This window comes from Hyalangium versicolor, assembly GCF_020103695.1.
GTDB classification, from domain to species: Bacteria; Myxococcota; Myxococcia; order Myxococcales; family Myxococcaceae; genus Hyalangium; species Hyalangium versicolor.
In genome coordinates this window covers 1-57,671 of the sequence record NZ_JAHXBF010000034.1, presented here as the reverse complement: position 1 = coordinate 57,671, position 57,671 = coordinate 1, and the positions used below count along the sequence as shown (strand labels likewise).

Below are 57,671 nucleotides of genomic sequence, written 5' to 3'. Positions count from 1 at the left end.
GAACGCCTTGGTCGCTCCGTACACGGCCATGTACGGCACCGGCTGGTACCCCGCGATGGAGCTCACGTTGAGGATGCCGCCCAACCCCCGCTCGATCATCGCGGGCAGGAAGAGCCGGCAGAGATCCATCACTGCGGTGACATTGAGCATCACCTGCTCGTGCTGGCTCTGGAAGGACAGCCCTTCGACGGCTCCCAGGCCGCCGAAGCCCGCGTTGTTGATGAGCAGGTCCACGCTCAGCCCCCGCTCCTCGCAGCGCGCGTGGAGCTCGCGGGGCGAACCCTCGCGGCTCAGGTCCGCGGCGAGCACCTCGGCCTGGATGCCGTGGGCCTTGCTGAGCTCCGTGGCGAGGGTGCGCAGCCGGGCCTCCGAGCGCGCCACGAGCACGAGGTTCATCCCGCGCGACGCGAGCGTGCGGGCAAAGGCCTCACCGATGCCGCCCGAGGCACCCGTGATGAGTGCCCGGTGGCCGCGGTAGGGGAAGGGACCGGAGGGGGAGAGCAACTGGGGACGGTTCGCAGTGGGGTCAGTCATGTGCTACAGAATGTGAGCACTCGCTCACGTTCTCAACTCGCCTTCCGCTCACATTTCGCCAGGAGCCCTCCATGACGCGCAGCCCTCGCGTTCTCCCTCGGAGAAAGCCTCGCCAGTCTCGCGCGCAGGCCACCTGTGACGTCATCCTGACGGCCACTGCTCGCGTTCTCATCAAGGACGGTTATGAGGCCGCCAGCACCAATCGCATCGCCCAGGAGGCCGGGGTGAGCATTGGCTCGCTGTACCAGTACTACCCCTCCAAGGAGGGGCTCGTGCTCGCGGTGCTGGAGCGCTACCACGCCCAGGGCGTCGCGGGGGTGGAGGCGGAGCTGGTGAGGCTGGCCGAGGAGCCTCTCCCCGTCGTCATCAAGGCGCTCGTGCGGCACGTGCTGGCCACCAAGGCGGAGAATCCCCAGCTCCACCGGATGCTCGTCGAGCAGCTCCCCCGCCTGCGGCAGCACTCGCAGGTGGATCCGTACACCCAACGGCTCTTCCGGCTGCTCCGCGCCTTCCTCGAGCCCCGGGCCCGGGAAATCCGCCCGAGCAACCTGGACATGGCCGTCTTCGTGCTCGTCCATGCCGTGGAGGCGCTCACCCACGCTGCCGTCACCGACAGGCCCGAGTACCTGAACAGCGAGGCCTTCGCGGACGAGCTGAGCGAGCTGGCCCTCAACTATCTCCGCCCCGAGCCGGCCCAGGCCAGCGCGGGGCGCCTCAGGGCTGTCTCCTCGGCCTCGGCCCGGCGGTGAGCCCGCCGTCCACCGCTACTCCTGGGCGGGGTAGATCTGCCCGCGCATCTCCCCGTAGTAAGTGTGCGCCTTGGTGTGGAGGTTGAAATACAGCACGCCCTTCCTCGCCAGATACTCGAGGCTGGCGATCGTCTTCGACTGGGTCGGGAAGCCCAGCTCCGCGGGGCAGCTCTCCGGCAGCATGGGCTTCAGCCCCTTCATGTCCTTGATGAAGACGATGTTCTTGTTGGTGATCTCCAGGGACATCTTGCCGTTGGCGAGCTTCTTCGAGGGGCTCTCGCTCTCGCCGAAGTCCACGATGATGGGGCCCAGGACTCCCGGCGGGCCGCAGTGGATGTGGAACATGATGATGTCCTCGGCGTTCACCCCCTGGATCTCGACGTCCACGTAGGCCTTGCTCAGGTCCTTGGCGAACCGGAGTTGCCCCCACCCTCGGGACTTCCGGTTCTCGCGCAGGGTCGAGGGCGCCGTGGACCCCAGGCTCTTCTCCAGCAGCTTGGGGACTTCCGTCTCCTCGCCCGGCTGCTGGGAGGGACTCATGTAGGCCTCGTAGACCGTGAAGGTCGTCGCGCCGAGGGCCGGGTCCTTGGCGTGGGCAGGCAGCGAGGACAGAGCGAGGACGAAGGTGAGGGCTGCTGGCATGCGCATGGAGCACTCCACGGGGTTGGGAACGCTCCCACTCGTAGCCCCTCCCATGCGGGGGAGATGGCCAAAGATGGCCATTCGGTGTCCGATGGCTGTGCACCGGAGGCACGAGCATGGATCTGGAAGAGTTGCGCGCCTTTCTCGACGTCGTGGAGACCGGCTCCTTCCTGGCCGCCGCGGAGTCTCTGGGGGTATCGCGCACGACCTTGAGGCGCCGCGTGGAGGCGCTCGAGGCTCGAGCCGGTGTGCCCCTGCTCAAGAGCACGCGGCAGGGCATCCTCCTGACCGAGGCTGGCGAGGTGCTCGCCCAGCGCGGCCGCATCATGATGCAGGAGACGAGCGCGCTGCTGGCTTCCATCCGCGAGGTGGGCCATGAGCCCTCGGGCATGCTCCGGGTGGTGATGCCGGTGGGCTTGCCGCCGCACCTGCTCACTCCGCTCTTCGGGCTGCTGAGGACCCACTATCCGCAGTTGAGCGTCCACGCCCGCTTCAGTGCGGACCCGCTCGGTGGACCGCTGGATGACGTGGACATGGCGGTCCACTTCGGAGAGGACACTCCCCGGGGGCCGTGGCTCTCACATGTAGTGATGCGGGTGCGAGAGGGCCTGCTGGCCAGCAAGGAGTATCTGGAGCGGAGAGGAACCCCCCGCTCGCTGGACGAGTTGCAGGGCCACGAGCTGTTCGCCTGGGAGTCGCCGGGAGAGGATGCCCGCATCTGGCCCACGCTCCGAGGGGCCACGTTCACGGTCGAGCCGGCGCTCATCACGGCCGACATCCACTTGATTCGCTCGTGCTGCATCGCGGGGTTGGGGGTGGGGTTGGTGCCCAGCGTCGAGCTGCCCGATCCCAATATTCCCGAGGATCTGCTGGTGCCCGTACTGCCCGAGGTGGTGGGCCGCGAGCGCTCGGTCCGCGTCAGCGTGCCCGAGGCCCTGGCCGAGATCCCCAAGATCAAGCGGGTTCTCGGGCACATCCGCCAGGCCCTCGAGCCCCTGTGAGCGGCGGGCTCGGCTCAGGAAGCCAGCGCCATGGTGTTGGAGGTGTTCTGCAGCACGCGCTTGAACAGGCCGAAGTGCTGCGGAGGGATCCGCACCATTTCGGACGGGTGGATCTTCACCGGGGGCTGCTTGGCGAAGTTGGTCGCATCGACGAACCAGGAGCGGCTGTAGACGATGTAGACGATGGGCCGCGGGTGCTCGGAGACGTTCGCGGTGCCGTAGTGCCACAGCCGGTAGTCCATGAAGTAGCAGCTGCCCATGCGCCCGTAGGGCAGCTCGTGGCGGGCCCGGTCATGCTTGATGTCGGCCAGCGCGACGTGCGCGTGCGTCCCGGGCAGCATGGCCGTCGTCCCGGTCTTCTCGTCCAGATCGAGCAGCGGGATCGCCACGGTAATGGCGTAGGGATCGAGGCTGGCCCCCAGGGTCTTCTGGGGAAAGAGCGGGGGATGGTCCGCATGCAGGTGCTGCTCCTTGGCACCCGGGTAGGACGTCACGCACGTCAGGCTGTTGATCAGGAAACCCGGCTCCAGGAGCTTCTCCAGCAGGGGCATCACGAACGCGTTGGCGTACAGGCGAGGGTCGAAGAAGGGCGGCTTGATCGCCGGCGAGATCATGAAGCGGTGATCGCCCACATTCAGGTTCGTCTTCTCGATCTCCTCCTCGGTCAGGTGGCCGTAGGCCGCCTGGTAGGACTCCCGGAGCTGGCGGATGAAGTCCACATCCAAGGCGTTGTCGATCGCTAGGTAGCCCGACGCGTTGTAGAGAGCGAGCGCCTGGTTCAGCGACTCGGGGGTGAAGGCGCCCTGCGAGAACTCCTCGGGGGACACGGTGATCAGCGCGGTCACGACAACTCCTCTCTTCGGGAAGGGCACATCCAGCGGTCGTGCGAGAGTCTAGCGTCAGGCCGGACCATCGGAAAACGCGACCCGGTGGAGGAAGGATACGAGCATCTTCCGGTGATCGATCTTGGGCAGCAGCTCGCCCTCGGCGTAGTCCGGGAACGCATGCAGCCGGCAGTTCGGCAACAGGCCCAGGCGCTCCGCGTGCACGGCGCTGTGGCTGCCCGCATGCCAGCTCTGGGCATCCGGCACGGTGCTGAAGAGGATGTCCAGCTTGCCTGCATGCCGGGTCTCCGCCGCCAGTCGCAACAGGTCTCTCGGGCCGGTCGTGGGGGGCTCGCTGTCGAGCGCCGCCAACATGGGAAGGTGGCGCGAGTCGTGGCACAGCCGCGCGAAGCGCTCATCGAGCAGTGATAGCGGGTTGATTGCGACGGCGTGCTCGGCGCGCAGGAGCATCGCGAACATGAGCGCCGCGTAGCCTCCCACGCCGTTGCCCAGGCAGACGATCCGCTCGGGCTGGATGGCCGCGATGAGGTGACCGAGGGCTTTCGCGACAGCGAGAGCGTCTGCGCCCAGTCCCGGAGCGCCTCGCATCCACCACTGGCGCTGGGGATCTCGCAGCAGGATGCGGTTGAGCGGGCGCCCGAGTTTTGCCTTCAGCCTCTGGCTGATGGCGAAGAAGTCGAAGCCCACCGGCTGCTCGGGGGCGGCATCTCCGAACGAGAGGAGCAGCGGTGCATTCGGCGTCGCCTTGTTGAGCAGGAGCACCTGCCCCGCTGCCTCGAGGTCCGCCACGTTGTTCGCCTTCTCATCGAACCCGGGCAGGACGCGCAGCATGGTGGCCAGCTCTTCATTGAAGGTGCCACGCCCCGCTGGGCGCTCCTGGACCGGCTCTCCGGCGCGCGGCATGTAGCACTCGAACCGAGGCGGGGCTCCTTCGCGGGGCGGCTGGTCGAAGAGGCACTCCAGCAGGATGCCGTCGAGCCTGCCGCTCCGGGAAAGGTTCAGGGCCGCGTCGTCATGGTGCGCTTCGGGGATGCAGTGGATCCGGAGCTTCGGCAGGTTGCCGAAGCGGTGGGCATGCATGACGTCGATGTTCACCGCGTCGGGAGCATTCTCGCCCGCGCTGCTGCCGATGATCAGATCGAGCCGGCCCTGGAAGTCGACCTCGCGAGCGATCCTCGGCAGGTCGAGATAGCGGTTGCCCGGTGGCGCGGCGGCCACGGCATCCATCGCCCACAGGAAGCGCTTGTCGTTGTAGCGCCGCGCCAGGTCCGGATCGAAGTGGGACAGAGGCCCGATGCTGACGATGCGGTCCGCACGCAGCAGCATGCCGAACAGCACCGCGGCATGGCCTCCCATGGAATCGCCGATGCACCACACCTGGCTGGGGCGGATGGCCGCGATGAGCTGCTTCAGCCGCGCCACGACCTGATCGACGTCCGTCCCCAGCCCGGGAATCCCGTGCATGAACCAGTGGAACGTCTTGTCGCGCAGCAGGATGCGGTTCAGCGGCTGGCCCGTGAGCTGCTCCAGCTTCTTGCTGCGCCCGAAGAAGTACAGAGGTGGATGCTGGTTCCACACGACGTAGGAGAAGCTGATGACCAGCGGAGCCCCAGGTCGGACGGCATCCACCACGAAGTCGTCATCAGTCGCCTCGACCGCGGCGTTGTCGAGCGGGGGCAGTGCGGTGAGCTCGGCCTCGAGCTGGGCAGGATCGTCCCAGTGGAAATTCATGGCTCTCCATCATTGACGGAATCCACCCCTGCTGCCACGCAAGGCCTGGCTCCGGGGTGTGCGAGTATCCCACCAGCGGCTGGAGAACTCGTCAACCTGTCGGCGCCGGAGCGTTGACAACCCTCGGGCGTCCGCGCAGTTTGCGCAGCTCTTCCCACCGAGGAGCCCATGTCCGACGCCGAGTCCTTTCACGGCCACGCCCACTTCGCCGCGCCGCCCCCGGGAGTCACCGTCCGCCATGACTGGACGCTGCCGGAAGTGCGCGCGCTGTACGAGCTGCCGCTGCTGGAGCTGATCCACAAGGCGCAGACGGTGCACCGCGAGGTGTTCCAGGACAACAAGGTGCAGCTGTGCTCGCTGCTGTCCATCAAGACGGGCGGCTGCCCCGAGGACTGCTCGTACTGCCCGCAGGCGGCGCGCTACAAGACGGGCGTCAAGGCCGAGAAGTTGATGGCGGTGCAGGAGGTGCTCGAGGCCGCGTCCAACGCGCGCGCCGCCGGAGCCACCCGCTTCTGCATGGGCGCGGCCTGGCGCGAGGTGAAGGACGGTCCCCAGTTCGACAGCGTCCTGGAGATGGTGAAGGGCGTGCGCAGGTTGGGCATGGAGGCGTGCGCCACGTTGGGCATGCTCACCGAGAGCCAGGCGAAGCGCCTGCGCGAGGCCGGCCTGTCCGCCTACAACCACAACCTGGACACCTCCGCCGAGCACTACGGCGACATCATCTCCACGCGCACCTATGAGGACCGGCTGAACACGCTGGATCGCGTGCGCAAGGCGGGCATCTCCGTGTGCTCGGGCGGCATCATCGGCCTGGGCGAGTCCGTGGAGGATCGCTGCAAGCTGCTGCTGACGCTGGCGAACCAGGAGGTGCACCCCGAATCCGTCCCCATCAACGCGCTCGTGGCGGTGGAGGGCACGCCGCTGGCGAACGAGAAGCGCGTGGAGACGGTGGAGATGGTGCGCACCATTGCCACCGCGCGCCTGCTCATGCCGCTGTCCATGGTGCGCCTGTCCGCCGGCCGCAAGCAGATGAACGAGGAGGCGCAGCTGCTGTGCATGCTCGCGGGCGCCAACTCGCTCTTCTTCGGCGAGAAGCTGCTGACCACCGGCAATCCCGAGTACACCCAGGACATGGCGCTGCTCGAGAAGGCCGGCATCAAGCCGCTCGAGCCGGACGTGTCGCGTTAGGCGTATGGGCCAGGAAGCCGAGGGGATCGCCACCGCGTGGGCCCGGGAGGACCTGGAGTCCCTGGCCGCGCGAGGACTGCGCCGCTTCATGGAGCCGCTGGAGCCCGGGCCGGGCGCCGTGGTGCGCGTGGGCGGCGAGACGTTCATCAACTTCTCGTCCAACGACTATCTGGGGTTGGCGTCCTCGACCACGCTGCGCGCCGCGGCCATGACCGCGCTGGAGCGCCACGGCGTGGGCACGGGGGCCAGCCGCATCGTGGTCGGTGATACCCCGCTGCACCACCAGTTGGAGGCCCGGCTCGCTGCCTTCGAGCGCTCCGAGGCCGTCCTCCTGTTCAACACGGGCTTCGCCGCCAACACCGGCATCATCCCGGCACTCGTGGGCTCTGGCGATGCGGTGTTCTCCGATGCGCTGAACCATGCCTCGCTCGTGGACGGGTGCCGGCTGTCTCGGGCACGCGTGGTCATCTATCCGCATGCGGATGTCGAGGCGCTCGCGCGAGTTCTGGCGGAGACGCCGGCTCGCCGCAAGCTGGTGGTGACGGACACGGTGTTCTCCATGGATGGAGACCTTGCCCCGCTGCGGGAGATCCTCACCGTGTGTCGTGAGCACGGCGCCGCGCTGATGGTGGACGAGGCCCATGCCACCGGCGTGCTCGGGGCGCGCGGGGCCGGGTTGTGCGAGGAACTGGGCGTGGAGGCGGAGGTGGACCTGCGCGTGGGCACGCTGAGCAAGGCGCTCGGGTGCCTGGGCGGCTACGTCGCCACCTCGAGCGCCCTGGCCGAGCTGCTCCTCAATCGGGCGCGGCCTTTCGTCTTCTCGACCTCACTGCCCGCGGCCCTGTGTGCAGCCGCCGAGGCCGCCGTGGACGTGGTGGAAACAGATGTCCCGCTGCGGGAGAAGCTGTGGCGCAACATCCGCCGCTTCTCCAACGGCCTGCGCGCCCTGGGAGTCCCTGCCGAGCCTCGCTGCGCCATCTTCCCGGTCATCCTGGGTGAGGCGGACGAGGCCATGGCCGCCGCGCGCCGCTGCCGGGAGCGAGGGTTGTTGGTGAAGGCCATTCGCCCGCCCACCGTCCCCGAGGGCACCAGCCGCCTGCGCTTTTGTCTCTCGGCGGCTCACACCGAAGGTCACATCGATCTCGCACTGGAAGTGCTGCGCCAGCTCGGAGTGCATCGTGGCGGATAGAACCCCAGAGCCGATCCCGGAGGACCCGTTCACCCAGAGCGGAGCCGCACCGTTCCAGATCTTCGTCACGGGCACGGACACCGGCGTGGGCAAGACGCAGGCCTCGTGCGCTCTGCTGTCCCTGCTCGTGGATGCCGGGCTGCGGCCCCAGGGCTTCAAGCCCTACGAGAGCGGATGCAAACCCCTGGCGGCTCCCGCGGACACGCTCGCCATGCGCGCGGCGGCCCGGAGCGAGCTGTCCGTGGACGCCCTCTGCCCGCACCGCTTTCGTGCGCCGCTGGCTCCCGGAGTGGCAGCGCGCAGGCTTGGCCGCGAGCCTGACTGGAACACCACGCTCGCTGCCTGGGAGCGGCTGCGCCATGGCCCCGTGGTGGTGGAGGGCGCGGGTGGCCTCTTCGTCCCGCTGGACTCCCGGCGCGACATCATCGACCTGATCGGCGCGCTCCAACTGCCCGTGCTGTTGGTGGCGCGGGCGGGGTTGGGCACGCTCAATCATACAGCTCTGTCGCTCAAGGCCCTGACGGATCGCGGGCTGTCTGTGCGGGCCGTGCTGCTGAGCCGGAGCACACCCACGCGAGACCCTTCGGAGCGCGACAACCGGCTGCTGCTGGAAGAGCGACATGGACTTCGAGTGCTCGGTCCAGTTCCTTTCCTGCGGGATGATCGCCGCCGCCACGCCGCATTCCGCGCGGCGCTGCGTCCACTTCTCCCACATCGCGCCCGAGGCCGATAAATCGGCCTCCGCCGCGTTCGGACTGCTACAGGTCGCGCAAGTTTTCGTGTGTCGCGGCCGTGAAATGGACGCGTCTTTTGATCTGCGCGAGAACCCCGATCGCGAATGGCGGACATCATCGACCTCACGCTCCTGGCTGACGCTAGGCGCTACCTGCAGAAGCTCCTCGACACGCGCGGGATCACCTACTTCCTCAAGAAGGAAGGGCACCGGCTCTTCCAGCTCGAGCCCGCGAAGGTCGAACTCGTCATGCGGACGGCGATGCGCTCACGCAAGGGCGCGCAGCGGCCTCCGGAGCAGGCGGTGGAGCATTGCCGCGCGGAGATTCGCCGCGAGCTGATCCGCCGCGTCGCCAGTGCGATGCTGCAGACAGGCCTGTGAGCGGCTTCTCCGCGCGCACCGACTTCCCACGGACATGGAACCGCCTGGCGCAGTCCCTGGCCGAGCGAAAGGCTCGAGGCGAGCCCCTGGCGGACCTCACCGAGTCCAATCCCACGCGCGTGGGGCTGCCCCAGCCTGATCCAAGCCTGCTGGCCACACCCACGGCCTTCACCTACGCGCCCGAGCCCCTGGGGCTGCTCTCCGCGCGCGAGGCCGTGGCGCGGCATCTCGCATCTCGCGGCGCGGCCGTCTCGCCCGAGCACCTGATCCTGTCCGCGAGCACCAGCGAGGCGTACGGGTGGCTCTTCAAGTTGCTGTGCGAGCCGGGAGACAACGTGCTCGTCCCGGCACCCAGCTATCCGCTCTTCGAGTACCTCACGCGCCTGGAGAACGTGGAGGTTCGTCCCTACCGCCTGCCACGCGCGCACGGCTTCGGCCTGGACGTGGAAGAAGTGGCGGCGGCGCGTGACGCGTGTAGTCGCGCGGTGCTCGTCGTCAACCCGGGCAACCCCACGGGCCATTACCTCCACGAGGGCGAACTGGCCGCGTTGGCGAAGCTGTGCGTGGACTCGGGGTTGGCGCTGATCTCGGATGAGGTGTTCTCCGACTTTGCCTGGGACACGGAGCCGGATCGCGTGGCCAGGGTGGCGGGGCGTTCGTTGCCGATGCTCACCTTCTCCCTCTCCGGGCTCTCCAAGGTGGCGGGCCTGCCTGGCCTGAAGCTCGGCTGGACGCACGTGAATGGTCCCTCGGTGGCGAGGGACGAAGCCCTGGCGAGGCTGGAGTGGGTGGCGGACACCTTCCTCTCGGTGGGCACGCCGGTGCAGCAGGCCCTGCCAGCGCTCCTGGCGCACGCGCCTCGCTTCCAGGCCGCGCTCCTGGAGCGGGTGAGGGACAACCGACGCCGGCTGGTGGCCGCGCGGCCCTCGGGAGCCACCTGGGACGTGGTGCCCGCGCACGGCGGGTGGAGCGCGGTGCTGCGCATCCCTCGGGAACCCGGCGAGGAGGCCACGTGTCTGGCGCTCCTCGACGCGGGCGTGGCGGTGCAGCCCGGCTACTTCTACGACTTCGCGGGCGGAGCGTTCCTCGTGCTGTCGCTGCTGCCACCCGCGGACGTGTTCGAGGCCGCGCTGGGCCCGCTCGTCCGCGAGCTCGCGCGCTGAGCGGACGTCTCCTCTACGGAGCGGGGATGTTCTCCACGTGCACGAAGGTGCTGCCGGACACCTGCCACAGCTCGGTGGGGGAGGGGGCCTCGCCCGCCTCATCGAACTGGAGGCTGCCGCTGGCTCCCTCCACGTTGATGCTCTGGTTGTTGGCCAGCGCCGTGGCGGCCTCGGTGAAGTTGGAGGAGGTGAGCTGGTACAGAGTGCCGCTCGACATCTTGGTGAGCCCCTCCGCCATTTTCGGGCCCGTCACCGAGCCCGAGGTGCCCTGGCTGTAGGCCACCGCCAGCCCGAACAGGTACATCGAGTCATAGGCGTGCGAGGTGAACGAGAAGTTGGACGGATCCGTGCCGCTGTACGTGGACTCGAAGCGGGACTGGAAGGAGGCGAAGGCCTGGCCTCCGTTCGTCGCTGGCGCGGTGCCATAGGCGTTCTGCACCTGGGTGCGCACTGCCGCGTCATCCAGCAGCGCCACATCCTTGACGCTGTCCGTGAAGAACCACTTGTGTCCCGAGCCGAGCTTGAGGTTGGTCGTGTTGCTCCCGCGCTTGACGATGAGCGACGCGTCATCCTCGAAGCCCACCACCACCGTCAGGTCCGGATCGAACGCGTCCAGCTGCGTCACGCCCTGGGTGATGGAGGGCTCGTCCTTGCGCTTGTAGGGCACGGACTTGACGATCTTCGAGGTGGTGCGCAGCTGCTCGGTGATGACGTTGAAGAGGCCCTGGCCGTAGGGATCGTCCAGGTAGAGCAGGCCGATCTTCGCCGCGCTGTCGAAGCGGGCATCATTGACGAGCAGGTTGGAGATGACCTTGCCCTGGATGACGTCCGAGGGCGCCGTGCGCCACAGCAGGCCCACGCTGCCGCCATTCTTGTCGGCCACGGCGGCCAGCTCGGGCGAGGTGGCGCTGGAGCTCATCGTCAGCACGTTGTTCTTCAGCGTCACGTCCGCCGCCGCCAGCGTCTGGGTGCTGCCGGCCGTCAGCAGCGCGACGATCTTCTTCTCGCTCACCAGCCACTGCGTCTGCACCGCCGTGCGGTTGGCATCGAAGGCGGTGTCGCAGAAGTTCAGGGAGATCTTCTTGCCGGCCGCGCCGCGCTGGTTGATCTCTTCCAGCGCCAGCAGGATGGCGTTGAGCCCCTGAACCTCGGACTCGTCCTTGCCCAGGTCGGGGTTGGTGGCCGAGAGGCTCAAGGGCAGCGCCGCGCCAATCTGCACCGCGTCCGCGGCCGGGTCGCCATAGTGCGTTCCACAGCCGGCCGGCAGCGCCACGCAGAAGTTCTGCGTGCAGACCTGGTTTTCACCGCAGTCGGCGCTGGTGTCACACTCGGACAGGCCGCCTGCGGTGGTGAAGCTGCAGCCCGCGAGCAGGGCCGTGGACAGGGTCAGGATCCCGAACGCACGCATCAGAAGCTCACCTCCACACCGGCCCCGGCGCCACGCGGCGCGAGCGTCATCCGCACCTCGCCCTCCGCCGGAGGGCCTTCCTTGGGATAGACGACGAAGGCGCCAATGGCGGCGGCAATGCCCACGCCGAAGCCGATGTCCGCCAGCAGCGCCTTGCTGCGCGTGTCATCCGCCGCGGTCTGCTTGCTCTCCACGTTGGTGGCCTTGTCGAACGTCTTGCGCGCGTCCCGCGCCTGGAGGCCGAAGAAGATGCCCGCGCCCACGCTGGCGGCGGACAGGCCTCCCAGGCCGAAGGCGACCAGCCGCGAGCGCTTGTAGGAGACCATGGCTCGCTCCTGCTCGGCGGCCTGCTGCTGCCGGACGGCCTCCTCGGCGCGCCGGGCGGTGGCCTGCTCCTCCTCTGCCTTCTTCCGGGCCGCCTCAGCCTCATCCTGCAGGCGCTTGCGCTCGGCCTCGGCGGCGGCGGCGGTCTTCTCCTCCTTCTCGAGGAGCACGCGGATCTGATCGCTGGCGATCGCGGACTTCTTGAGGAGCTGGGGATCCGCCTCCTCGGTCTTGAGCCCCACGTACTGTTGATAGTAGCTGAGCGCCTCGCGCAGGTCTCCCGCGCGCTCGTAGGCGCGGGCGATGTTGTAGATGAGCTTGGGGTTGGGCTGGGCCTCCTGGGCCTTCTTCAGCACCTCGGCGGCCTCGCGATACTTGCCGGCACCGTACAGCCGCTCCCCTTCCTTCACGAGGGCGGCGGGGTTCTTCGAGCCCTTCTGGGCCCACGCCGCGGGAGACGCGAGCACCAGGGCCATCGACACCAGTAAGACCAATCTCATGGCCCCCCAGCCTAGCGCCGAACCCGCCGCCGGGCGAAGTGTCGGGCCACACAAGGGTGGGGAGGACCTGTCCGGGTGGGGGGGCCTTGCAACCCCTTGCATGGGGTTGTCGCGTGGTGCTGCACTGTAGCACTCATGCCGAGTAGCGCCGCGCCGGATGAATCGCACTGCCTGTCGGATGAGCTACTCGCCAGGCTGATCGAGGGTCAGCTGGAGCCCGAGGAGCGCGCCCGGGCGCATCGCCATGCCGCTGAGTGCCCCAACTGCCATGAGTTCCTCGTCACCGTCGTTGCCGGAGAGCTGAGCCAGGAGGCTCACTCCGCCAGTCCCCCCGAGCCCCCTTCCGCGGGTTGGAGGCCTCCCGAGGAGTTCGATGAGTTTCGTCTGGTACGTCCGCTGGGCCGCGGCGCCATGGGCGTCGTCTACCTGGCGCACGACCGCTCCCTCGATCGCCATGTGGCGGTGAAGTTCATCGCCACGCATCAACCCCATACGCGGGATCGCGAGCGCTTACAGACCGAGGCACGCGCGATCGCGCGCCTGCAGCACCCCAATGTCGTCACCGTGTTCCGCATCGGCGAGGTCGGCGGCCTGCCTTACATCGTCTCCGAGTACCTTGTCGGGCACAGCCTGGCGGAGCTGGCCCTGCCCGTCCCTTGGCGACGTGCGCTGGGCCTCGGCATTGGCCTGGCTCGAGGGCTCGCGGCGGCCCACCGCGAGGGCGTGCTTCACCGGGACCTCAAGCCCGACAACGTCCTTCTCACCGCTGCGGGAGAGGTGAAACTGCTCGACTTCGGGCTGGCCGAGCTCCTCGATGCGAGCACGAACGCGGACCCGCGGAACGTGCGCACCGCCGCGGGCACGCCGCGCTACATGGCCCCCGAGCTCTTTCGCGGAATCTCGGCTACCCCGCGAAGCGACCTCTACGCGCTCGGGCTGATCCTGTACGAGTTGTGCACCGGCATGCTGCCGCCGCGGCCTCGCCCCGATCAGCCCCCGGTGGAGGGCGAGCCGCTCCCGTCCGGACTCGCGGAGGGCTCGGAGCTCGCTCACAGCCCTCCGCTCACCGAGCGCGTGCCTGGCATCGACCCCGACTTCGCCTCGCTCATCGAGCGGTGCCTTCGCGTCGAGCCCGATGAGCGCTTTGCCTCGGCCGAGACACTCCGTACCGAGCTCGAGCGGATCGAGCCACTCCACGAGCCGGAGGTGCTCCCCGAAGGAAACCCCTACCGGGGCCTGGCGCCCTTCGAGGCCGAGCACCGCGCTCTCTTCTTCGGACGTGACTCGGACATCCGCGCCGTGATCGAGCGGCTGCGCCGCCAGCCCCTGGTCCTCGTGGCTGGCGACTCGGGCGTGGGCAAGTCCTCGCTGTGCCGCGCCGGCCTCCTGCCCCGCATCGCCCAGGGCGCGCTCGATGGATACCGCGACTTCTCCACCCTCACGCTGGAGCCCGGCCGCCGTCCGCTCGCGGCACTGGCCGCGGCGCTCGCGCCGGTCCTCGGCCAGAGCGAGGCCGAACTCGGGGACCGGCTTGCCGGGACACCGCAATGGCTGGGGCCGACGCTGCGGGCCGTCTACCAGGGGGGACGCGGCCTTGTCCTCTTCGTCGATCAGCTCGAAGAGCTCGTTACCCTCAGCGAGCCAGCCCAGGCCGCGCGCTTCGCCACCCTCCTCGGAGAGCTGGCCCTCCCTGCGGAGGGCGTGCGCGTGCTCCTCGCGGTGCGCGGCGATTTCCTCACGCGCGTCGGTGCGCTGGCGGGCCTGGGAGACCCGGTCGAGCGGGCGCTCTACCTGCTCCGGCCCCTTTCCCCCGAGGGTGTGCGCGAGGCCATCGTCGGTCCCGCACGCAGCCGAGGCGTGGTCTTCGAGTCCGAGGGGCTCCTCCAGACGCTCGTGGAGGCCATGGCCAGCGGCGCAGGCAGCCTGCCGCTGCTCCAGTTCGCCCTGGCCGAGCTGTGGGAGCGCCGCGATCCTGCCAGGGGCTGCATCACCCGGGCGGCGCTCGAGGCCATGGGCGGAGTCGCCGGCGCGCTCTCTCGACACGCGGACGGGGTGCTCTCGCGACTGGAGCCGTCCGCGCAGCACGCCGCACGCGCTCTGCTCGGTCGCCTCATCACCGCGGAGGGCACCCGCATCCAGCGGAGCGAGGAAGAACTGCTCACGGGCTCGGAGCAGGCCCGCGCTGCTTTGCGGGCGCTCGTCGAGGGCCGGCTCCTGCACTCGCGGACCTTGGGCAGCCGGACGAGCTACGAGATCGCCCACGAGGCGCTCATCACGAGCTGGAGCACCCTGCGTCAATGGCTGGACGAGGATGCGGGACAGCGCGCGCTCCGGCAGCGGATCGAAGCGTCAGGCTCTGAGTGGGCGCGACTGGGGCACGCCGAGGAGCTGCTCTGGCGAGGGCGCCAGCTCGACGAGGCCCGTGCTCTCGATAAGGCCTCCCTGGGGACGCGCGAGCAGGCCTTCCTGGAGGCCTCCCAGCGGAGCGTGCGCCGCCAGAGCCTGCGTCGTGGGCTCGCCGCACTCCTCCTGGTGCTCGCGGTAGGGAGCACCTACGGCGCTCTGCGCTTGTGGGAGTCCTGGAAGACGAAGCGCTTCGTCGAAACCCAACTGAGCGAGGCTCGGATCGCGTTCGACCAGGGGCGCGCGCTGAGCCGGAACGCGAGTGCCAGCCGCGAGAAGGCGCTGGCACTCTTCAACGGCCAGGAAGTCCCCCGCTCCGACAAGAGTCTGACACCCGGGGAACTCTGGGCCCGTGCCGAGGCGACCTGGGACCAGGCACTCAACGAGCTGGCACAGGCCGATGCCCACTACGCCAGAGGTGAAGGCGCCCTCGATGACGCGCTCGAGCGCATCCATGAGCACGCCGAGGTGCGTCGGCTCCTTATCGAGCTCATCTATGAGCGCATCCGGCTCGCCGAGCAGTTCCATCGGACCGCCGAGCGCACTCGGCTCATCCAGCGCTTCGAGCGGCTGACGCTTCGGGACACGGAGTGGCAGGGCCGACTCGACATACCGGCTGAGCTCGAACTCGTCACGGATCCGCCGGGAGCCCGGGTGGGCCTCGTTCGCTACGAGGAGGATGACAAGGGGGTACGGCGGCCCAAACCGATGCCCGACCCTGGTGTGCGGGTGACGAACCCTTTCGCCCGAGTGGCCCTCCCCGCCGGTTCCTACCTCCTCCACTTCACGAAAGAGGGCCAGGCCCCGGTCGATCTGCCCCTCTTGCTCGAGCGAGGTCAGCACGAGCGGATCCGCCTGGCACTTCCGGCCGCCCGGCAGGTGCCCGAGGGCTATGTCTACGTTCCGCCTGGGTGTTTCCTCGCTGGCAGCGCGGATCCGGAAGAGCTGCGGGAGTTCCTCCTCAGCGCGCCGCTGCACACGCAATGTCTCCAGGAAGGCTATCTCATCGGGCAGAGCGAGGTGACCCTGGGAGACTGGGTGGAGTACCTCGACACGCTGCCGGAGCAGTCGCCTCAACGGCAGATCCTCGCGACACTGCCTGGCACTGTCGGCAGTGCACTCCGGCTCTGGAAAGAGCCTGACGGGCTCTGGAGCTTCTCCCTCCGGTTGGAGAAGAGTGGGAAGGTCCTCACGGCACCTGCCGGTAGACCCGTGCACTATCCCGGCCGGAGCCATCGCAGCGATCAAGACTGGCTCCGCTTTCCGCTGGCAGGGGTCTCCGCCGAGGACCTCAAGGGCTACTTCGAGTGGCTCGACCGCTCCGGGCGCCTGCCTGGGGCGCGCCTCTGCCGAGAGCACGAGTGGACGCGTGCCGCGCGGGGCGCCGACGATCGCAGGTACCCTCACGGAAACCAGCTCGAGAAGGACGATGCCAACATCGATCTGACCTACGGCCCCGAGCCCGACAATCGGGGGCCAGACATGGTCGGTGCGCATCCGGCCTCCGCGAGTCCCTTCGGACTGCTCGACATGGCGGGGAACGTCTTCGAGCTCACCGAGCCTGCGGTGCCGGACATCGGCGACGTCGTCCTGCGAGGGGGCGCCTGGTACTACGGGAGCGTCGGCACGCTGGTCGCCAACCGCCAGGCCTTCCAGTCTACGTTCCGCGACGCTCGCGTTGGCGTCCGCTTGTGCGCCTCTCTTCCTCTTCCGCAGAAGCCCTCTGGAGGCACTCCATGAAACAACACATCCTGGTCCTCGCCTGCCTCGCGGGTGGCACGTCCGCATACGCCGACGCGCCCCAACCTCCGAAGCCGCAGGCCCGCTCCCGGCCCCAGCCCTGCCAGGGCCAGACCCCCGACCGCAGCGTGTGGCCCAACGGCACGTTGCTGTGGGGCAACGCGCGCAAGGTGGCCACGGATGAAACCAGCACCCAGCTGGCCTCGGTCGACCTCGCCTCCGCGAAGCTTGGCGCCACGACGATCAAGGGCCTGCGCCTTCAGGACGGGCACCTGGAGGTGCCGAAGCGTGCGTCCAAGGAACTCGTGGGTGCCGTGCTCCAGGGTGCGGCGAGCGACGGCCAGCCGGTGGAGGTCGCCCTGTGCGGCGCCGAGCCAGCGGCCCAGGATCCGGCGATGGAGTGGTACCGCATCGAGATCTGGAACGCGCAGGCCGAGTCATGGGCGAACCCATGCCTCGCCACCACCGAGGTGCCAGCACCGCGGGCGCTGGCAGTGCGGGGCGTCTGGGATGGGAAGGGCGCGCACCTCACGGTGGCGGACAGGTTCACCTTCGCGTGTGAGAACGGTGCCATCGCCAAGTGCATTACCTGGGGCTACAAGCCCTGGGCGAAGAAGGACGGGCGCTCCCTGGAGGAGCTGCACCAGGCGTGCACGCGCATGGTTCGCGCCGACTACTGCGGCGATGGGCACACCCACACTCGCGAGAACAGCCCCATCGACGTCTACGATGGCCTGGGAGTGCTCGCTCGCACGACGGAGCCGTCGAAGAGCTGGGATCCGAAGCAGGCCTCCTTCGAAGCGGCATGGGGCCCCGAGGGAGCGCGGTGTCTTTCTCGAGCACGTGACGGTCAGGCCGTGGAGATGATCCTGAGCCAGTGCCCCGAGCGCTTCGAGGCCGTGAAGACCGACCTTGGGGAGGGCGACCGCTGCTCCGTGCGTCGCAAGGGTGCCCCCACGGAAGGGGCGCTGCTGCGAAACCACTCGTACGGCCGCTAGACTGGCTGGGAGGCTTGTCCCTCTGGGGGTTGCATGCAGCGAGCGGTCCCGACGGTAGCGCTCATCATGGTGTGCTGTGCCGCATGTGCGACGGTGGAGCCAGCACCACCGGACGCACGGCTCATCGAGGCGCAGAAGGCCTTTGACGAGGGACAGAGGCTCGGGGAGACGGGGAAGTACTCAGAGGCGATACCGCTCGTCGAGCACGCGCTGGAGCTGCGAGAAGCCGCGCTTGGCGGCACACATCCGTCGGTGGGCCATTGTCTCAATCTGCTCGGTGACCTCCATCGCCTGGAGGCGGATTACGTCCGAGCGGAATCCCTCCTTCAGCGTGCGCTCGCCATTCTGGAAGCAGCCCACGGCAAGCAACATCCCGACGTCGCTCAATCGCTCCACAATCTGGCCGCTCTGTACGAAGACCAGGGGCAACACGCGCGAGCCGAGTCTCTGTATGAACGTGCGCTCGCCATTCGTGAAGTGACCCTCGGCCCGCAGCATCCCGATGTCGCTCAGACGCTCAATGGTCTCGGCGTTCTCCACGAAGTCCAAGGGGACTACGCTCGCGCCGAGCAACTGCATGAGCGCGCGCTCGCGATTCGGGAAGCCACCTTCGGCCCACAACATTCCCTCGTTGCTGAATCGCTCGGCAACCTCGCCGTGCTCCACGATGAGCAGGGGGACTTCGTGCGCGCCGAGCCCCTCTACAAGCGAGCGCTCGCCATGGAGGAAGCGACTCTCGGTCCACAGCATCCCCGCGTCGCCCTCTCGCTCAACAACCTGGGGATGCTCTACAAGAGCCAAGGGAACTACGCGCGCGCCGAGCCTCTGTATCAGCGCGCGCTCGCCATTCGTGAAGTGACCCTCGGTCCGCGACATCCCGATGTCGCTCAATCACTCAACAACCTGGCCCGCCTCTACGATGACCAGGGGAACTACGCGCGCGCCGAGGCTCTGTATGAGCGCGCGCTCGCCATCTATCAAGCAACTCTTGGCGAGGATCATCCCAGGCTTGCCGTCCCTCTCAACAATCTGGCGTCTATCTACAAGCTCCAGGCGGACTACGCGCGCGCTGAACCCCTGTTTGCGCGCGCACTCGCCATCTCTGAAGCAGCGCTCGGCAAGCAACATCCCAACGTTGCCTCCTTGCTCAACAACATGGCCAGTCTCTACCAGGACCAAGGAGACCCTGCGCGCGCCGAGCCCCTCTACGAGCGCGCGCTCACCATCCGGCAAGCAGCCCTTGGTGAGAAACATCCCATGGTTGCGCACTCGCTCAACAACCTCGCCAGGCTCTACCAGTCCCAGGGGGATTTCACGCGCGCCAGGCCTCTCTATGAGCGCGCCATCGGCATTCTGGAAGCCACCCTCGGCCCGCAACATCCTGACGTGGCTCGGGGCCTCGCCAACCTCGCCAGTCTCTACAAGACCCAGGGAGATTACGCGCGTGCCGAGCCCCTCTATGAGCGCGCGCTCGCCATTCGGAAGGCAGCCCTGGGCGAGCAACATCCCGACGTCGCCAGCTCTCTCAACACCCTTGCTGAGCTCTACCAGGCCCAAGGGAACTCCGCGCGCGCCGAGCCCTTGTATGAGCGTGCGATCACCCTTCGGGAGGCGACTCTCGGCAAGGACCATCCCGACGTCGCCATCTCGCTCGAGGGGCTTGCCCGGCTACGCCTTGCTCAGCAGCGCCTCGGCGATGCAATGCCGCTCTTCGAGCGGGCCTTCGCCATCTCCGAGCAGCATCTGCGCAAGGAGGTCTACGGCTTCTCGGAGGCTCGGCTGGCCAATGCACTGTACCTGCTGCGCATGGGCGAGGAACGCCTCTACGAACTCGCTCGCTCACATCCCGAGAATGCACAGGTTCGCCACCTCGCGCTCACGGCCGCGCTCCTGCGCAAGGGCCGCTCCGTCGAAGAGATCGCTAACACGTCGCGCATCGTCTATCGCGGACTGGGACAGGAGGAGCGGGCCACCTTCGAGCGCCTGCGCGCCCTGCGCACCCTGTTCTCCAACCTGTCCCTGGCGGGGCCCGGCAAGCTCTCCGCCGACGCCTACCAGCAGCGCCTTCAAGAGCTGGCAGACCAGGGTGACGCCCTCGAAGCGGAGCTTGCCAGGCGCTCGGCTCCCCTGCGTGCGCTTCGTGCGCTCCCCCCTCCCTCTGAAGTCATGGACCGGGTTGCCTCCACCCTTCCCAAGGACGGCGCTCTCGTTGAGTTTGTCTCCTACAGAGCTCCCCCTCTCGTCCCCAACCCTGGCGCCGCAGCTCCGAGCCAGCCGCGCTACCTGGCGCTCCTGCTGTTCTCCGATGGACGCACCCAGGCTCTGGATCTCGGCCCAGCCGCACGCATTGACGCCGCCGCCCTGAGGCTGCGTGACACGCTCGCGAGCAATTCCTTTTCCTACCTGCCTGAGGCCCAGGCACTCCATGCACTCGCCTTCCAGCCTCTGGTACCGAGGCTCGGCAAGGTGCAGCGTCTCTTCCTCTCTCCCGACGGGCAGCTCTCGCTCGTTCCCTTCGCTGCACTCCACGATGGTCGTAGCTTCCTCGTGGATGCTTGGAACATCACCTATCTCACTTCTGGCAAGGAGCTTCTGCCTCGCTCCGAGAACCTCGATCCCTCCCATTCCGTGATCGTCCTGGCGGATCCGGATTTCGGCTCACTCGCTGCCGCACCTCTGCCGATCTCGCAGAGCACACCCGCCTCAACGAGGCGCTCCGCCTCGCTCGAGCGTTTCTTCTCCACGTTGCGCGCGGACTTCGCGGACCGGCCTGTTCCGCCACTGCCCGGCACTCGGAAGGAAGCCGAGTCCATCCGTCGTCTGCTGCCGCAGGCGCGGCTCCTGCTCGGCAGCGCTGCCAGCAAGGAGGCGCTCATGAAACTCGCCACTCCAGGCATCCTCCACATCGCCACGCACGGCTTCTTCCTCGAGGATGCTGCCGCCCCTGCTGCCACACGCGCGGTGGTCCAACCGGGAGGTCTTGCTGAAAGCAGTCCCCTTCAGCTCCCCCCTGACCCGTTGCTTCGCTCCGGCCTGGTGCTCGCGGGGGCTCACGCCACGGCGACCGGGCCGGGCCCGCAGCGCCGCGAGGACTCCCTCGTCACAGCGCTCGAGTTGGCGGGCTTGGACCTCTGGGGCACCCAGTTGGTGGTGCTCTCTGCCTGTGACACCGGCCGTGGCAACGTCAAGCCGGGCCAGGGGGTCTATGGCCTTCGTCGTGCCCTGGTTGTCGCTGGGACGGAAACCCTCGTCACCAGCCTGTGGAAGGTCAACGACGAGGCGACGCAGGAGCTCATGGAGGGCTACTACCGCCACATGGTGGCGGGCCTCGGTCGTACGAGCGCCCTCCGTGAGGCCATGAAGGAGCTGCGCCGCAAGCGGCCTCATCCCCACTTCTGGGCAGCATTCATCGCCCTGGGTCGGGATGAACCCCTTCAGGGGCTGGCCCCGGCCCTCCAGGCGCCAACAGCTCCCTGAGGGGCACTGAAAAGAATCTCTGCATAGCTCGACCGCACCCCCCCGTCCCCCCAGTGAAACGTCATCCCTGGAGGGGCCATGAAATACATCGGTGTGTGGGCACAGCCTTTGCTACTCGCGGCGGTGATCGTTGGATGGATGGGGGGCTGCGGTCTTGCTCCCCAGGAACCGTCCCCCTCCTCGCCGGAAGCAGAGATTCCATCCGCGCAGCTCCCTTCGGCAGAGGAGCCTCCTCCTTCGTCCGAGGATGGCGAACTTCCCGAGTCGCAGGATGTGGACATCGTGCCCAGCACTCCGCCGGAGATCCTGGAGGCCTGGCAGTCCGCCTCCGCGACACCGGAAGGCGGAACGGTCACCCTCCGAGTGAGCGCCCGTCCGCCGCGCGAGGGCATCCTCGAATTCTCCTGGAAGAGCCAGGCCGGTTCCTTCAGCGCCCCGAGCAACACCGCCACGGCGAGCGAGATCCGCTGGACGGCTCCCGGCTGTGGAACGGGCCTCGCCACGCATACCCTCCAGGTCTCGATTCGGGATTCCTCGGGCCTCTCCACCTCGACGGTCTTCACGATCTCCGGGGCCTGTCCTCGGTGGGTCTCCACGGGAGACATGGTGATGGCCCGGCATGACCACGTGGCCAGCGTGCTGCCCTCGGGCAAGGTGCTGGTCACCGGCCGCTATGCCGCGGATGGGCCCGCCAGCGTCGAGGAGTACGATCCGGCGACCCATACCTGGTCTTCCAAGGGCGACATGCATCAGGTTCGCAGGGGACACACGGCCAGCGTGCTGCCCTCGGGCCAGGTGCTGGTGGCCGGTGGGTACAACGTCGCCGACGGCACGCTCCGAAGCGCGGAGCTGTACGAACCGGCGGCCCCCAGCGCTTCAGCCTGGTCTCCAGCGGGCAACATGGCCGAGCTCCGCACCGCGCACACCGCGACGGTGTTGCCCTCGGGCAAGGTGCTCATTGCAGGCGGATTCGGAGTCGGTGGCGCGCTGGCCAGCGCGGAGCTGTATGACGGCGCCACTCCGGAGAAGTGGACCCGCACGGGCTCCATGGCAACGGGGCGCTACGGGCACACGGCGACCCTGCTGCCTTCGGGTAAGGTGCTGATTGTGGGCGGCTACGGCCCCCGGGGTGAGCTGGCTGACGCGGAGCTCTATGACCCGGTGATGGACTCCTGGGCGCCGGCGGGCGCTCCGTCCGCGACGGGCCGTGCCTACCATACGGCCACGCTGCTCCCCTCGGGACACGTCCTGGTGGCGGGGGGAGACACCGCCGAGGTGGCGCTCTACGATTCCACCTCTGGCCGCTGGTCGCAGGTGGGCTCCCTAGCCGCCGCCCGTGCTCATCACACCGCGACGCTGCTGCCTTCGGGAAAGGTGTTGGTGGTGGGGGGAATGAGCGCCATCTCCCTCGCGACCACGGAGGTGTATGACCCGGTGTCCCAGATCTGGTCGCCCTTCGTTCCCCTGGGTGCGGCTCGTTCCCACCACACCGCTTGTCTGCTGCCCTCGGGTCAGGTGTTGGTGGCGGGAGGTCATACGAGCAGCAGCCCCCTGACCAGCGCGGAGCTGCTCGAGCTGTAGGGCTGCTCAGCGCCTCTCCTCCTTCTCGTCCTCCTTCAGGAGCTGGCTCATGCTCACCTCGAACCGGCTCTTGATTACATCCATGAGACTGTCGAACTCCTGGGACGAGAGGCGGAGGCGCTCCTGGAGGTGGCGCTTCGTCTCCTCGTACACCTGCTCTCGGGCCTCCTTGAGCCACCGGGAGATGGTCGACTGATCCTTGTCGAACAGCGCCCCCATCCGGGTCGTCGGCAGCCGATCGATGAAATGCAGCCGGAGCAGGTATCGCTGCTCGCTCGACAGCGCGGCAAAGGCCTCCCGCACCGCCTGGCGAAATTCATGGCGGTAGCGGCGCTTGATGAGCTCGAGCTCCGTGTCCGTCTCCGAGGCCGGCATGGCCTCGAGCGCCGCAAGGGCCCCCTCATCCGAAGTTTCTCGGGTCGTGACGCCCTGACTGAGGGCCAGGCGCACGGCGACGACGCGCATCCAGATCAGCAGCGCCCCACGGCCCGAGTACCTGGCGAGCCGCAATCCACCGTCGGGCGTGGGAATCAGGAGATGGGAGCGGACCTTCTGGCAGAGGTCATCGAGGGCCGGGGCTGGCAGCTTGAGGTAGCCCAGCAACCCCGGGAGCTTCGCCAGGTAGTTCCGCTCCAGCGCATCGAGGGCGCCTGGGACTGCGTTCACGCAGGCACACGCCAGATAAAGGCCTTCCAGGTCCAGCGGCTGGAGCTGCGGCTCGAGTGAGCCCGTATCGGAATCCTCGGGCAACAGCCGGAGCAGGTGGGGGATGAAGGTGTCTGCGGGGAGGTCGATCTGGGGCCACCGGCGCCGCCCCGTCTCCCATGCGCGGCGAAGCGCGGGCTCGAACTCCGAGGCATGCGTGGGGTGCTGAGCCATCGTGAGGGTCCTGTCTTGTGGGTTCGAAGCCTACCGTCTGCCTTGACTGGAGGCGATCTCCCAGGAACAGAGGCCAACGCTCTGCGTGACGCCGTCCACGCGTGGAACGTCGGACTTCCACGCGTGGAAACGCCCGCCCCCGGTCTCGGAACGCGGGCTTCCCAGGCCTGAGCGCTCGGGAAGTGCAGTCCCCGGAGCGTGGCCCTCGTGTTGCAGACCGGAGCCGCGAGTCCGCGCTCACGGCGCGAACCCCAACAACTTCAACTTCGGAGGGCGCACCTCATGGGTTTTCTATCTGATTTCGAGTGGAAGTCTCTCGTCAGCGGGGGCATCAAGGCAGGCGTGACGGGCGTGGTCGCTGGCTCTGTCACCTACGCCCTGGCCTGGACGCTCGATTCCGTCTTCGGCCTCGAGGTGGGCAAGCCAGGCCGAGTCGATCAGAAGAACCAGATGATCGAGCAGCTCCAGGAGATCAACTCCGAGATCACGGACATCAACGACAGCCTTCAGCAGATCGAGACCTCACTGGCCAACCTCAACGCGACGATGTCCACGGACTTCGAGAAGACGCTCGCAGCCATCGCCACCGCCAACGTCCTCCAGGCCGTCTCCGAGATCGAATCCGCCTGGCAGAGCCTGGCGTCCCTGGTGGCCAACACGATCACCAACGGCTCCACTCCGGATGGCAGCACCGACGACTTCATCACACAGGCCTTGCAGGTCAATGACATCCAGACGCAGTTGAACCTGATCACCAACAGCATGCTGCCCATGGGGGCGTCCTCGCCAGGGCTGATCGACACCTGGACCACGACCCTCATCCTCCAGATGCAGCAGGGCGCGAAGCTGAGGGATTCCTATCTCTGGTTGGAGCAGAGCTTCCTGCAGTACATCCACTACCTTTTCCTGGGCCACAGCCTGATGGTGGCCATCAAGATTCAGCAGGGGTGGGTGGAGGGCAATACCCTCTCGGAGAACGAGGCCGCCGCCCAGAACATCGGCAACAACTACATGAGCAAGTTCGCCGGGCCGAACCTGGCGGCGGTCAGCCAGATGTTCCTGCAGAGCGTGCACCGGCTGATCCTCTCGCAGTACATGGTGCCGAACGCGTCCAAGACGGACTTCCTGCCCTTCGCCAGCCAGGAGGACGTGGACTTCATCCTCGGTCGCGCCAACCTGGCCTGCTGGCTCATCAACCGCGGCTCCGAGGATGCGGCCAATCCGGGCATCCTGCTCACCTCGTATCTGCGGCCCTCGCAGGTGGGCAGCGCGGCGCCCTCGCTCTCTCCAGGCTCTTCCTGGCCCTCGAGCAGCGGCACGCTCTTCACCCTGGAGTACGGCTACGACACGCAGTGGTACAAGGTGATCGACTCGGTCAACGGAGATGTCACCCAGCTGCGCGACATCAAGGACAGCAACATCCTCATCGCCAACTACGCCTGGAGCACTCCCACTCCGGCCGTGGGCAAGGCGGTCTCCTCCAGCGCTCCGTTCTCGCGGGTGGTGCCCCAGTACTACGACAAGACTTCGCTGAGCCCCGTGTCGACAGCCAGCGACAACACCGTGGTGTACGGCTACACCACGGACATGAGCGCGATCGTGGCGAACCTCCTGTGGAGCTCTCCCTGGAAGTTGAATGGCTCCAGCAACACCACGGTCCACAAGAACGATGACTCCTCGAAGATCACGATGCTGCAGTACACCGTGGGAGTCAGTCCGAGCGGTGGCACCATCAGCCTCAATTCCCACCTGATGGTCACCGGGGACTACAAGGATGACGCGCAGACCTTCTCGAACTCGCTGAGCTTCCCGCTGACCTACAAGGGGAGCAGCTCCAGCTCGATTTTCGTCCTGTGCAACGCCCAGATGAACTCCAAGGTCAGCCCGGGTGGAGCGCCGGCCGGCTACTCACCGGTGCCCATGCAGGTGAGCAGCTGGGGCGAGGTGCCCAACAGTCAGAACGTCACCGGCACCTACAGCCTCTCCACGCCCGAGGACAATGATCCGCCTGTGACGTCGAGCTACACCATGAACTACTTCCAAACCATCACGGTGAGCGCCAACGAGAACGTCTCCCCCACCTTCGATGTGAGCTCCACGGCGCAGCAGCAGGACTGGTACAAGAACTACAACAACGGGTACAACAACGACAACGCCAGCAACGGCACCATCACCTGGCAGGTGTCACGGGTGCAGGTGGCCTGGCCCCAGCCCCAGGTCTCCTGAGTCCTGGCCTCACCCCACCTTCTGGAGGTGCTGCTCGCGGAACTCCGTGGGGGACATTCCCGTGAACTTCTTGAAGTTGGAGTTCAGCGCGGACTTGGAGCTGAAGCCACAGTCGAAGCCCAGCGCCAGGATCTTGTCCGCGGAGAGCCCGGGCTCAAGCAACCGTCGCTTGAGCTCCTCCACCCGCGACGAGTTCACCAGATCATAGAAGGTCTTCTGGAAGCGCTCATTGAGCACCTGGGATACGTGGTGCGGCGGAACCTCGAGAAGCCCCGCCAGCCTCGCCAGTTGGAAGTCGGCGGTGAGGTAGGGCTTCTCCCGCTCGAACAGCTCCCGGATCCGCGCTTCAATCTCCGCGGCTTGCTCTTCCTTGAGCCGCGTCTTCTGGTACTTCGCGCCCGATGAAGGGGCGACGGCAACAGCCTGGGCCACGGGCACAGGCTCCGTGAAGAGTTCGGGCTGCGCCACATTCAGATACGCGATGGCGAAGATGATCACCGTCAGCCCGGTGTGAACGAACCGGAGCACCGGCACCGGGCTGAGCCGTCCCGCGATCGAGCCCAGCCACAGCACCACGAGCGAGACCAGCAGGAGCTGGAGCCAGCGCAGGTTGATGCGCTCGAGACTCGAGTACTCCCCACGGATCCGGCTCCGGAACCGGCGCAGCACGGCCAGGCAGAGGATCAGGTAGGCGAGCCCCTGCAGCTCGACTCCCCATTGCCACGCCCACTGGTCCCACCGGAGCTGTCCTCCGAACTCCTGCCGCAGCAGGGCCAGCTTTTCCTCGCCGCTCAGCAGGAACCGGGGAACGTCGTACAGCGTGTAGGCCGCGAAGGGCACGAAGTGCGGCCAAGCCCTCCGGCCCGGGATGCGCTCGCCCGTGAGCGCCCGCGTGTAGAGAAAGAACAGCGGACCGTAGAGTGCTGGCACCGTGTCGATGGCGCCCAGCCAACCCGGCGCTCGCCAGAAGGCTCCTGAACGCAGGTACAGCATGTACCCGCAGGACAGGGAGATGAGCAGCACGGCGATGGCCAGGAAGCGGTTTGCCTGCGCGTGCTGCGGCCGGGTCCACAACAACCCGACGACGAAGAGCCCCTGGGCCGCGCACACAATGTAGACAACATCGAAGAAGCTCTTCAGCTCCATGGCGCGCGGATAGCACGGCCCTCCTGTCGCTTCCACGTGTCCTGCCTTGGAAGGTCGCACCGGCAAGTGCTTGGAATTCGAGTCCTTTCTCGTGAGGCGGGGCGCAGCCGCCCGAGGCTCCCGGCACATTGGCTCGTACCCATTCACAGGAGAGACACACATGAGGAGCCGATGGATGCATTTGTCGCTGGCGGGCTGGCTGGTCTTCGCGAGCGGGCTCTCTGCCTGCAAGGACGACTCAGAGCCGAAGGACCCGGAGATCAACGGCTGCGCGGACCTGCAGCAGCTCCAGCGCCAGCACCGGCTCGAGGCCCACAAGCGGTACCAGGGCTCGAACGGATTCACATTCGAGGCCTACCAGCTCACCCAAGGAGGGGACGAGGAAGTGGCCCGATGCTTCGCATTGGAGCAGCAGCTGTCCCAGCTCCAGCAAACCGGCATCCCCGGTGTCACCGTGTATTGGAGGAGCCCTCGGCTCGCGTTCTCCAAGTCTCAGGGCCTGGCGGACAAGGGCGCGGGCGTGCCGCTGCGTCCTGACACGCTGATCCGGACGGGGAGCGTCGCCAAGAGCTACGTGGGGGCGCTTGCCACCGTGCTCGCGCTGGAGGGCAAGGTCGACCTGGACAACACCGATGGACACCACGCGCTCGCGGACTACCTGCCGGAGACGCAAGGGAAGATCCAATACGCGGACCGCATCACCGTGAGGCAGTTGCTCACGCACACCAGCGGAGTGCCCGATTATTTCGCGGAACCCTGGGTGAGGTTCTTCCTGGACCACTACCACCGCGGGCTCCCTGTCTCCGAGGACGACGCGCTCGCCCTCGTGTACGGCCAGCCCGCGGACTTCGAACCGGGGACCTCGGCCGCGTACTCGAACACGGGCTATGTGCTGACCGCGCGCATCCTGAGCCGCCTCCTCGGCCACGACTACTCCCAGGAACTGCGGGCGCGGTTCTACGAGCCGCTCGGGCTGGTGGACACCTATATCGAGAAGAAGGACAGCCTGGACGTGAACCGGCTCTCGCACGGCTATCGCGACGCCTCGCCTCTGGGGGAGACGTTCGAGGACTGGTTCGCGGTGGATCAAGGCTATGGGTTCGCCAATGGCGGTGTCGTGAGCCGGGTGGAAGAGATGGGGACCTTCTTCCGCGCGCTCGTCGGTGAGGAGCACCCGCTCCCCGGTGTCGACATGGCTGCGTTCCGCGCGCTCTATCTGCCGCCCGGGCCGGATGGCTACGGGCTGGGCATCATGAGCATGGGAGGCTGTTCCGGACATCAAGGCACCTTCACCGGATACGTCTCGTTCGCGGCTCACTGCCCAGCCTCGGATCTCACCGCTGTGGTCTTCGGCAACTCGACTGAACCCGACCACGAGACAGCTGTGGGACAATGGGGGCAAGCCCTGCTCAGCGAAGACTTCTGAGCTGCGCGGCGTTCTGATTGGAGCCCCAGGCCCAGGTGGTGCCATCCGGCTGGCCAGCGCCAGCACTGTCATCGGAACCTGTCCGGCTGCCGGATTCATGGTAGACGCGCGCTTGTGAGGATGTCCGAGACCTACAAGAGGCTGGGGTGGGGCGTGCTCGTGGGGCTCTTGTGGGTGGGCCTCCTGGCGCGTGTCTTCACCCACTTCGATCCTGGCAGCGATGTGGTGACGGGCTGGAACTCGGATGCCTCCATCACGGTGCTCCAGTCCAATGATCCGGTCTTCGATGCCTACCGCCTCTACTATTACGGGCAGGATCGCATCGGGGCGTGGCCCTGGCTGCTCGCGCAGGGCTTGCGGGCGCTGACCGGCTTCGATTGGACGCCGTACCGGATGTTCGTCTGGCAGGCCCTCTGGGCCTGTGTCGCCTGCCTGGTGCTGCCGAGGTTGCACCGGCAGGTGGGGTGGGTGCTGTCGGCCAGCTACGCGGCGCTCATCCTGGTCTCGCCCCTGTTCGAGGTGCAGCTGTTCGCGCTCAGCCAGCCCTTCGGCTGGCAGCTCACGGCCCTGTTCCTGGCGTGGTGGGCCCAGACGCGGCTCATCGAAGCGCTCGCCGCTCCGGACATGCGCCGGGCCGTGTGGGGCTGGGGAGGCGCGGCCCTCGTCTTCGCGTCGATGGCGTGCTGGACGTCGCCCACCTCGGGGCCGCTGCTGTTCGTGGGTTTCCTGGTGCAGGGCTGCCTCGTTGCGGCGCTGAGTCCCCCGGGGGCCGCGCGTTGGCGCTGGCTGGTGGCCGTGGTTCCGGCGGGCGCGGGAATGGGCTTCGAGGCCTGGATGCGCCACCTCTTCCACCGCTTCTCCAAGCAGGAGTTTGGTTCCGCCTACCGGACGAGCGTGGGCGTGGACACGGGCTACCTGCTGGCGAACATGCGTGGGGTGTGGGACTCGTTCTCAGCGGAACCGCTCGCCCCCGTTGTCCTCTTCGGCATGGCCGTGGGGCTCGTGTCCGTGAGCTTCTTGCTGTGGCACCTGGTGCGCCGCACGCTGGCGGCCCGGGCGGAGCTGGCGGGGCTGGCGGCCCTCACGGCGGCCTTCTTCGGGGCTGCGCTCGGCAACGCGTGCATCACCGTGCTCGTGCGCCACGTGCGCTTCAACGGCTATTCCATCCGCTACCTCATGCCTACCATGGCGCTGGGCGTGCTGGCCGCGGCCTCAGGGGCCTTCTTCCTGCTGGGGCTGGTGCCTGCCCTGCGCCCTCGGCTGAAGCTCCTGGGGGCCGTGGCCTCCGGGGTTCTCGTGGCGTGGGGGCACCTGGCCTTGGTTCCCCGCATCCACGCCCCGGCCCTGGAACGAGCCCAGGTGGCGGCGGATGCGCTCGTGGCCCGCACGGGCGGCACGGTGCTGATCGGCTCCTACTGGGATGTCTACCAGGTGGCGGCGCTGGACCCTGAGCACCGGTTGTGGGCCCTCACGTTCGATGGCGACTACCAGCGAACCCCTTTCTGGAGGCCCAAGGTCCGGGAGGCTCGGGAGGTGCTGGCCATCTTCGCCGAGGGGACCCGGGGTGGTACCGCCGAGCGGCCCAATCCGTGGCTGCTGCACTCGGGTGTGCCCTTCCGGCTCGTCGAGCCCGGCTGGGCGGTGTATCCGCCCTTCCACATTGCGCGCTACGAGAGCCTGCGGGAGCAGGCCCTGCCCATCCGGCTCGAATCCGCGCGGCCCTTTGTGCCTTGCGAGCCCGGGGCCTCGCTCACCGTGCACTTCGAGCAACCCGTGGAACGGGGCCTGCTCCTGGTGAGCACCGGCACGCCGGCCACGGGCATTGAGATAGAGGCCCCTGGGGCCGAGGTGCGGCACGAGGAATTGCCCAGCCTCTGGGTGATTCACCTGGCTGCCGGGGCGCAGCCGTTGCGGGAAGTGCGGCTGCATCAGCGTTCCCCGCAGCGGTCCGAGCACTGCTGGTTCTTCGGGATGGCGCTGCTGCCCGGCGATTAGCGGCAGGCGGAACGCTCACCGCCTGCCGTCTCGCATGCGGGTGGAGCGCTTGAAGGAGGGGGCGCCAAGGGCTTGAACAAGGCCGGCCACCACCGGACCGGGCAGAAATAGTAGACGGAGCTCGAGTCTTCAGGATCCGCGACATAGTAATCCCTGGGCAACGTCTCAACGATGGTTCCGTCGGGGCCCACGCTCATGGAACCACACGTGCTCTGCCAAGAGTTGTGGGGAGGCGGGGCCGGGAAGCGCGTCTTGCCGCAGGAGGTGCCCGAGGCCGAGAGGATCTCCGCCTCGTGCTGGCAGGCGATAGGAGTCCCCCACCGGAGATAGCCCTTGCCGCCGGGAAGCCGGATCAGCGGTCGCTCCGCATCGCCAGAAAGCCAGGCGGGGGCGGGGCTGGAATGGGTCTCCAGGGGCGCGAAGGCCGTCCACGTCTTCGTGGCGCCGTTCTTGATGCCCAGGAACAACCCCTGCCCCGCCTGCGGAACGAGTTCATAGGCGTACACGGGTGCCTGGACTTGTGCGAGAAAAGGAGTGCCAGGCTGGCCTGCGGCGTCCACCCAGAGGGCCTGCACCCACTCCGTCCCGTCGCCATTCTCGTCAGAGGGGCCGTGGGTCACCAGCAGGGTATGGCCCTGGGCGTCCACTCCCATGGCCTGCACAGGCCCACTCAAGTTCGGGGAGATGCTCCAAAGCGTCTCACCCGTCGGGCCGTAGGCCTTGAGCATCCCATCCGTGAAGAGGGCGCGCAGTCCCCCTCTGGGGTCTGCTGTCACTTTCACAGGGTCATGCGGCTCGGGGGGGTAATGGGTGAATTGCCAGGTCCGGCTGTCCAGGTATGACAGATGGTATTGGTTGTTCAGGCTGAAACTCAGAAAGCCGCCGGCCTGGCCATACGGTTCGAAGGTGTCCGTATAGAAGCCCGTGCTCGAGTGGTTTCCCCCCGAGTCAAAGCCGTCGAATTCCCACATGTAATAGGAGTAGTGGATTGTGGAGATGACGACGGTGCCCGCACCGTCCGAGGTTGACGGGCCGCAATTCAAGTACTTCGAGCCGTATTTCTGCGTCGACCCGTATTCCGAGGGGGCCTCTGGCAAGACAGGCGGGAGCTCGCCGCAGTCGGAGGTGTCAGTCGTAGGCAGAGGCCTTGCATCGGCGTGCCTGAGCAACGCGCTCGAGCCTCCGGTCTCGCCGCTCTCGGGAGCAGGGATTCCACAACCCGCTCCGAGCCAGCTGATGAGCAGTGCCCTCTGAATGAACCACCGTCCTCTACCTGCCGCCATGTCCCCACTCCCATCCAGTCGACAACCAAGACCGGGAGTCCAGATGGAGACGCGCCAGGTGAAACGCAAGGGGGGATGCCATCCTGGTGGCGGAACGTCGAGTCAGAGCGGCGGGAGGAATGGGAGTAGTGGATGAAGATCCGCTACCAGTTGCCGCACAGCAGGACTCGGGTCGCGCGCGAGTCCAGGCGCATGCTTCTCGCGATTCTCTCCCAGCAGCAGATAGGCCCATCCCCGGATGAGCGCTGACTCATCCCTGAGGGCGGACTCCACCATCGGGGCGCGTTCCTGGAGGCGCCCGATGGCAGGGACCAGGCCCTGCGCCGCTGCTACTCGAGTCGATGTGTCCTCTCGCTCATCCAGGAAGAGGCTGAGGAGCAGGGGCTCTGCCGGAGAGCTGTGCTCGCCAACAAGACGGCCGAGGAGGTGGACAGCCCTCTGGCGATTCCAGGGATGCCCGTCGCGCTCGTGAAGGCGGTGCTGGACAAGCAGGAGCACCTCGGGCGTCTCCGGTCCCACCGCTTCAAGGAACGCATCGGTCGTCGGATCATTCGGATGAGTCCGAGCATGGTCCAGAAATCTGGCACGCAAGCGAGGGGCCTCACGCAGCAGGCGGCCAAGAGGTTCTGGAGGAAGGGCGCCCAGCGTCGAGAGGGCTCCACTTTGCTCCACGAAGCGCGCCAGGAAGACGCTCTCCAGTTCCTCGAGCCCAGGCAGGATGCGGCGCCGCCAATCCACCGGCACGCCTTCCAGTGTGGTGATCAGCCACGTGTGCTGGTTCCGGTCCAGGGCATCGCGAACCACGGTGAGCCCTTGCTGGGCCAGCGTCTCGCTCCAGGCGATTCGCTCCGCTCGGTGAAGCATCAGCAGTGTGGCAAGTGCAGCCTGTCTCTCCGTGAAGTCCCCTGCGGCAAGGCGTTCCTGCAGAAAGGCAAGGACTTGGGGAACTGAGGCTCCCACCTGACCCAGGATGCGGAAGAGGCGCTTGCGATCGCCCGCCTCTGGAACCGTGAGCATCTCGAGCAATCGAGGTGCTGCATCGGAGGCTGCCTCTCCCAGCTCACCGAGGAAGCCCAGGGCGCCCTCACGGTGATGGCGGTGCTTCTGCTGCTCGAACAAGAGTGGGAGGATTTCAGGGACCAGCCCGAGAGGCCCTGCCAGCAGCGCGAGGAGATCCTGGCTGTGCCCAGTGGCCACTTGCCCAGCAGCTATCCCCACTGCGTCCAGTTGCTCCTCCGAGGCGTGTGCCAGCGTCCGCAAGACGCTCTCCATCACCTGCGCGCCGGCACGGCCTCGAAGACGTTCGATACCGCCCGTGGCGGCTCGAAGGATGGCGAGTCCAAAGCTCCCATCTTCGCGCCTGCCAGAGCGAAACAGGGGCCGGACCTCCCCCCAGAGCCATGTCCACGGGACGTGACGCTGTGACGAGAGGGACTGGAGGAGTTCCTGGCGCACCAGCTCGGTCTGCGCGTGAATCGCTGCACGGAGCGGTTCCACAAGCAGGTGGGCCGCTGGCTGGAAGTGCCGCCAGCCTCGCAGCACCTCAGCCAGTTCGAGCTCCTGGCTCACGTGAGGCTCTGCCCGGGACAGGTAGTGATTCGCGACGAGCTGGAGGCTCCGCTTCCACTCTGGCGGCAGACGGCTCTCTCTGGGGTCGCCCAGTGAGACCACGTAGTCAAGCTCCCCGAGCCGCCGACTCACCTCGAAGCCGAGCACTTCGCGAACGAAGACCGCCCGGTGCGCGTCGGACAGAGCGCGCTCAATCTCGGGCAGAGAGGCCTCAGTGACGGAGGCGATGAGTTCCGCCGAGAGCACTGCAGGCCCAGAGTCTTCCCCTTCGAAGATGAGCGAGCGCCAATCTTCCCGCGCGCGGAGGACATGAGGGAAGAAGCGGTTGTGTTCAAGGGTGCCACCGCATTCATGGCACCGTCGCCCTGCAGTACGTGCACAGTCAGGACAGACGTTGCGGCCACACCCTGCACACCCGTACCAATCCCCCACAGAGAGGTCCGGCATGCTCCTGCCGGGCTGAAAGGTGAGGATGATCCTGCAGGAGGGACAGCTATAGACCGTCAAGGTGGAGATGAACCTACCATCTTTGAAGAGGACGAAACTCCATGTGCCAGGAGGTGATGGAGGAGTCGGGCACGGGCGCTCGATCCTTTGCTGGACGGGATTGATGAGGGCTGAGCATCCTTGCTGCCCTCCATGCGCTTGCACTTCTTGATTCTGGGGATCCTGGCCCTTGTTCCTCTGCCCACTTGGGCGGACATGCTCGACCGCGGCTTCACCGAGCAGGTCTTTGTCGACGAGGGCCTGACGGAACTCAGCGCCATGGCCTGGGCTCCGGATGGCTCGAACCGGCTCTTCGTGGTTCGCAAGGCGGGCGAGATCCGTGTCGTGAAGGATGGCGTCGTGTTGCCCATACCCTGGGCGACGGTGAGTCCGCTGGAGACCAGTGTCGAGTCCGGGTTGGTGGGCTTCGCATTCGATCCGGCCTTTGCCACCAACCATTATGTCTATGTATTCGCCACCATCTCCCAAGACGAGCAGCAGATCCTCCGCTACACGGATGTCGATGGGGTGGGCACCGACAAGACGGTGATCCTCGCGGGTTTGCCCACGCGCGGGGTCAACCACAACGGTGGAGGCATGGCCTTCGGGCCTGATGGGATGCTCTATTTCGGCGTGGGCGACGAGGGGATCCACGAGGGCATCGGTGACGATCTGGCATCTCTCGCCTCGAAGATCGGCCGGACCCGCACGGATGGCACGGCCCCCGAGGACAACCCCTTCTTCGACGGGCCGGGCCCCAACAACGACTACATCTGGGCCCGCGGCTTCCGGAATCCCTTTGGTCTCACCTTTCAGCCCGCCACGGGACGGCTCTGGGTCGACGTCGCTGGCAACAGCTACGAGCAGATCTTCTCCGTGGGGCGGGGGGACCATGCTGGCTGGGCCACCTACGAGGGGAACCAGCCCGCGGGCTTCCTGGCACCTGTCATCCAGTACAAGACGAACTGGATCGAGCTCGGCGAGTTCTCGAGCACCGTGGAAGTCGAGCGTCGGAATGGTGTCGCGACCTTCACCTTCCCGTCTCCCCACTTCTTCAGGCCGGGCGAGGCACTGCACATCTCGTCCGTGGGGGACGTGTCGTTCCACGGTGACTTCCATGTCGCTTCGGTTCCCACTCCCGAGTCCTTCACGGTCGTCCAGCCCGGCCCGGATCTCCGGAGCAACCATGGCTCATTCGCTCCCCAGTTTCTGGGAGGCTCCGTCACGGGGGGCGCCTTCTACGAGGGGTCCTCCTTTCCACCGGAGTACCAGGGGGACTACTTCTTCGGAGATTTCAACTCGGGGCTGCTCATCCATGCATCGACGGGAGCGGATGGCTCGGTGACTCGGGTGGAACCCTGGTCCCGCGGACTGGGGGGAGTCGTGGACGTGACGGTCGGTCCGGATGGGGCGCTCTATTATGCGGACTTCTATACCGGGCGCATCTACCGGGCGACCTACACGGGCCGGAAGATCCGTCTCCTGGCGTCGCGCACGCACCTGCAGGTGGAGGAGGGGAGAACCACCTCCTTCACCGTCCGGCTGGAGGAAGCTCCGCTGGCTCCCATCTCGCTCTTCATCGCGCTCTACGACACCCCGGATACGGAGCTCTCCGTACTCGAGGGAGACGAGGTGATGTTCACCCCGGACAACTACGCCACGCCTCAGACCGTGATTCTCGAGGCGGGGCAGGATGAGGACTCGCTCCATGACAGCCTGTTCTTCTCCGTGGGCGGCGTTGGCCTGGAACCGCAGGAGATGGACATCCAGGTCAGCGATGACGATCTGCCGGGGCTCGTGGTGTCGAACACAGTGCTGAGTCTCCAGGAGAGTCAGAAGATCAACCTCGAGGTGTCCCTGGACCGTCCACCTCCAGCCGAGGTGGTCGTCCAGGTGGCGGTGGCCGAGGGCAAGGGGGTGGAGATTTTCCAGGGCGCAGTGCTCAAGTTCACCCCGGCCGACTTCGCTACGCCGAGGCCCCTCGTCCTCTACGCAGGGGAGGATCAGGACACCTGGGACGACCAGGCACGGGTGCAACTCTTCGGCGCGGGCGTGCGTGCGGCCTCGATCACGGCCTCCGTGGAGGATAATGACCCCATGGCGCCTGTGTTCACCTCTCTGCCGGAGATGAGGGCTGTCGCCGGGGTACCCTACCGCTATGACGCGGACACCCAGGCGCTGCCCGTGGCCAGCTATGCCCTGGAGGACGGGCCGGAGGGAATGACGGTCAATGCTGATACGGGAGTGGTGAGCTGGACTCCCGTCACGCCTGGCCAGTACGAGATCTCACTGAGGGCCTCGAACGCGGTGAGCACGGACTCGCTTCAGGGTTTCACCCTCACCGTGCTGCCGGGGGCTGCGGATGGAGGGGCCAGTGATGGTGGAAGCGGCACTCCGGATGGGGGCACCTTGCAGGATGGAGGCAGTGAGATGCCGGGAATGGACGGAGGAGTGAATCCTCCCAGGGAACCCGACTCCTCCTGCGGGTGTACTCAGGGGACTGCGGCCAGCGATCTCCTGATGGTCGGAGTGCTCGCGAGTTTGGTGCTAGCGAGGTCTCTCAGGGCAGGGAATTCACTGCGGAATTCACGGGAGAGGAAACGAAGCGCACACGCGTAGACCCATGGTGACATCACGATTCTTGGATGTCACTTCCTGGCGACTGGCGATGAGCGCGTTGGCCAGGCTGTAGTACCAACCACCTCCTCGGAGGACGACGACACCGTCTTCTGGCAGTGCGGGCTGGGTCGGCTCGTAGGCGTTGCCAGCCATGTCATAGAGGCCAAAGGGGCTCACCGACGCTTGATGGGTCCCTACCTCGTCAGGGCCGTAGGCAGTGGGTTGACCACCCTAGTAGCGAATGGACTGTGGGTGAAGGCACAGAGGGGGATGGAACGATGCCACCTTCCCTCCGGCATGACAGGGGCGCGCGTCCCCGGATGGACACCCGGGGCTCACGGCCTCAAGGCCCGCTGTTGTAGTGGGACTCGTTGAAGAGGCGGATGCTTGGGCTGTACGCCTGCGCCTCCTCGGCGGAGTTGCACACCGTCGCGCACGGCTTGTTCAACGTGTCGTCCCACCGCTGGCCCGGTGGGCACTGCACCCCCGGGGCGCCAGGCACGATCCAGCCGGGAGCCACCAGGGGACACTCCGCCGGCAGCGGCTTGAGCTGCTCCCAGCGAGTCTTGCTCAGGCAGACCGCTCCGAAGTCCTGCCAGCCCGCCTCGAAGAACGCCTTGGGCGTGTCTGGCCCGTGCTGGCGGATGGCCGTGGGCAGCGTGTCCCACGGGTGGATGGGCGTGCCGTCCAGGGTGAAGGACTCGCCGTTGCCGCAGTAGTCCGCCCGAGCCATGCGCGTGCATGCCGCATGGAGCTGCCCCATGTCCGGTTCATTCTCACCCTGCTTCTCCCGCCAGGATTTGTACCCCCAGCGGTAGCACTTGGCGATGACGGCCGAGTCACAGCCGAAGGTGAAGCGGCCCGCCTCCTCGTGGCGCACCCCGTTGCTGGCATCGAAGACGCCGCTCATCGGGACAGCCCACTGCCAGTTGGGGTTGCTCTCGTGGGAAGCGCACACCTCCACCGAGCCGCTCGTGAGTGGCCTCACCAGGTGGTAGAGGAAGGTCTCGCCCGTGGCGTCCCAGAGCTCTCCGAACGGGCCATGCAACTGCGAGGCGTTGATCACGTCGTCGATGAGGACCACCGTGCTCACGCCTCCCATCACCACCGAGAGGGTGGCGCTCCGCAGCTCCGTGCCGCGCACCTCCCTCGAGCCGGGGAACTTGCCGCTGTCGGGCACCAGCTTCACGCTCCAGCTCCCGCTCGACACGTAGGGACCCGCGAGCACGTTGTAGATGCCGCTGACGGGGCAGGTGAACTGGACGCTCGAGCAGAAGCTGCCACAGGCGTCATTGCCGGAGACGAGTCGCGTGGTGCTGGAGTGTTCGCAAGGCAGGGTTCCCTCGCAGACGCGCACCGCCGTGTCACCCGTGCACGCGCCCAAGCCACAAGCACCGCCCCCCAACGTCACGCTGGTGCCCGGCGTGCACGTCCCCACGCCCATGGAGGTGAACCCGCACGAGCGCGCGATCCCCGTCGTGCTTGACGTGCACGCTTGCATGCTCGGGGTGGTGCGGCTGATCGTGAGGGGAACCGAGCCGACGAGTTCGCCCTGCTCCAGGTGCAGGTTCTGGATGGCGACCCCGTTGAGCATGGCCCCGGTGAAGGACGCGCTCGTCAGGTTCGAGCCATGAAGTTGAGTGCCCTGCATGGGCCACCCCGGATCGCCCTCCTCGGCGGCCTCGGAGGTACGCAGGACGAGGCCCTCTTCTTCTCCAAGGGCTTCCGTGCCGCCACAGGCGGCCAGGACACAGACACACAATGAGCTGAGGAGCAGGCGTTGAAGCGTCATGGCGGGATTCCCTTTCATGCCCACCCCCGTAGCAGCCCTCGTGCCATCCTCCGGGTTCGCTCTGTCCGCCGCAAATAAGGGATTTTCAAGCTCCACCCGGCTTGCTGGGAAATCCACCCGGCAAACCTTGCCAGCAGTTCCTGCCGGGTCAGCGAGCTTTGCCGTCCGTCGCGCCCGGGAGGGTGGCGCACAGGCGCAGGCCGATGAGCGGATCTCGCTGGGTGGGCTCCATCGGCTCGCGGTTGGCGCTCTGGCTGCCGAGCTCGAGCTGGAACCAACTGCCACCCCGGATGACAGGCTGCTCCAGGGCCTCATCCGAGCGCGTCCACTCCCACACATTGCCAGCCATGTCGTCCACGCCGAACGGGCTGCGTGAGCCCGGGTGGCTGCCCACCTCGTCCGGACCGAAACCGAGCGGCTGCCTGCCGTACGTCACGTCGATGTTGGCGTCGTCCGGCTCCAGCCTGTCCCCCGAGGGGAAGAGCCGCCCATCCGCCCCGCGGGCCGCGCGCTCCCACTCCGCGTCCGTGCACAGCCGCGCGCCAGGGACACGCCCCGTGGTGTCCAGCCAGGCCGCATAGGCTCGGGCGTCCTCGAAGGAGATGGCGGACACCGGGAAGCGGCGCCAATCCTGCACCGCCCGGCGATCGCGCCGCCCGTAACGGATCGGCTCGCCCTCCCAGGCTGAGTAGGTGACAGCGGTGGGCCGCAACGTGAGGCGCCAGCGGCCCTCGAGCTGCTCCAGCAGCACGCCGCTGCGCTCCCCGCGCGTGCCCGGCAGGCGGCGGGCCCGCTCGGCCGGGGGCAGCGCGGTGAGGTACGCCATCCAGTCCGCGAACGTCACCTCGTGGCGGGAGATGAGGAAGCCGCTCGTCTCCACCTCGTGCAGCGGCACCGTGTTGAAGAAGGTGCGCCGCAGCCCCTCGTCCGCGCTGCCCTGGAGGAAGCGGCCCGGTGGGATGTAGATGAAGCCTTCGGGCACCGCCTCGAGGCGGGGCAGCTCCAGTGACAGCGCTCGCGGCTCCCCCGGACGCAGCAACAGGGACACTCGGACGGGAGCCCGGCCGGGGGCTTCCACTTGCAGCAGGTGCGAGCCGGGGGGCAACTCCAGCTTGCTCAGCGGGGCCCTGCCGAGCTCCCGCTGTGCCTGGGCCTCTCCTGGAATCCACCGCAGCACCCGCGCTCCCGGCGGCTGGGACGCCACCGACACCTGGGCGAGAGCCTCCAGCTTTCGCCGCCGCTCACCCGAGGCGTCATGGGCCGCCAGGCGCGCCACCAGATCCTCGCGCTGCTCCCGGCGGAACTCCCGCTCGGCCACGGCGACGCGCTCCGCGAGCAGGTCCGCCAGCAGGGTCCGCACCTCTTCATGGCCTGGCTCCACGCCCCACACCGCTTCCAGCGCGCTGGTGGCCCGTGAGTACCCAGAGTCGGCCGCCCGGCTCTCCTCCTGGGCACGCACCCACGTGGCCTCGGCGTCCTCGCTTCGGCCCGGTGTGTCGAAGTGGTGGAAGGATTGCTCTCGCAGCCGCCCCGCTTCCTCCGAGTGCCGCCGCGCCTCATTCCATTGCGCGCGCACGTCCGCGAGCCGCTCGGAGATCATGGATTCGAGCCGTGCCCGGGCCTGGAGCCGCACCCCGCCCACGCCGGCCAGCACTCCCACGGGTACCGCCACCACCAGCGCCCAGCGCCGCAACCGCCGCCCTCGCGCCGCTCGCCTGGAGCGGGCCAGGAACTCAGCCTCGCGGGGCCCCGGTGGCTCCGCGCCCACTGCCGAGAGTTCGGCCAGCCGCTTGTCGCGGTAGAGCAATTCCGCGGGGCGTCCCAACCGCTCCCACTCGGCGGCATCCCGCTCCAGCCGGTGGGTGGCCGCGCGGCGCTGCTCGCCGTGCCCCAGCCAGCCGCGCAGCGTGTCCCAGCCCGTGAGGAGGCTCTCGTGGGCCAGCTCGTAGCTGCCCTCGCCATGCTCCGTCTCTCCGGCCAACAGCAGGCGCCCGTGAACCAGTCCCTCCAGCACCATGCGCCCCGCGGTGTCCTCCCGGCCGGCGAGCAGCTCGGATTCGGTGCGCCGTGCACGGGTGCCTTCGGGAGTGACGAGCTTCAAGAGCAGCTCTCGGGCCCGGGGTCGCTGCTCCGGCCGCAGCCGGGCTACCACCGCGTCGGCGTGCCGGGCCAGCGCCCCGGCCAGCCCTCCCATGGCCTCCAGCGAGGCGGAGGGGATGAGGTGGCGCTCCCGGTCACGCGCGTCCCACAGCTCGGCCAGGGTGAACTGGAGCAGCGGCAGCCCGCCGTCCGCCCGCGCGGCGGCAGCCACCAGCGTGTCCACCATGGCCTCGGATTCGAAGTGCACCCCCAGCGCCTGGGCAGGAGCGACGATGGCCTCGCGCAGCCCCCGGGTGGAGAGGGCGCGCAGCAGGTGCAGGGCGCGTGGCAGCTCATCGCCCAGTCCGGGCAGCGCCATGAGGCGCGTGAGGCAGTCACTGCGTGCGGTGGCCAGCACGCGAGCGCGCGGAGCCCGGCGGACGATGAAGGCCAGCTCCTCCGCGAGCCGGGCCGCCTCTGAGGGAGGGGAGAAGGTGACGAGTTCCTCCAACTGGTCCACGAAGAGCAGGACACGGGGAGCCTCGGCGGAGCGTTGGCGCAGCAGGCGCGCGAGGGCTCCGGACTCCGCGCCGGGGCGGGCCAGCTCCAGCAGGGTCTCGGCGGGCGAGCCCAGCACGGGAGCGAGCGCCTCGGCGAGCGCCTCCAGCGGGCGCGGGCCCGGTGTGAGGGTGGCCACCTTCCACGGGGCCTCGCCCGCGTCGAGCCCGGACTCGGCCATGGCGGGGAGCACGGCGGCGCGGCACAGCGAGGACTTGCCCACGCCCGAGTCTCCCGCAACAAGGACGAAGGGATCGGCTCGGAGCCGGTCGAGCAACTCGCGCAGCTCGGCCTCGCGGCCAAAGAAGACGCGGCGGTGGCCAGCGTCGAAAGCGCGCAGCCCCCGGTAGGGATTGCCAGAGGGCAGCGCTCCAGCGCGCGTAGGCGCGGCGAGTGCCTCCAATGCCTCGCGCAGCTCATCGCCGGACTGAAACCTCTGGGCGGGCTCCTCACAGAGACAGCGGTCCACGACGGAGGTGAGGCCGGGGGGCAGGTTCCGGGCGAGTTCGCCCAGAGGGCGGGGGCGTTGCTCCTGCACGGCTCGGGCGAGCTGCTCGAAGGGGACGTCTCCGTAGGGCGCCTGGCCCGAGGCCAGCTCGTAGAGGAGCACCCCGAGCGCGTAGATGTCGCTGGCGCGGCTCGCGGGCTCTCCGCGCCACAGCTCTGGAGCGAGGTAGAGCGGAGTGCCCGCCGCGCCAGCGTCCTCGAGCGGCGTGTGCCGCGCCGGTGCCTCTTCGTGCGCTCCAGGGTGAGGCCTCGACAGCGGGCGCGTCTGACGCGTCTCCCCAGGCGAAGCGGCAACCGGCCTCGTCTCCCGCGCGGTGGAGACAGGCTGAGTTTCCCGAGCCGGTGACACGGAGGCCCGCGAAGCAGCGGCCAGTCCAGGCCGGGAGGCCAGGCTCTCGGGAGCGCCGCGCTCCAGCAACTCCGCGAGACCAAAGTCGAGCAGCTTCACCTCGCCCTCCTCGGAGAGCACGGCATTGGCCGGCTTGATGTCCCGGTGAAGGACACCGCAGCGGTGGGCGGCCGCCAGCCCCCGTGCCAGCCCGATGCCGATGTGGAGCACCCGCTGGCCCTCGAGGGGGCATGCCAGCTCGGCCAGCGACGAACCCCGGATGAACTCGGAGACGAGATAGGGCTGGCGGCGCACTTCTCCCACGCGGTGGATGGCCACCACATTGGGGTGCTGAAGCCGGGCGATGGCGCGGGCTTCCTGGAAGAAGCGCGCCCGCATGGCCTCGTCCAGCGGAGCCTCCCCGGAGCCCGCGACGAACTTCACCGCGACCAGCCGGTCCAGCAGCGTGTCATGAGCCAGGTACACCTGACCCATGGTGCCGTGACCGAGCGGCTGGATCAGCCGGTACTCTTCGAACTCACGTGGCGGAGCCCCTCCGGGTCCACTCATGAGCCCGACGTTCCCCGCTGCGCCCCCTTCGCCGAGAGCCCGAGCTGCTTCATCTTGAAGCTGAACGTGCGAATGGGCATGCCAATGAGCGCCGCGGCACGGGCCTGCACACCGTCGGCCTCCTGAAGCGCTTCCTCCATGCGCCGGCGCTCCAACTCGCGGATCTCCACGGAGAGCGGCTTGCGGGGCGAGCCCGGAGCAGGAGGTGTCACACCGCCAGCGGCTGGAGCCCCAGGGGCAGCGTCGGTGCGAGCGGCCTCGGGCTCGGCGCTGGCGGCACCGGTGACACGGGCGGGCAGGTGGTGCGGTTCGACGACATCCCCGGCCACGGCGGCCGCGGCGTAGTCCATGAGGTTGCGCAGCTCGCGCACGTTGCCCGGCCAGCGATAGCGGGACAGCACGCGGAGCGTGTCGGAGGCGAGCACCATCTCGCGCCGGCCGAGCGTCTGGCAGGCCTGGGCGAGGAAGGCGCGCGCCAGCAGGGAGATCTCCCGGGGCCGCTCGCGCAGGGGCGGCAGCAGCACGGTGGCGGCGCCGAGACGAAAGTAGAGATCCTGCCGGAAGCGGCCCGCCTGGGAATCGGCCTCGAGATCGCGGTGGGTGGCGGCGACGATGCGGATGTCGATGGAGCGCTCGCGCACCTCGCCCACGCGGGTGATGCGCTTGGTTTCGAGGACGCGCAGCAGCTTGGCCTGGATGGGCAGGGGCAGCTCGCCCACCTCGTCGAGGAAGACAGTGCCGCCGTGGGCGCTCTCCAGGATGCCCGTTTTGGCGGTGGCGGCCCCGGTGAAGGAGCCCTTCTCATGGCCGAACAGCTCGCTCTCGACGAGGCCCTCGGGAATGGCGGCGCAGTTGAGCGTGATGAAGGGCCCCTGCGAGCGGCGCGACCAGTGGTGCACGGCGAAGGCGGCGTTTTCCTTGCCGACACCCGTCTCGCCATGGACGAGGACGGGCAGCTCACTGGCGGCCAGCCGGCGGATGAGGGCGTAGAGTTGCACCATGGCCGGATCCGCCACGAGGATGACGCGCTCGGCGAGCGTCAGGCGGGAGGCACTGTCGGCGGCGGCGCGCAGCAACCCAGGGGAGGCACCCTCGGCGGCAGCGCGGGCCGCGGCCACGAGCGTCTCCGCGTCGCAACCATCGCTCGGGCACACGGCGTAGCCCAGCCGGGCTCCAGGGCAGGCCATGGCGAGCGCTCCCACCTGCTCACCGAGATTCTCCTCGCCGGGCTCGCCAGACACCTCGGGGAGGAGCACCAGCAGGTGCGCATCGTCCAGCCAGCCGGCGGCCTCGGCGGCACCGAACTCGGTGGCGCAAGCCTTCTCCACGGCCTCGCGGTGGGCGCCGGACTCAGGCAGTACCAAGGTGAGCACCGCGAGCGGCCGGCTGTAGCGCAGCGAGCGCTCCACCTCCTCGCGCAGGCGCTCCAGCAGCACCTCCGGCGCCAGGGTGCGGTGGGGAGAGACGGGGCGGGTGCCTGCGCGGAGCACGGCGGCCACGGCGCCCAGCGTCACGACATCCCCAGAGACCAGGGGGTGGGTTCCCTCGATGCGGCGGCCGTTGACGAGGGTGCCGTTCTGGCTGTCCAGGTCGGTGATGCGAACCTCACCGTCCTTGAGGAGCAGCCGCGCGTGACGGCGGGAGACGCTGTCATCCCGCAGGCTCAGGTCGGCTTCGGCGTCCCGGCCCAGGAGCACCATGCCGGAGGAAGGCAGGGGGAAGCGGAACGAGGACTCTCCCTCGAGGACGAGCAGGTATGCGCGCTCGCCTTCCAGAGGGGAAGGACCGGTGGCCAGAGGCCTCGTTGCACGGATGCTGGGAGGCGGGGCGGAGGACATCGTGAGCAGGGCCCACGATGTCACGCCCGGTGAGGCGGGGCAACGCGCTGCCGGAGGTGGGCAGCGCGAGTGTCCCTCCTCGGACTACTGCGCCGCGGCCATGCTCATCAGCGACGAGGGCGCGTCCGGAGCGTCTGGCGCGAACCCCGGGCAGATCCCCATCGCGGCCGAGCCGGTCTTGCTGAAGAGCGTGATGGTATAGGTGATGCCCGGCCAGTTGGCGATCGTCAGGTACCAGGTCTTGCCAAAGAATTTGAACCCCAGCCTGGCGAAGAGCTTGATGGTGCCCGACAGCGTGTTCAGGCTCACGGAGGCCGCCAGCTTCCAGGTCAACCCGCTGCAGTCCGGCCAGACGAGCTGGGCGATGGAGGGGATGCCCACGTTGATGAGGGTCAGGCTGCCGGTGACACCGGCGGCAACGATGATGAGGTCCACGCCCGCCGAGGTCGACGCAGTGGCATAGGCCCCCGGCGTCGCGTTCAGCCGGGCCTCCGTGGGGCTGATCTTCCCGCTCAGGCTCAGCTTCACACCGCCGCCCAGTGAGATCTTCAGCTTCACCGGGATGGGCCCCACCATGAACCACTTCGAGAACACGCCGTAGTCGCGGGTGATGTGGACGGGCGCCAGGCTGAAGGTGCCCGCGAGGTTCGAGCTGTGGACGAGCTGGCCCAGGGCGTACAGATTCGCCGTGCCGCCATTGGTGCCGCCCTGCTGCCCTGCCACATCCATGCGGGCGCGCATCAGATCCTTGGTCTTCTTGAAGACGATGCCGCTCACCTTGCTTTCGACGTAGGCACTCAGCTTCTTGGCCGCGGTGGACGTGGCCTCGGTGGCCTTCACGAAGGTGTCCGTGGAGTAGCGCGAGCCGAAGAGGTTGTTGCCGAAGCCCTTGGAGTAATAGTAGCGGCGGCTCATCGTCGCCGGGGTCAGCGTGGGGCTGATGGACTTGCCCTGCTGGAGCTGGGGCGGAGGGACCTGTCCATTCTCCTCGTAGATTTCCTCGGCCGCCGGAGCGGTGTCCTGGGAGGCCTCCGGGATCTCGGGTTGGATGATCTCGATCACCGGGGCCCCGGTGGCATCCGTGGTGAGCCTTCCCCCAGAGAGCCGCAGCTCCTCCTCGAGCACCGCCCGCTGCTCCTCGGCGGTGTACTCGTGGCGAGGATCAAAGGCGACGCTCGTTGCCTCCCAAGGGTAGTTGTCGTTGAGCACGTAGCCCGAGGGATAGGAGACCACGGGGTACTTGGCCTCGACCTGGTACACCTCCGGATCGGTGTACTCAGGCTCGCTGGCCTGGGCTCCGGCGAGGGTGGGGATCACGAACGCCAGGACGGCGCTCAACGTGCGGGGGAACATACGGGACATGGATTGACTCTCTGTGGGTTGGGTTGACTGGGGTGACTGCGAGGGGAAACGACAGGGGACGAGACACACGGGGACTGGCCCACCCGCGGGGGATGCGGTGCTCGGGTGGGGAAGAGGGGACGGATGCGGCTCAGGGCGTCCGCGAGGTGAGGAGCGTGAGGGCGGTGCGGCGCAGGCCGGGGTTGGGCTCGTTCTGGCTGCTCCACTCGAGGAGGGCGCGCGCCTCGGGGACGGCGCGGAACTGATCTCCCGCGAGGGTGATGATCTCCCGGCGGACGAGGTCCGAGCTGTCCAGCCGCAGGACCTGGGAGAGCACCGGCAACAGCGGCGCGATGGGGCGGAAGCTGGTGGCGAAGACGGCGGTCTGCCGCACCTCCTCGATGGGATCCCGGAGGAGCACGGACGCCAGCAGCCGATCCGCGCTGGGCGCGGGCATGTTGCGCAGGGCCTCGACGGCGGCGGAGCGCACCCCGGGGAACTTGGAGGACAGGGCGGACTCGAGGGTGGGCAGCGCGCTGGGGCTGCGCGTGTTGCCCAGGGCGCGCAGCAGCAGGGCCTGCTGATCGGGGTTGCTCGCGGAGAGGTAGGCGCTGGACAGCTCGTGCACGAGTGCGTCGGCGTCGTGCTTGTTGCTGCTGTCCATCATGAGGGCGGCACTGCCCATGCCGAGCGTGGCGGTGCTGGCCAGCTCCGCGTCGGCGCCGTGTGACAGCTTGCGCAGTGCGGTCACACCCTCCTCGGTGGGGGCCGAGGCCAGGCCCAGGGAGGCGGTGGCATCCACGCGCATGGGGGAGGGGAGTGCGCCATCCGCGACGATGTCGGAGAGGGCCTGGATGCACTCCGGGGTGCTGGCGGAGGAGAGCGCGCCGATGAGGGGGCTGGCGGCCAGCGGATCCATGCCTTCGCGGAGGGCGGCGTGCGCGAGCAGGGCCTGCCCGGGCTCGAGGAGGAACAGCGCACGGAGCTGCTGCAGGGCCTGGGAGCGTGCGCTCTGGCTCTGCTCTTCGTTCGAGGGCAGGGAGCGCAGATCCTTCACCAGCGTGTCGAAGGTCTTCCCGGCGAGCGTCTGGCGCAGGGCCGCCTTGGGGTCCTGCTCCTGGCCCAGGTAGCTGGCCACGGGCAGGGTGACGAGCTGGTGCCGGTGCGCGTCGAAGGCGCCGAGCAGGGAATTGTCCCGGGCGCGCTCCACCAGGAGGAGCTCCACCTGGAGGGAATGGGCGGCATTGACGAGGGAGGAGCCGGAGTCCACCTCCAGGTGCTCGCGGCCCTGGAGGGAGCGGACCCAGAGATCCTCGCCCAGCTCGAAGGAGGTGAGGGCGCTGATGCTCACGCGAGGACCGTCCTGGAGAGGCTGCAGACCGTCAGGGGTGACCAGGTGCGAGTAGGCCAGCTTGGACTTCTCGAAGCGCGAGGCGCTCTGGCGGGTATAGCGGGCGGAGTAGCGCCCGGTGGTGTCCAGCTCCTGGGTCACCCAGGTTGCCTGCGGGGAAGTGGGCACCACGTGTTGCGTGGTGGCGAGGGTGGCGCGCAGCAGGTTCTGGACGAGGATGTCCGCGCCAGGCTCGAAGTGGACAAGCTGCACGGCACCGGAGCGATCCAGCGTGGCGAAGAAGGGCTGGGCCAGGCCTGCCTCGAAGCTGCGCTGCACCTCGGGTGCGAGGCGGGTCTCGCCTCCCACGTTCACCTCGGCGAGGGAGGGGACCAGTTGGACGAGAACGTGGATCTGATCTCCTTCCACGGAGACGACGCCCACGCTCCATTCGCCTCGGAGGCTGAAGCGCATCCCGGGTGGTGTCTCGGCACCCGGCTGGGTGGGAGCAAAGGAGACTTCCTGGGTGGAGGACAGCGTGTAGCGGTACTTCATGCCGGGCACCCAGGCCCGGCGGCCCTCCGTGGAACTTCGTGAGGGAGAGATTGGAGCCGTGGGGGCCGGTTCGGAAGGCTTGGAGAGCCTGGGCTTCATGCTCGCCACGGCCTGGGGCGCCTCGGGGGCGGGGAGTGCCTCGGGTTGCAGGACCACTGCGCCTGCGACCAATCCCAGCAGCAGCAGGGTCAGGGATGTGAGGAGGATGCGGTGCGTTCTAGGCATGGACCGATGCCTGGAGCATCAGTCGTGCCATGCCTCGCAGCCGTGGTGCCTCCTCGAAGAGAGGGGCTCTGGGGCCCTCTCTCAGCTCGATTCAGGCAACCGTGGCTGGCAAACCTTGCCGGTCCCGGCGGACATTGCCGACTGGCGCTCCATCCCCGGTACTGCTGAGCCGCGCCGGGACGTCAGTTCAGCTCGCGCAGGTTCCGCTCGGCGATCCGCGCAAGCGAGGTGACGCGCTTGTAGAGCCACTGTCCGAACGGCTCGATGCGCTCGCGCTTCGTGGGCTTGGGCATCTCCTGGATGCTCTCGTCGAAGGGAATGATGGCGAACTCGCCGCTCGGGGAGCTCTCGCGCCAGTCGAACGCGAACGAGAGGCCGGTGTGCCACCCACCATGGAACACAAAGAGGTTCTCGAGCTCCTCGTTGCCCGTCGCCTCCACGAGATCGCTCATCTCGTAGGTGCCCGACTCGTCGATCTCCAGGCAGCTCCAGCCACCCCCGGTCACGTTGCCGCAGTAGAACATGGAGAGTCCATCATCGGCCTGGCCGGAGAGGATCCATGTGATGGAGCCGTACACGCGCCCGAAGTATGCCCAGCTCGACTCTTTCTTCTTCGGAGCGCCAGGCTTCGCCCTCTTCCAGCGCCCGATGCGCTGCTCGTGCTGGTCGATGAAGAAGGTGTCATCGTCATCGTCCTCGACGGCTCCGATGCGCGCGCGTTCCGTCTTCAGGTCGAGGCACTCGGCGACGAAGTGCGCCTTCGGGAGGCGCGTGTGGAGATCCTTCAGGATCGCCACGGCCGCGTCGACGGCCTCGTAGGCGTTCGTCGGCTTGGGGATGGCGGCCTTCTTCGGAATCGCTGGCTTCTTGGGAGCACCTTTCGGAGCCTTCGGTTCCGGGTTGGGGTGATGGGCGGTCTCGAGCTCGACGAGCACCGGCTCGAAGCCAGCCTTCTCCTTCGCGAGGATGCGCTTCTCCGCGAGCGCGATGGCGGCCTCGCGGCTGGGGGCGGGCGTCTCCTTGCGCGAGTTCTCGACGACGGTGTTGCCGTCGACGCGCACCGTCCACTGGGTGGTCTTGGCCTTGCGATACTCACGCACCGTGACGCGCGTCTTCGTCGCGTTCCACGGAGTTCCGTCACGGAAGCCGAGCGATCGGTAGCGCGCCAGGATCGACTCGACTTCCGGGGGCGCGACGGGCGTCACGATGTCGGCGCCGTTCAGCACTCCCCGGCGCAGGAGCGCCTGGTCTCCGCGCACTTCCACATCGACAAAGAGCTGCTCGAGGACCTTGTAGAGCGTGAAGCGGGAGCTGACCGGTGCGGTGAGCTTCGCCGCCTTCGCGGGGGGCTGATGGAGGACACCGTCGCTCCACACGCGCAGCTCGTTGCCGGCTGCGTGGAACCAGACCTCGTCCTTCGTGTCGAGCCGTGGTTCCATATAGAGGATGGGCTTACCGCCGTTGAGCTTCTCGAGACGCTTCCAGTTGTAGGCCATGGCGGCTTCTCGCACGTGCCTGCGAGGGCGCGAAGTCGAAAATCATCCCCTTCGCTATGGGGCCAGTTGGATGGACTCGACAGGGCTCAGTGCCGGGCCCACGACGTAGGCCGCAGGCTCTGGGGGCGCGGGTGACTGTTCGTGGAGGACGCCGATGATTTCCACGTGCTTGCCATCATGGCGCTCGCGCTCCGCTTGGCTGCGGATGGCGGCCTTGGACCAGCCAGGCTCGAGCAGGATGTCCGTCCCGTCGCCGAGCCTCACCGCGGCATGGCCCCTGTACTGCGCAGGGGGCTTCGGCTTCATGCGCATGTCGACCTGATGGTAGGTCCCCACCACCCGTACCCGGCGACCCGAGAGCCGTTGGACATCCTGCATCCGCTCGCAGCGAGGCAGTTCAGCCTGGGCCTCCCCTGCATGAGCGGAGCTACAGCCCGCGAGCATTGCTGACAGGACGAGCAGGCCGGCGAGAACTGCGCGCCTCCGCACTTCCTGAGCTCGGAGATGAGTCATTCGCTGCAATGCGTCGTGGGGTGGGGTCGGAGACGGCCCGTCCATGGCATGCCCTGTGGAGAGGGGGGGAGACGGTGGGGGCCCCCCTCTATATCTCTCTTCGCGGCCATTGCGTGTGGAAGCCCCCTGTCTCCAGAGGCATCGCTCGGTCCCTCTGTGGCCTGGTCGGGCAAAGGTGAGGAGCGACGCATGGCCGCTGGTGTCCATCCGCAAGCCGCGCTGCATCTGGTTCGCTGCCCAGGTGGTGCCGACAACATCACGTACACCATGCCGTCCGGGTCGGCGTGAAGTCCTCGGGCCGGAGCAGGTTCACCTCCTCCGGCGGGGGGGCTTGCGTCTTTCTCCGAGGCCAGGCGCTCCGCTTGGTGGCGGATGGCCTCCTCCCTGGCATCGCCTGCCTCATCCGGAGCATGAAGGGGTTGGGTTCCTGCCGGGCCTGCTGGGGCTGCTCCCCCTATCGCGGGGGCTCGAGGGGCGGGTGTTGCGCGGCGCTGAGGGTGCTCGGCCGGTGTGGGGCACTGCACTGCGGGTGCTCCTGTGCTTCGGAAGCATTGTTGGCCATGCGTCCCTGAGCGCCCAGTGGAGGCGTGTGGGTGAAGGAACAGAGGGGGATGGGACGATACCACCTTCCCTCTGGCCCGACAGGGACGTGCGCCCCCCGCAAGGGGGCGATTCCTGGCCGCTTGCGCGGAGACGACCGAGCAAAAAGAGGAAGCGCGCTGCATAGCTGGCGCGCGACGGTCCTCCTTTCCTTGCGCATTTCGCGCGTGTCCTCTCAGGAGACAACTTATGGTCAGGTATTCGTGGATCGTTCCTGTGTTGCTCACCCTCCCAGCCTTGGGCTGCGGAGGCATCCAAGACCCCAACCTCGAGGAAGCAGGCCAGCAGGGCCTCGAGCAGGTTGGCGAGGCTCAACAGGCGCTCGTCAGGTCCTGCAGGACTGACCTGGACTGCAACGTGTACGCGAATTGCACCTGCCTCGGCAACGTGTGTCAGGGCGGCGAGCCCGAGCTGTGCAGCGCCCCCCCCCAGCGCGCGTGCACGACCGGCGCGGACTGTCGCTCGGGCTGCTCCTGCTCGGGGGGCTCTTGCAAAGACCCCGGGGGCACCTATTCCGACTACTGCGCCAAGCCACTGCCAGATGCGTACGAGAGCGACGACACCGCGCAGACTGCCGAGGGCTATCTGGGGACACCGCAGACAGGCCACACCTTCCACGAGGCGACTGACGTGGACTGGGTGCTCGTCTACGTCGCCTCCGCCAAGCTGGTGACGTTCGAGACCTACAACATCCAGGCAGCGGACACGGTCATGAAACTCTATGCCTACAACGCCAGTACCGGAGGGGTGGGTGCCCTCCTGGCGACGCAGGATAACAAGTGCGTCTTTGATTGGCCTTACGACATGAACTGCCTGGGCTCCAAGATTACCTACAACGCTCCGGCCCAGTCCGCCTTCTTCGTGCGCATTGAAAACAAGCCCGCATGGGCCGCAAACGTGTACAGCCCGGGCGCGCCTGGGTACAGCCTGAGGATCTTCTGAGCCTGCCCCAGCCCAAGTCACCGCAGGGGCAATGGCTGAACGACCACCCTGACTACTGCTCGTGTGCGAGGTAACACCTCGAATTGGCAAGGACGCGAGGCCTGAGTTCATTCCCAGCTTCAATACAGCCAGGAGAGAACGGGCGTGGTCGTGTAGAGGGTGGGGCCACCGTTGCCGAGCTGGCCCTGCGAGTTGGAGCCCCAGGTCCACAGCGTGCCGTCGGAGCTCACCGCCAGCGCGTGCTGGTCATACGTCTCCAGAGCCCCGCCCCCGAGCAGCGCCGGCACCTGCGCGGGCACGGCGTGGCTGCTCGTGGAGCCATCGCCCAGCTGGCCGGTGGCGTTGGTGCCCCAGGCCCACACGGTGTCATCCGAGTACCGGACCAGCGAGTGCAGGTGTCCCGCGGCCATGGTCACCGCTTCGCTCAATCCTTGCACTTGCACGGGCACGGTGCGGTTGTCCCAGGAGCCATCTCCCAACTGGCCGGCGTTGTTGTAGCCCGCGGCCCACACGGTGCCGTCTGGACGCGCCGCCAGGGAATGCGCGTACCCCGCCGCGATGCGGGCGGGCCCTTGTACGCTCCCGAGAGAAGAGGTGCGAGACGCCTGCTCCCGTGGCGCACCCGAAGGCTGGCGACAGCCCACGGCCAGCCCGAGTCCCATCCAGACTCCCAATAGAGTGCGAATCCACCCCAGAGGTCTGCTTTGCATGATGCGACTCCTGAACCCATGGAGCGAAAACGCATCCATCCCGGCTCGAATGGAGAGGTTTGAAGACAGCCGGAGGAGTGGGCGCGGAAGGCGTGCCTCGCCTGGAGGAGGGCTCGCGGCCAGCCATGGGATTTCCACATCCCCAATACTGTTTTCGCTGAGGGCTCTTCAAGACAGGCGATGAGGAGGCGTCAATCCCCTACGCGCAATTCATGTTTTCGCATGAAGCGAAAGCAGGGTGTCCCGGCGCTGGGACAGTTCAGTTACGCTTTATTCATGGCCCCAAGTCAGCCTCACTGGTTAGCCTTTGGCCCGCCTCGAACCTTCTTTGTTCTGATTTGTGATCGCCATCGAGGCGGGCGAGCCAGTCGGGAGCTGCCATGAAGAGACAAGCCGGAAGCTGGTGGTTGCTGTTCGCTGTCACCGCGTCCGCATGCGGAGCGCAGGAGTTGACGGTCTCGGAGACGCGAGAGCCTCCGGCCGCGCCCGAGAACTCGGAGACGCGGAGCCAGCTCGCATGCATCAATGATCAGACGCCTCCCCTCTCCCGGGTGTCGTTCGAGAAGGTCGCGAACGGAGGGGTCGAGGTCTGGATTCACGGTGAGGACTCCTGCTCGGGCGTGAGGAAGGTGAACTACAAGATCAGCGGCCCGGCGGGCGAAATTGCCACCTCGGGCTCGAACTGGGTCCAGCTCTTCTTCTCGGTGCCGGAGACGTCGACTATCACGTACTCCGCGGAGGACTACTTCGGGAACATCGAGCAGCCCCACACGCTCACGGTGACGCCGCCGGGCGCGTACTGCATGCCGGCGCTGCTGCGCGACGCCACCCTCTTCCTGAGGGGGAACTACAGCGGCGGTCACTTCATCGGGGGCAACGTGAAGGCGGCGAACATCGCCCTGAGCGACTTCAGCGTCGGCTCGGAACTGCCTGCTGACACGATCGCGGACGCGCTGTGGGCCTCCACGACGCTGAACATCCAGAGCGGCGCGGTGTACGGCAACGCCTACTACGGGACCAGCACGACGGCGAACACGACCACGACGTTCTACAACGGCGGCGCCCTGGTGCACGGCCAGCCGAACGTCGAGAACCGCTACTACGGCGTCAGCAATCTGTCCCAGCAACTGAGCAGGCTGAGCGCCAATGGCACGACGCGGCTCGAGCCTTGGGGCGGCGTCTTCCTGGAGGGCACGGATCCGCGGCTGAACGTCTTCACCGTGGATCCGGCCGCGTTTGGCAACGCGGTGTACCGGTCCATCAGCGTCCCGCAGGGCGCGGTGGCGGTGGTGAACTTCAGCGCGGCGGCGAGCCTGACGCTGGCTGGCGGGGGCATCAACCTGAGCGGCCTGGATCCGACGAGCGTGCTCTACAACTTCCCCTCGTTGGGGACGCTCGACATCCACGGCATCCAGGTGCAGGGAACGATCCTGGCGCCGAACACGACCGTGAGCTTCAACAACGCGAGCCTCCAGGGCGCTATCTACGCCACGCACCTGTCCGGCAACGGCGAGTCCCACGTGGCCCGGCTGCGTGAGTTCCAGTTCTGCCAGGTTCTGACGCCCTGAGCGAGGGACCGCGTCGAGAGCTGAAGCGGGGGCGCGAGCAGCAGGGGCGCGCCCCCGCCCCCTGCGCTATGGGATGGAGATGCGCTGCCCTAGCGAGAGCATGTCTGGGTTCGTGATGCTCGGGTTGGCCGCGAGGATTTGGTCCACCGTCACATGGGCGCGGCTGGCGATGGAGGTCAGCGTGTCTCCTGACGCCACCGTGTAGCTCGAGCCGTGCGCAATCTCGCTCCCCTGGCTCGGGGTGGCGACGCCCGTCGCGGGGCTCGGGCTGTTGCTGCGCCCCAAATTCGGGTCGTACACCGACACGCTGTCGGGCAACACCGGCTGCCCGTTCGCGTCCGCGGCGATCGTGAACGTCCTCAGCGAGCGATCGTCATTCCCGCTGCCGCTCGCGTTCGCCTCGCTGATGGTGAGGGTGTAGGAGACCACCTTGCCCGTCGGATCGCCCGGAGGATCGTAGTTGCGCTGCACGTCCTCGACGTAGGCCACGTGCCCATCCCTGCCGACCTTGCCGCCCAGCGTGGCGTCAGCGGGGCCAGGCTGCCAGATCATCAGCGAGCCCTCCGTCGGCACCCGGCTGTTGCCCGGAATCTCCGAGGCCGAGAGGTAGTGGTTGTCCGTCTGCTGCGCCGCCAGCGACTCGATGAGCGGTCCGAACTGCGGCATGTCGTGGATGTAACCCACGCACTGCGTGTAGTTGTTGAGCGAGTTCGTGCCGCTCGGGTCCGAGTAGCTCCGGTGCGGATCATGCGCAGCCGTGTTGTTCATCTGGAAGCTTGGGTCGTTCGCGTGCGTCGGGTTGGGCCCCAGTGCTGGGTTCTGCGGGCCCGTGCTCGGGGCGGGCGTGTTCACGGCCGGCGCCGTGCTCGGCGCCAGCGGGACGAAGCCCACCCCCGGAGGCATCACCACCTTGCCCTGGGCGTCCAGTGGCAGATCGATGTCGCGGTAGGGGACCCCGCCCACCTGCCCATCCTGCCTGTCCCAGTTGCGCTCCGAGACGCGGACGGTGACCGAGCCGTACGGATTCTGTGCGTCGGCGGGGTGCGGCGTGACGCTCTCGACGACGGCGACATGCCCGGCGCCGTCCGCCTTGCCGGTCGAGCCGTCGTAGACGCCGGCGTTCGGCCCCCACACCATGACGTCTCCCCGCTTCACGGGGTCGGCGCGGGTGGCATGGGCGTCCCCTTCCGCGCACCCCATGGGAGGGCTGGAACTGATGCGTGCCGATCGGCCTACTCTCTGCCTCAGTCGCTCACTTCTTGGATACCGTACTCGTTCGTTCGTGTGTCGTGCAGGACCAGCAGCGAATAGCCACCCAGCGAGAGGTTCCCCTCGAGGAAGCACTCGAAGTCGTTCAGTCGCTCCGAGACCGCCTTGTCCATGCCGAGGTGCTCAGCGGCTCCTCGAAGCTCGTCGATACCGCTGCAAGAGCGCCGTTTGAGCTTCCTGCTGCGAAGTTGAAGCGGCGAGTTCGTTTTGAAAGTGTAGTTGCATGCATTGGTATCCAGCCAGGCAACGCAGCCACCACCGACCTCGCTGAGATGTGACGCTGGATTCCTGATCCAACGATGGAGCTCCGCAAGCCGCTCCTTTTCTCGTTGTGCCTTTGGTGACGTGTCTCCATCCTCCACGGTCCATGACCACACCGCTTCGTAGGGGTGGAGCCATCCCGCGTCCTGGAGCGCGGCGAACAGTCCCTCCTCGATGACGAGCGGCTGGCCGAACAACTGGCCCAGCTGGGTGCGGCTACGCGAGGGATAGCGGGCGGCCGCCCTCCCCCGGATTTCCAGCCGCCACCCCTTGCCCTGGGGATATGCCACCGCCTCGAGATACAGCGGACTGTTCAGCGCCAGCGCGACCCGCAGCGAGTCGCGCCCCAGGTCCCGCTTCGTCCACTGCACGCTTCTCCTCCGCAGCTTCACCGGCGCTCCCGTCGAGCCCCGGCGCCGGGCCTCCTCCAGCAGTTCCCTGACCTTCTGACGGACGAGCAGAGACTCCATGGCAAAGTCACTCCGCCACTCGCGCACGGGGGACCCGGGCACGAACATCCACAGGGTCTCGCTCGCGATCTCGGGGTAGCCGGCAGCGTAGCCTCCCAGGCCCATCGCCAGGTTCAGCGTGGCCACCTGCACGCGCTCGGGGAGGGGGAGCCTCCAACCGTTCGAGGCCAGGCTCCCGGCCATGACATCCAGGCGGTGTTGAATCTCCCAGGCTGCGAGTGGCGCGCCGGCCGAGAGCCCCAGCCCCCCCACCGCGAGGGCCATCCACCGGACACCTCGGGCGAGCCGCACCGGAGCCAGCGACAGGCAGAGCGCCGCCAGCGCCACGCTGGGCACCCACAACAGGAGGATGACGGCGATGCTCAGCGCGCCCAGCACCGGCGCGAACAAGACTCCCCACGAGAGACGTATCAAGAAGACCGGACCTGTGAGTCTTGTCGAAGCATGAGGCATGCCCCGATGAGAGCCGGTTCAGTGGACCGCGTGGGGCGGTGCCGGTCCAGCGGTCCCTTTCGAAAAATGACCGGGCGCAATCCGGGGCCGAACGGTCAGGCCCCGCGCCCGTCAGGTAGCGCTGCAGCTTGAGATGCGCCAAGGGGACTACAGTGTGGCGAAGATGTCTCCGAGGCTCGCGAGCACGGCCTCCGGGTACAGCCCCGTGCCGAAATCGATCAGCATCGCGCGCCCATCCGAGCGGCGGCCCACGAGCGTTCCCTCCGACAGTGCCGCAGGTGAAAGTGATGACGAAGAAGTTTTGGACGTGCAGTGCAGCCTGCCCCAGGGCGTGTCTCCACTAAAGGGGGGAGGGCGATCCTAGGGATGCGATGAGTGCCCGCACTCATGACGCTCAAGTGGGTGCCTCGTGCGAATCTGTCGGCGGGCCCTTCCCGCCAGGATCCCACACGTACTCCTCGGTGGGAGTCAGCTTCATGTTCGTGAAGCCGTGCCGCTTGACGAACTCAGCGAAGCGTTCGGAGACGACGATGCTGCCCCGCTTACCACGAGGGCGGAACACGTCCTCGCCCTGCCAGGTGCTCGGCTCCAGGGCGAAGCCGTGCACAGAGTCCACCCCGCCAGAGCGGCACTCAGGACATGTCACGGGCTCTGAACGGCGGATACGACTCCGAGCCTCATCTACGGCTCCCCGGCCGAAGCAAGCGGTGACAGCGAAGTAGGAAGGGGCGGCACCGGGCGCAGGCCCCTTGCGTTTCCTTCGCATACGCACCACCTCAGCTTGGTTGAAGCCGAGCAGTCCGGTCAGCCCTTCCGCCCGATATGCCTCGGCGACGCGCTGCGAGATGAGCACGTCATAACCAGGTCCCTCCACGAAGTCGCCGAACCCCTGGCCATATAACTCCAGCTCAACACGATAGGGAGGCAGCCATGTCAGCATCCCCATGGGCTCGCCACACTGCGGGCACTGAGGAGGATCGCCGCGGTTGATGGGTTCGATCTTGCTGAACTTGGTGTCATAGGGCCCGAACATGCCGTCTTCGAGCACGAAGAACCGGGAGGAAGGCACCCGATCAGAAGCCATTCGGAAACCTCTTGAGCATCTCCTTGCGGCTGTAGATCTCGCGCAGCTTTTGCATGAACTGCGCTGGCGTCGCCTTGTCATTATCCCTGAGCCATTGGATGACCTCCGCATCCACTTTTCGGTGCCAGTCTTGGTAACCGCAGTGTGATTCCTCGTCCTTCGCCTTGGCGACGAAGCGCTTATCTCGTGGTGCATACATCCCACGCAGAGTCCTATGTTCCTCGAGCGCCTTGGCGATGGGCCGGGAGATGACGTGGTGGTTCTGTCCATTACAGTGGGGGGGCTCGCCCGAGGCTTCCGCCGCACTTTCCACTCCAGTGGATTCCTCGTCGGCGTCGGCGTTATGGCGCGCCGCTGAGTCCGCAGCCCTGAGTGCCTCTCGCTGCGGGGCTGGCCTCTCGGGCTCCGGCTCGCCCAGAGGCCCCAAGCGGCTCGCCTGCGGGGCATCCCCCGCCCAGAGGCCCGGCTCCCGCGTAGGAGGAAGGATTCGGTGATGGGGGCTGCGCGGGTACTCCTGTGCCTCCTGGCCAGGCTGCCCCACCATGGGAGCACCGTGACCTGGGCGGACGGGAGGAGGCGGGGGCGTCACAGCCGAGCCTCGGTGCAACTCACGCCCTGGTGCAGCGCACCCAGCAACGAGGAGGAGAAGCAGGAGAAGAGGCATGGCAGTGAAGCGATTCTATCCCGAGGTTGCTCGACGGGAGCCACAACCTCAAGGCTAGAGATCCGACGGATGGAGGAGGGCTGCTGGGCTCAGGGCGGACGATTCTGGAGCGCCTAGGCTTGTCCACAACATGGGCGAGCTTGGCCCCGGCGCGAGGGCCACCCCAGGCCGCGTGGTGTTGAGAGGGTGTTGAGGCAAGGCATTCAGGCAAGGCGGCCCAGCATCAGTCGGATCATCCCCAGGTAGACGAAGGCTTCGGACGACTCCTCTTTTCGCTCGTAGTCTCTGGCCAGGCGTCGTTC

General features: G+C 67.6%; 40 protein-coding genes (1 of these 40 running past the window's edge). 17 read left to right on the top strand and 23 right to left on the bottom strand.

What is annotated here, in order from left to right; genetic code table 11:
* On the bottom strand, positions 1-534 hold the 5' portion of the coding sequence (locus tag KY501_RS45415) for an SDR family NAD(P)-dependent oxidoreductase (protein WP_224371012.1). It extends 366 nt beyond the left edge of the window; 534 of the gene's 900 nt are visible here — the first part of the coding sequence; the start codon lies at positions 532-534; its stop codon lies beyond the left edge, outside the window.
* Positions 535-605: 71 nt separating this feature from the next.
* Between KY501_RS45415 and KY501_RS45410 the strand changes: the two genes are divergently transcribed.
* Positions 606-1,283 carry a TetR/AcrR family transcriptional regulator gene (locus KY501_RS45410; protein WP_224371010.1) on the top strand — a complete coding sequence of 226 codons (678 nt, stop codon included), beginning with the start codon at positions 606-608 and terminating at the stop codon, positions 1,281-1,283.
* Between the two features lie 15 nt (positions 1,284-1,298).
* On the opposite strand, the gene KY501_RS45405 is transcribed toward KY501_RS45410, so the two are convergent.
* The gene (locus KY501_RS45405; protein WP_224371008.1) at positions 1,299-1,931 is read right to left on the bottom strand and encodes a CHRD domain-containing protein; all 633 of its coding nucleotides are present in this window, start codon (positions 1,929-1,931) and stop codon (positions 1,299-1,301) included.
* A gap of 110 nt (positions 1,932-2,041) precedes the next feature.
* On the opposite strand from KY501_RS45405, the gene KY501_RS45400 reads away from it, so the two are divergent.
* A complete protein-coding gene (locus KY501_RS45400; protein WP_224371006.1) occupies positions 2,042-2,926 on the top strand; it encodes a LysR family transcriptional regulator in 885 nt (294 codons plus the stop codon).
* 14 nt (positions 2,927-2,940) lie between these two features.
* Here the strand turns inward: KY501_RS45400 and KY501_RS45395 are convergent, their stop codons facing one another.
* Both KY501_RS45395 and KY501_RS45390 read right to left on the bottom strand, forming a co-directional pair.
* On the bottom strand, positions 2,941-3,771 hold the full coding sequence (locus tag KY501_RS45395; protein ID WP_224371004.1) for a phytanoyl-CoA dioxygenase family protein: 831 nt from the start codon (positions 3,769-3,771) through the stop codon (positions 2,941-2,943).
* Positions 3,772-3,825: 54 nt separating this feature from the next.
* The gene (locus tag KY501_RS45390; RefSeq protein ID WP_224371002.1) at positions 3,826-5,502 is read right to left on the bottom strand and encodes an alpha/beta hydrolase family protein; all 1,677 of its coding nucleotides are present in this window, start codon (positions 5,500-5,502) and stop codon (positions 3,826-3,828) included.
* A 168-nt stretch (positions 5,503-5,670) separates the two neighbouring features.
* Here KY501_RS45390 and bioB point away from each other — a divergent pair, with 168 nt between their 5' ends.
* The 5 genes from bioB (at position 5,671) to KY501_RS45365 (ending at position 10,156) form a co-directional block, all read left to right on the top strand.
* Positions 5,671-6,690 carry a biotin synthase BioB gene (gene bioB / locus KY501_RS45385; protein ID WP_224371000.1) on the top strand — a complete coding sequence of 340 codons (1,020 nt, stop codon included), beginning with the start codon at positions 5,671-5,673 and terminating at the stop codon, positions 6,688-6,690.
* Between the two features lie 4 nt (positions 6,691-6,694).
* Positions 6,695-7,879 (top strand): 8-amino-7-oxononanoate synthase, encoded by a 1,185-nt coding sequence (gene bioF, locus KY501_RS45380; protein ID WP_224370998.1) that lies wholly within the window; start codon positions 6,695-6,697, stop codon positions 7,877-7,879.
* A complete protein-coding gene (gene bioD, locus KY501_RS45375; RefSeq protein ID WP_224370996.1) occupies positions 7,869-8,612 on the top strand; it encodes a dethiobiotin synthase in 744 nt (247 codons plus the stop codon). Before bioF ends, bioD begins: the two co-directional genes overlap by 11 nt.
* 105 nt (positions 8,613-8,717) lie before the next feature.
* Positions 8,718-8,993, top strand: coding sequence for a hypothetical protein (locus KY501_RS45370; protein ID WP_224370995.1), 276 nt, complete (start codon positions 8,718-8,720; stop codon positions 8,991-8,993).
* The gene (locus tag KY501_RS45365; RefSeq protein WP_224370993.1) at positions 8,990-10,156 is read left to right on the top strand and encodes a pyridoxal phosphate-dependent aminotransferase; all 1,167 of its coding nucleotides are present in this window, start codon (positions 8,990-8,992) and stop codon (positions 10,154-10,156) included. The genes KY501_RS45370 and KY501_RS45365 overlap by 4 nt, the downstream gene beginning before the upstream one ends.
* A gap of 13 nt (positions 10,157-10,169) precedes the next feature.
* Here the strand turns inward: KY501_RS45365 and KY501_RS45360 are convergent, their stop codons facing one another.
* Positions 10,170-11,564, bottom strand: a complete 1,395-nt coding sequence (locus KY501_RS45360; RefSeq protein WP_224370991.1) for an ABC transporter substrate-binding protein — start codon at positions 11,562-11,564, stop codon at positions 10,170-10,172.
* The gene (locus KY501_RS45355; RefSeq protein ID WP_224370989.1) at positions 11,564-12,388 is read right to left on the bottom strand and encodes a tetratricopeptide repeat protein; all 825 of its coding nucleotides are present in this window, start codon (positions 12,386-12,388) and stop codon (positions 11,564-11,566) included. The genes KY501_RS45360 and KY501_RS45355 overlap by 1 nt, the downstream gene beginning before the upstream one ends.
* Before the next feature lie 135 nt (positions 12,389-12,523).
* Between KY501_RS45355 and KY501_RS45350 the strand changes: the two genes are divergently transcribed.
* The 4 genes from KY501_RS45350 (at position 12,524) to KY501_RS45335 (ending at position 22,587) form a co-directional block, all read left to right on the top strand.
* Complete coding sequence (locus tag KY501_RS45350; protein ID WP_224370987.1) at positions 12,524-16,531, top strand: bifunctional serine/threonine-protein kinase/formylglycine-generating enzyme family protein; 4,008 nt, start codon at positions 12,524-12,526, stop codon at positions 16,529-16,531.
* The gene (locus KY501_RS45345; protein ID WP_224370985.1) at positions 16,528-17,529 is read left to right on the top strand and encodes an ADYC domain-containing protein; all 1,002 of its coding nucleotides are present in this window, start codon (positions 16,528-16,530) and stop codon (positions 17,527-17,529) included. The genes KY501_RS45350 and KY501_RS45345 overlap by 4 nt, the downstream gene beginning before the upstream one ends.
* Positions 17,530-17,562: 33 nt before the next feature.
* A complete protein-coding gene (locus tag KY501_RS45340) occupies positions 17,563-21,006 on the top strand; it encodes a CHAT domain-containing tetratricopeptide repeat protein (protein ID WP_224370983.1) in 3,444 nt (1,147 codons plus the stop codon).
* Positions 21,007-21,084: 78 nt separating this feature from the next.
* Entirely contained in the window at positions 21,085-22,587 is a 1,503-nt protein-coding gene (locus KY501_RS45335; protein ID WP_224370981.1) for a Kelch repeat-containing protein, read from the top strand.
* Between the two features lie 6 nt (positions 22,588-22,593).
* Here the strand turns inward: KY501_RS45335 and KY501_RS45330 are convergent, their stop codons facing one another.
* Positions 22,594-23,466, bottom strand: coding sequence for a sigma-70 family RNA polymerase sigma factor (locus KY501_RS45330; RefSeq protein ID WP_224370979.1), 873 nt, complete (start codon positions 23,464-23,466; stop codon positions 22,594-22,596).
* A gap of 282 nt (positions 23,467-23,748) precedes the next feature.
* On the opposite strand from KY501_RS45330, the gene KY501_RS45325 reads away from it, so the two are divergent.
* Positions 23,749-25,692, top strand: a complete 1,944-nt coding sequence (locus tag KY501_RS45325) for a hypothetical protein (protein ID WP_224370977.1) — start codon at positions 23,749-23,751, stop codon at positions 25,690-25,692.
* Positions 25,693-25,701: 9 nt separating this feature from the next.
* On the opposite strand, the gene KY501_RS45320 is transcribed toward KY501_RS45325, so the two are convergent.
* Complete coding sequence (locus tag KY501_RS45320; protein ID WP_224370975.1) at positions 25,702-26,874, bottom strand: helix-turn-helix domain-containing protein; 1,173 nt, start codon at positions 26,872-26,874, stop codon at positions 25,702-25,704.
* A gap of 139 nt (positions 26,875-27,013) precedes the next feature.
* Between KY501_RS45320 and KY501_RS45315 the strand changes: the two genes are divergently transcribed.
* Positions 27,014-28,264 carry a serine hydrolase domain-containing protein gene (locus tag KY501_RS45315; RefSeq protein WP_224370973.1) on the top strand — a complete coding sequence of 417 codons (1,251 nt, stop codon included), beginning with the start codon at positions 27,014-27,016 and terminating at the stop codon, positions 28,262-28,264.
* 120 nt (positions 28,265-28,384) lie between these two features.
* On the top strand, positions 28,385-30,259 hold the full coding sequence (locus tag KY501_RS45310) for a hypothetical protein (RefSeq protein WP_224370971.1): 1,875 nt from the start codon (positions 28,385-28,387) through the stop codon (positions 30,257-30,259).
* Here KY501_RS45310 and KY501_RS45305 read toward each other — a convergent pair.
* Positions 30,256-31,356: a hypothetical protein gene (locus KY501_RS45305; RefSeq protein ID WP_224370969.1), complete on the bottom strand. Its 1,101-nt coding sequence runs from the start codon at positions 31,354-31,356 to the stop codon at positions 30,256-30,258. The two genes, KY501_RS45310 and KY501_RS45305, sit on opposite strands and share 4 nt — an antisense overlap.
* Before the next feature lie 288 nt (positions 31,357-31,644).
* Positions 31,645-33,357 carry a hypothetical protein gene (locus tag KY501_RS45300; RefSeq protein ID WP_224370967.1) on the bottom strand — a complete coding sequence of 571 codons (1,713 nt, stop codon included), beginning with the start codon at positions 33,355-33,357 and terminating at the stop codon, positions 31,645-31,647.
* A 456-nt stretch (positions 33,358-33,813) separates the two neighbouring features.
* Here KY501_RS45300 and KY501_RS45295 point away from each other — a divergent pair, with 456 nt between their 5' ends.
* Entirely contained in the window at positions 33,814-36,216 is a 2,403-nt protein-coding gene (locus tag KY501_RS45295) for a PQQ-dependent sugar dehydrogenase (protein WP_224370965.1), read from the top strand.
* Here the strand turns inward: KY501_RS45295 and KY501_RS54470 are convergent.
* The 8 genes from KY501_RS54470 to KY501_RS45255 form a co-directional block, all read right to left on the bottom strand.
* Complete coding sequence (locus KY501_RS54470; protein ID WP_373691723.1) at positions 36,184-36,369, bottom strand: hypothetical protein; 186 nt, start codon at positions 36,367-36,369, stop codon at positions 36,184-36,186. The genes KY501_RS45295 and KY501_RS54470 overlap by 33 nt on opposite strands.
* Positions 36,370-36,559: 190 nt before the next feature.
* The gene (locus KY501_RS45285) at positions 36,560-38,008 is read right to left on the bottom strand and encodes an ADYC domain-containing protein (protein ID WP_224370962.1); all 1,449 of its coding nucleotides are present in this window, start codon (positions 38,006-38,008) and stop codon (positions 36,560-36,562) included.
* Between the two features lie 148 nt (positions 38,009-38,156).
* Positions 38,157-42,050 (bottom strand): nSTAND1 domain-containing NTPase, encoded by a 3,894-nt coding sequence (locus tag KY501_RS45280; protein ID WP_224370961.1) that lies wholly within the window; start codon positions 42,048-42,050, stop codon positions 38,157-38,159.
* Positions 42,047-43,888, bottom strand: coding sequence for a sigma 54-interacting transcriptional regulator (locus KY501_RS45275; RefSeq protein ID WP_224370959.1), 1,842 nt, complete (start codon positions 43,886-43,888; stop codon positions 42,047-42,049). Before KY501_RS45275 ends, KY501_RS45280 begins: the two co-directional genes overlap by 4 nt.
* Before the next feature lie 84 nt (positions 43,889-43,972).
* Positions 43,973-45,250 (bottom strand): hypothetical protein, encoded by a 1,278-nt coding sequence (locus tag KY501_RS45270; RefSeq protein ID WP_224370957.1) that lies wholly within the window; start codon positions 45,248-45,250, stop codon positions 43,973-43,975.
* Positions 45,251-45,380: 130 nt separating this feature from the next.
* Positions 45,381-47,339, bottom strand: coding sequence for a HEAT repeat domain-containing protein (locus KY501_RS45265; RefSeq protein WP_224370955.1), 1,959 nt, complete (start codon positions 47,337-47,339; stop codon positions 45,381-45,383).
* 182 nt (positions 47,340-47,521) lie between these two features.
* Positions 47,522-48,835, bottom strand: coding sequence for a hypothetical protein (locus tag KY501_RS45260; protein WP_224370953.1), 1,314 nt, complete (start codon positions 48,833-48,835; stop codon positions 47,522-47,524).
* A gap of 54 nt (positions 48,836-48,889) precedes the next feature.
* A complete protein-coding gene (locus KY501_RS45255) occupies positions 48,890-49,213 on the bottom strand; it encodes a hypothetical protein (RefSeq protein WP_224370951.1) in 324 nt (107 codons plus the stop codon).
* Between the two features lie 924 nt (positions 49,214-50,137).
* On the opposite strand from KY501_RS45255, the gene KY501_RS45250 reads away from it, so the two are divergent.
* The gene (locus tag KY501_RS45250; RefSeq protein ID WP_224370949.1) at positions 50,138-50,890 is read left to right on the top strand and encodes a hypothetical protein; all 753 of its coding nucleotides are present in this window, start codon (positions 50,138-50,140) and stop codon (positions 50,888-50,890) included.
* Between the two features lie 119 nt (positions 50,891-51,009).
* Here KY501_RS45250 and KY501_RS45245 read toward each other — a convergent pair whose 3' ends face one another.
* Positions 51,010-51,600, bottom strand: coding sequence for an RCC1 domain-containing protein (locus KY501_RS45245; RefSeq protein WP_224370947.1), 591 nt, complete (start codon positions 51,598-51,600; stop codon positions 51,010-51,012).
* Positions 51,601-51,980: 380 nt separating this feature from the next.
* Here KY501_RS45245 and KY501_RS45240 point away from each other — a divergent pair, with 380 nt between their 5' ends.
* Positions 51,981-53,168 carry a choice-of-anchor A family protein gene (locus tag KY501_RS45240; RefSeq protein WP_224370945.1) on the top strand — a complete coding sequence of 396 codons (1,188 nt, stop codon included), beginning with the start codon at positions 51,981-51,983 and terminating at the stop codon, positions 53,166-53,168.
* Positions 53,169-53,234: 66 nt separating this feature from the next.
* Here the strand turns inward: KY501_RS45240 and KY501_RS45235 are convergent, their stop codons facing one another.
* The 4 genes from KY501_RS45235 to KY501_RS45220 form a co-directional block, all read right to left on the bottom strand.
* Positions 53,235-54,305, bottom strand: coding sequence for a LysM peptidoglycan-binding domain-containing protein (locus tag KY501_RS45235; RefSeq protein ID WP_224370943.1), 1,071 nt, complete (start codon positions 54,303-54,305; stop codon positions 53,235-53,237).
* A 107-nt stretch (positions 54,306-54,412) separates the two neighbouring features.
* Positions 54,413-55,558, bottom strand: a complete 1,146-nt coding sequence (locus KY501_RS45230) for a hypothetical protein (protein WP_224370941.1) — start codon at positions 55,556-55,558, stop codon at positions 54,413-54,415.
* A 457-nt stretch (positions 55,559-56,015) separates the two neighbouring features.
* On the bottom strand, positions 56,016-56,705 hold the full coding sequence (locus KY501_RS45225) for a double-CXXCG motif protein (RefSeq protein ID WP_224370939.1): 690 nt from the start codon (positions 56,703-56,705) through the stop codon (positions 56,016-56,018).
* Positions 56,695-57,018 carry a hypothetical protein gene (locus KY501_RS45220; RefSeq protein ID WP_224370937.1) on the bottom strand — a complete coding sequence of 108 codons (324 nt, stop codon included), beginning with the start codon at positions 57,016-57,018 and terminating at the stop codon, positions 56,695-56,697. Before KY501_RS45220 ends, KY501_RS45225 begins: the two co-directional genes overlap by 11 nt.
* Positions 57,019-57,671 lie beyond the last annotated feature (653 nt).

Bases quoted from the DNA above. Each gene is read 5' to 3' on its own strand.
- KY501_RS45345 (WP_224370985.1), top strand. From the start codon at position 16,528: ATGAAACAACACATCCTGGTCCTCGCCTGCCTCGCGGGTGGCACGTCC.
- KY501_RS45400 (WP_224371006.1), top strand. From the start codon at position 2,042: ATGGATCTGGAAGAGTTGCGCGCCTTTCTCGACGTCGTGGAGACCGGC.
- KY501_RS45255 (WP_224370951.1), bottom strand. From the start codon at position 49,213: ATGCAGGATGTCCAACGGCTCTCGGGTCGCCGGGTACGGGTGGTGGGG.
- KY501_RS45245 (WP_224370947.1), bottom strand. From the start codon at position 51,600: ATGCAAAGCAGACCTCTGGGGTGGATTCGCACTCTATTGGGAGTCTGG.
- KY501_RS45370 (WP_224370995.1), top strand. From the start codon at position 8,718: ATGGCGGACATCATCGACCTCACGCTCCTGGCTGACGCTAGGCGCTAC.
- KY501_RS45330 (WP_224370979.1), bottom strand. From the start codon at position 23,466: ATGGCTCAGCACCCCACGCATGCCTCGGAGTTCGAGCCCGCGCTTCGC.
- KY501_RS45240 (WP_224370945.1), top strand. From the start codon at position 51,981: ATGAAGAGACAAGCCGGAAGCTGGTGGTTGCTGTTCGCTGTCACCGCG.
- KY501_RS45280 (WP_224370961.1), bottom strand. From the start codon at position 42,050: ATGAGTGGACCCGGAGGGGCTCCGCCACGTGAGTTCGAAGAGTACCGG.
- KY501_RS45310 (WP_224370971.1), top strand. From the start codon at position 28,385: ATGTCCGAGACCTACAAGAGGCTGGGGTGGGGCGTGCTCGTGGGGCTC.
- KY501_RS45405 (WP_224371008.1), bottom strand. From the start codon at position 1,931: ATGCGCATGCCAGCAGCCCTCACCTTCGTCCTCGCTCTGTCCTCGCTG.
- KY501_RS45285 (WP_224370962.1), bottom strand. From the start codon at position 38,008: ATGACGCTTCAACGCCTGCTCCTCAGCTCATTGTGTGTCTGTGTCCTG.
- KY501_RS45250 (WP_224370949.1), top strand. From the start codon at position 50,138: ATGGTCAGGTATTCGTGGATCGTTCCTGTGTTGCTCACCCTCCCAGCC.
- KY501_RS45350 (WP_224370987.1), top strand. From the start codon at position 12,524: ATGCCGAGTAGCGCCGCGCCGGATGAATCGCACTGCCTGTCGGATGAG.
- KY501_RS45235 (WP_224370943.1), bottom strand. From the start codon at position 54,305: ATGGTGTGGGGGCCGAACGCCGGCGTCTACGACGGCTCGACCGGCAAG.
- KY501_RS45360 (WP_224370991.1), bottom strand. From the start codon at position 11,564: ATGCGTGCGTTCGGGATCCTGACCCTGTCCACGGCCCTGCTCGCGGGC.
- KY501_RS45325 (WP_224370977.1), top strand. From the start codon at position 23,749: ATGGGTTTTCTATCTGATTTCGAGTGGAAGTCTCTCGTCAGCGGGGGC.
- KY501_RS45270 (WP_224370957.1), bottom strand. From the start codon at position 45,250: ATGTCCCGTATGTTCCCCCGCACGTTGAGCGCCGTCCTGGCGTTCGTG.
- KY501_RS45335 (WP_224370981.1), top strand. From the start codon at position 21,085: ATGAAATACATCGGTGTGTGGGCACAGCCTTTGCTACTCGCGGCGGTG.
- KY501_RS45355 (WP_224370989.1), bottom strand. From the start codon at position 12,388: ATGAGATTGGTCTTACTGGTGTCGATGGCCCTGGTGCTCGCGTCTCCC.
- KY501_RS45295 (WP_224370965.1), top strand. From the start codon at position 33,814: ATGCTCGACCGCGGCTTCACCGAGCAGGTCTTTGTCGACGAGGGCCTG.
- bioB (WP_224371000.1), top strand. From the start codon at position 5,671: ATGTCCGACGCCGAGTCCTTTCACGGCCACGCCCACTTCGCCGCGCCG.
- bioF (WP_224370998.1), top strand. From the start codon at position 6,695: ATGGGCCAGGAAGCCGAGGGGATCGCCACCGCGTGGGCCCGGGAGGAC.
- KY501_RS45225 (WP_224370939.1), bottom strand. From the start codon at position 56,705: ATGGCTTCTGATCGGGTGCCTTCCTCCCGGTTCTTCGTGCTCGAAGAC.
- KY501_RS45315 (WP_224370973.1), top strand. From the start codon at position 27,014: ATGCATTTGTCGCTGGCGGGCTGGCTGGTCTTCGCGAGCGGGCTCTCT.
- KY501_RS45390 (WP_224371002.1), bottom strand. From the start codon at position 5,502: ATGAATTTCCACTGGGACGATCCTGCCCAGCTCGAGGCCGAGCTCACC.
- KY501_RS45275 (WP_224370959.1), bottom strand. From the start codon at position 43,888: ATGTCCTCCGCCCCGCCTCCCAGCATCCGTGCAACGAGGCCTCTGGCC.
- KY501_RS45410 (WP_224371010.1), top strand. From the start codon at position 606: ATGACGCGCAGCCCTCGCGTTCTCCCTCGGAGAAAGCCTCGCCAGTCT.
- KY501_RS45340 (WP_224370983.1), top strand. From the start codon at position 17,563: ATGCAGCGAGCGGTCCCGACGGTAGCGCTCATCATGGTGTGCTGTGCC.
- KY501_RS45260 (WP_224370953.1), bottom strand. From the start codon at position 48,835: ATGGCCTACAACTGGAAGCGTCTCGAGAAGCTCAACGGCGGTAAGCCC.
- KY501_RS54470 (WP_373691723.1), bottom strand. From the start codon at position 36,369: ATGGCTGGCAACGCCTACGAGCCGACCCAGCCCGCACTGCCAGAAGAC.
- KY501_RS45265 (WP_224370955.1), bottom strand. From the start codon at position 47,339: ATGCCTAGAACGCACCGCATCCTCCTCACATCCCTGACCCTGCTGCTG.